General features: G+C 63.8%; 52 protein-coding genes and 1 tRNA gene (1 of these 53 only partly in view). 30 read left to right on the top strand and 23 right to left on the bottom strand.

Going from position 1 to position 56,929, the window contains the following annotated elements; translation table 11 throughout:
* Positions 1 to 68 precede the first annotated feature (68 nt).
* From JI749_RS16650 to JI749_RS16640, 3 genes are read left to right on the top strand one after another with little or no spacing between them, the layout of a single operon-like run.
* Positions 69 to 1,013: a Bug family tripartite tricarboxylate transporter substrate binding protein gene (locus JI749_RS16650; protein WP_201656552.1), complete on the top strand. Its 945-nt coding sequence runs from the start codon at positions 69 to 71 to the stop codon at positions 1,011 to 1,013.
* The gene (locus tag JI749_RS16645; protein ID WP_201656549.1) at positions 1,010 to 1,495 is read left to right on the top strand and encodes a tripartite tricarboxylate transporter TctB family protein; all 486 of its coding nucleotides are present in this window, start codon (positions 1,010 to 1,012) and stop codon (positions 1,493 to 1,495) included. Before JI749_RS16650 ends, JI749_RS16645 begins: the two co-directional genes overlap by 4 nt.
* Positions 1,496 to 1,510: 15 nt before the next feature.
* Entirely contained in the window at positions 1,511 to 3,058 is a 1,548-nt protein-coding gene (locus JI749_RS16640) for a tripartite tricarboxylate transporter permease (protein ID WP_201656546.1), read from the top strand.
* A gap of 266 nt (positions 3,059 to 3,324) precedes the next feature.
* Here JI749_RS16640 and JI749_RS16635 read toward each other — a convergent pair whose 3' ends face one another.
* The 4 genes from JI749_RS16635 to JI749_RS16620 form a co-directional block, all read right to left on the bottom strand.
* Positions 3,325 to 3,492 (bottom strand): hypothetical protein, encoded by a 168-nt coding sequence (locus tag JI749_RS16635; protein WP_201656543.1) that lies wholly within the window; start codon positions 3,490 to 3,492, stop codon positions 3,325 to 3,327.
* A 234-nt stretch (positions 3,493 to 3,726) separates the two neighbouring features.
* On the bottom strand, positions 3,727 to 6,192 hold the full coding sequence (locus tag JI749_RS17555) for a sensor histidine kinase (RefSeq protein WP_267911652.1): 2,466 nt from the start codon (positions 6,190 to 6,192) through the stop codon (positions 3,727 to 3,729).
* On the bottom strand, positions 6,182 to 6,856 hold the full coding sequence (locus JI749_RS16625; RefSeq protein WP_201656537.1) for a response regulator transcription factor: 675 nt from the start codon (positions 6,854 to 6,856) through the stop codon (positions 6,182 to 6,184). The genes JI749_RS17555 and JI749_RS16625 overlap by 11 nt, the downstream gene beginning before the upstream one ends.
* A 79-nt stretch (positions 6,857 to 6,935) precedes the next feature.
* Complete coding sequence (locus tag JI749_RS16620) at positions 6,936 to 7,097, bottom strand: hypothetical protein (protein ID WP_201656534.1); 162 nt, start codon at positions 7,095 to 7,097, stop codon at positions 6,936 to 6,938.
* A 214-nt stretch (positions 7,098 to 7,311) separates the two neighbouring features.
* On the opposite strand from JI749_RS16620, the gene uxaC reads away from it, so the two are divergent.
* Positions 7,312 to 8,718 (top strand): glucuronate isomerase, encoded by a 1,407-nt coding sequence (gene uxaC, locus JI749_RS16615; protein WP_201656531.1) that lies wholly within the window; start codon positions 7,312 to 7,314, stop codon positions 8,716 to 8,718.
* Between the two features lie 114 nt (positions 8,719 to 8,832).
* Here the strand turns inward: uxaC and JI749_RS16610 are convergent, their stop codons facing one another.
* On the bottom strand, positions 8,833 to 9,009 hold the full coding sequence (locus JI749_RS16610) for a hypothetical protein (protein WP_201656529.1): 177 nt from the start codon (positions 9,007 to 9,009) through the stop codon (positions 8,833 to 8,835).
* Positions 9,010 to 9,229: 220 nt separating this feature from the next.
* Here JI749_RS16610 and JI749_RS16605 point away from each other — a divergent pair, with 220 nt between their 5' ends.
* Together JI749_RS16605 and JI749_RS16600 are read left to right on the top strand one after the other, a co-directional pair.
* Positions 9,230 to 10,075 carry an aminoglycoside phosphotransferase family protein gene (locus JI749_RS16605; RefSeq protein ID WP_201656526.1) on the top strand — a complete coding sequence of 282 codons (846 nt, stop codon included), beginning with the start codon at positions 9,230 to 9,232 and terminating at the stop codon, positions 10,073 to 10,075.
* A gap of 18 nt (positions 10,076 to 10,093) precedes the next feature.
* A complete protein-coding gene (locus JI749_RS16600; protein WP_201656523.1) occupies positions 10,094 to 10,594 on the top strand; it encodes a CAP domain-containing protein in 501 nt (166 codons plus the stop codon).
* An 18-nt stretch (positions 10,595 to 10,612) separates the two neighbouring features.
* Here JI749_RS16600 and glpK read toward each other — a convergent pair whose 3' ends face one another.
* Together glpK and glpD are read right to left on the bottom strand one after the other, a co-directional pair.
* Entirely contained in the window at positions 10,613 to 12,100 is a 1,488-nt protein-coding gene (gene glpK, locus JI749_RS16595) for a glycerol kinase GlpK (protein ID WP_201656520.1), read from the bottom strand.
* 13 nt (positions 12,101 to 12,113) lie between these two features.
* Positions 12,114 to 13,610, bottom strand: a complete 1,497-nt coding sequence (gene glpD, locus JI749_RS16590) for a glycerol-3-phosphate dehydrogenase (protein ID WP_201656517.1) — start codon at positions 13,608 to 13,610, stop codon at positions 12,114 to 12,116.
* A gap of 171 nt (positions 13,611 to 13,781) precedes the next feature.
* Here glpD and JI749_RS16585 point away from each other — a divergent pair, with 171 nt between their 5' ends.
* Positions 13,782 to 14,717: an AEC family transporter gene (locus tag JI749_RS16585; protein WP_201656514.1), complete on the top strand. Its 936-nt coding sequence runs from the start codon at positions 13,782 to 13,784 to the stop codon at positions 14,715 to 14,717.
* Positions 14,718 to 14,739: 22 nt separating this feature from the next.
* On the opposite strand, the gene JI749_RS16580 is transcribed toward JI749_RS16585, so the two are convergent.
* From JI749_RS16580 to JI749_RS16570, 3 genes are all read right to left on the bottom strand, one after another.
* Positions 14,740 to 15,540: a transglutaminase domain-containing protein gene (locus JI749_RS16580; protein WP_201656511.1), complete on the bottom strand. Its 801-nt coding sequence runs from the start codon at positions 15,538 to 15,540 to the stop codon at positions 14,740 to 14,742.
* Between the two features lie 62 nt (positions 15,541 to 15,602).
* On the bottom strand, positions 15,603 to 16,547 hold the full coding sequence (locus tag JI749_RS16575; RefSeq protein ID WP_201656508.1) for an alpha-E domain-containing protein: 945 nt from the start codon (positions 16,545 to 16,547) through the stop codon (positions 15,603 to 15,605).
* A 2-nt stretch (positions 16,548 to 16,549) separates the two neighbouring features.
* Positions 16,550 to 17,971: a circularly permuted type 2 ATP-grasp protein gene (locus tag JI749_RS16570; RefSeq protein ID WP_201656505.1), complete on the bottom strand. Its 1,422-nt coding sequence runs from the start codon at positions 17,969 to 17,971 to the stop codon at positions 16,550 to 16,552.
* Positions 17,972 to 18,144: 173 nt separating this feature from the next.
* On the opposite strand from JI749_RS16570, the gene JI749_RS16565 reads away from it, so the two are divergent.
* The 3 genes from JI749_RS16565 to JI749_RS16555 all read left to right on the top strand — a co-directional run bounded on the left by JI749_RS16565 (position 18,145) and on the right by JI749_RS16555 (position 22,304).
* A complete protein-coding gene (locus JI749_RS16565; protein ID WP_201656502.1) occupies positions 18,145 to 19,083 on the top strand; it encodes a 2-hydroxyacid dehydrogenase in 939 nt (312 codons plus the stop codon).
* A 138-nt stretch (positions 19,084 to 19,221) separates the two neighbouring features.
* Positions 19,222 to 20,313, top strand: a complete 1,092-nt coding sequence (locus JI749_RS16560; protein WP_201656499.1) for an acyltransferase family protein — start codon at positions 19,222 to 19,224, stop codon at positions 20,311 to 20,313.
* Positions 20,314 to 20,660: 347 nt separating this feature from the next.
* Entirely contained in the window at positions 20,661 to 22,304 is a 1,644-nt protein-coding gene (locus tag JI749_RS16555) for an alpha-glucosidase family protein (RefSeq protein ID WP_201656496.1), read from the top strand.
* Positions 22,305 to 22,372: 68 nt separating this feature from the next.
* Here JI749_RS16555 and JI749_RS16550 read toward each other — a convergent pair whose 3' ends face one another.
* From JI749_RS16550 to JI749_RS16540, 3 genes are read right to left on the bottom strand one after another with little or no spacing between them, the layout of a single operon-like run.
* Entirely contained in the window at positions 22,373 to 22,648 is a 276-nt protein-coding gene (locus JI749_RS16550; protein ID WP_201656492.1) for a hypothetical protein, read from the bottom strand.
* A gap of 4 nt (positions 22,649 to 22,652) precedes the next feature.
* A complete protein-coding gene (locus JI749_RS16545) occupies positions 22,653 to 23,729 on the bottom strand; it encodes an AbrB family transcriptional regulator (RefSeq protein WP_201656489.1) in 1,077 nt (358 codons plus the stop codon).
* A gap of 10 nt (positions 23,730 to 23,739) precedes the next feature.
* Positions 23,740 to 24,912 carry a M20 aminoacylase family protein gene (locus tag JI749_RS16540; protein ID WP_201656487.1) on the bottom strand — a complete coding sequence of 391 codons (1,173 nt, stop codon included), beginning with the start codon at positions 24,910 to 24,912 and terminating at the stop codon, positions 23,740 to 23,742.
* A gap of 141 nt (positions 24,913 to 25,053) precedes the next feature.
* Between JI749_RS16540 and JI749_RS16535 the strand changes: the two genes are divergently transcribed.
* The 11 genes from JI749_RS16535 to JI749_RS16485 all read left to right on the top strand — a co-directional run bounded on the left by JI749_RS16535 (position 25,054) and on the right by JI749_RS16485 (position 35,590).
* Entirely contained in the window at positions 25,054 to 25,383 is a 330-nt protein-coding gene (locus JI749_RS16535; protein WP_201656484.1) for a hypothetical protein, read from the top strand.
* 111 nt (positions 25,384 to 25,494) lie between these two features.
* Entirely contained in the window at positions 25,495 to 26,253 is a 759-nt protein-coding gene (locus JI749_RS16530; RefSeq protein WP_201656481.1) for an electron transfer flavoprotein subunit beta/FixA family protein, read from the top strand.
* The gene (locus tag JI749_RS16525; protein ID WP_201656478.1) at positions 26,253 to 27,182 is read left to right on the top strand and encodes an electron transfer flavoprotein subunit alpha/FixB family protein; all 930 of its coding nucleotides are present in this window, start codon (positions 26,253 to 26,255) and stop codon (positions 27,180 to 27,182) included. Before JI749_RS16530 ends, JI749_RS16525 begins: the two co-directional genes overlap by 1 nt.
* A 70-nt stretch (positions 27,183 to 27,252) precedes the next feature.
* The gene (locus tag JI749_RS16520) at positions 27,253 to 28,437 is read left to right on the top strand and encodes an amino acid aminotransferase (RefSeq protein WP_201656476.1); all 1,185 of its coding nucleotides are present in this window, start codon (positions 27,253 to 27,255) and stop codon (positions 28,435 to 28,437) included.
* Between the two features lie 70 nt (positions 28,438 to 28,507).
* Complete coding sequence (gene fsa, locus JI749_RS16515) at positions 28,508 to 29,161, top strand: fructose-6-phosphate aldolase (RefSeq protein WP_201656473.1); 654 nt, start codon at positions 28,508 to 28,510, stop codon at positions 29,159 to 29,161.
* Positions 29,162 to 29,310: 149 nt separating this feature from the next.
* Positions 29,311 to 30,390: an Mrp/NBP35 family ATP-binding protein gene (locus JI749_RS16510; RefSeq protein ID WP_201656470.1), complete on the top strand. Its 1,080-nt coding sequence runs from the start codon at positions 29,311 to 29,313 to the stop codon at positions 30,388 to 30,390.
* Between the two features lie 52 nt (positions 30,391 to 30,442).
* Positions 30,443 to 30,700, top strand: a complete 258-nt coding sequence (locus tag JI749_RS16505) for a hypothetical protein (protein WP_201656467.1) — start codon at positions 30,443 to 30,445, stop codon at positions 30,698 to 30,700.
* A 94-nt stretch (positions 30,701 to 30,794) separates the two neighbouring features.
* On the top strand, positions 30,795 to 32,111 hold the full coding sequence (locus JI749_RS16500; protein ID WP_201656465.1) for a GH1 family beta-glucosidase: 1,317 nt from the start codon (positions 30,795 to 30,797) through the stop codon (positions 32,109 to 32,111).
* Positions 32,112 to 32,149: 38 nt separating this feature from the next.
* Positions 32,150 to 32,845 (top strand): YecA/YgfB family protein, encoded by a 696-nt coding sequence (locus JI749_RS16495; protein WP_201656462.1) that lies wholly within the window; start codon positions 32,150 to 32,152, stop codon positions 32,843 to 32,845.
* A gap of 24 nt (positions 32,846 to 32,869) precedes the next feature.
* The gene (gene bglA / locus JI749_RS16490; protein WP_233280797.1) at positions 32,870 to 34,543 is read left to right on the top strand and encodes a beta-galactosidase BglA; all 1,674 of its coding nucleotides are present in this window, start codon (positions 32,870 to 32,872) and stop codon (positions 34,541 to 34,543) included.
* Between the two features lie 87 nt (positions 34,544 to 34,630).
* Positions 34,631 to 35,590 carry a Bug family tripartite tricarboxylate transporter substrate binding protein gene (locus JI749_RS16485; RefSeq protein ID WP_407644913.1) on the top strand — a complete coding sequence of 320 codons (960 nt, stop codon included), beginning with the start codon at positions 34,631 to 34,633 and terminating at the stop codon, positions 35,588 to 35,590.
* 72 nt (positions 35,591 to 35,662) lie between these two features.
* On the opposite strand, the gene JI749_RS16480 is transcribed toward JI749_RS16485, so the two are convergent.
* The 7 genes from JI749_RS16480 to JI749_RS16450 form a co-directional block, all read right to left on the bottom strand.
* Positions 35,663 to 37,225 carry a dipeptide ABC transporter ATP-binding protein gene (locus JI749_RS16480; RefSeq protein WP_201656456.1) on the bottom strand — a complete coding sequence of 521 codons (1,563 nt, stop codon included), beginning with the start codon at positions 37,223 to 37,225 and terminating at the stop codon, positions 35,663 to 35,665.
* Entirely contained in the window at positions 37,212 to 38,051 is an 840-nt protein-coding gene (locus JI749_RS16475) for an ABC transporter permease (RefSeq protein WP_201656453.1), read from the bottom strand. The genes JI749_RS16480 and JI749_RS16475 overlap by 14 nt, the downstream gene beginning before the upstream one ends.
* The gene (locus JI749_RS16470; protein WP_201656450.1) at positions 38,048 to 39,001 is read right to left on the bottom strand and encodes an ABC transporter permease; all 954 of its coding nucleotides are present in this window, start codon (positions 38,999 to 39,001) and stop codon (positions 38,048 to 38,050) included. Before JI749_RS16470 ends, JI749_RS16475 begins: the two co-directional genes overlap by 4 nt.
* Before the next feature lie 183 nt (positions 39,002 to 39,184).
* Positions 39,185 to 40,666, bottom strand: coding sequence for an ABC transporter substrate-binding protein (locus JI749_RS16465; protein ID WP_201656447.1), 1,482 nt, complete (start codon positions 40,664 to 40,666; stop codon positions 39,185 to 39,187).
* A gap of 85 nt (positions 40,667 to 40,751) precedes the next feature.
* Positions 40,752 to 42,356, bottom strand: coding sequence for an ABC transporter permease (locus JI749_RS16460; RefSeq protein WP_201656445.1), 1,605 nt, complete (start codon positions 42,354 to 42,356; stop codon positions 40,752 to 40,754).
* Between the two features lie 131 nt (positions 42,357 to 42,487).
* Positions 42,488 to 43,534, bottom strand: coding sequence for an extracellular solute-binding protein (locus JI749_RS16455; RefSeq protein ID WP_201656442.1), 1,047 nt, complete (start codon positions 43,532 to 43,534; stop codon positions 42,488 to 42,490).
* A 217-nt stretch (positions 43,535 to 43,751) separates the two neighbouring features.
* Complete coding sequence (locus JI749_RS16450) at positions 43,752 to 46,361, bottom strand: sensor histidine kinase (RefSeq protein WP_201656439.1); 2,610 nt, start codon at positions 46,359 to 46,361, stop codon at positions 43,752 to 43,754.
* Between the two features lie 276 nt (positions 46,362 to 46,637).
* Here JI749_RS16450 and JI749_RS16445 point away from each other — a divergent pair.
* Positions 46,638 to 46,714: transfer RNA gene (locus JI749_RS16445), tRNA-His, on the top strand.
* 12 nt (positions 46,715 to 46,726) lie between these two features.
* Here JI749_RS16445 and JI749_RS16440 read toward each other — a convergent pair.
* From JI749_RS16440 to JI749_RS16430, 3 genes are all read right to left on the bottom strand, one after another.
* Positions 46,727 to 48,778: a pilus assembly protein TadG-related protein gene (locus JI749_RS16440; protein WP_201656436.1), complete on the bottom strand. Its 2,052-nt coding sequence runs from the start codon at positions 48,776 to 48,778 to the stop codon at positions 46,727 to 46,729.
* Positions 48,779 to 48,841: 63 nt separating this feature from the next.
* Positions 48,842 to 49,456 carry a L,D-transpeptidase gene (locus JI749_RS16435; RefSeq protein WP_407644912.1) on the bottom strand — a complete coding sequence of 205 codons (615 nt, stop codon included), beginning with the start codon at positions 49,454 to 49,456 and terminating at the stop codon, positions 48,842 to 48,844.
* A gap of 129 nt (positions 49,457 to 49,585) precedes the next feature.
* Positions 49,586 to 50,011 carry a response regulator gene (locus tag JI749_RS16430; RefSeq protein WP_201656429.1) on the bottom strand — a complete coding sequence of 142 codons (426 nt, stop codon included), beginning with the start codon at positions 50,009 to 50,011 and terminating at the stop codon, positions 49,586 to 49,588.
* 147 nt (positions 50,012 to 50,158) lie between these two features.
* On the opposite strand from JI749_RS16430, the gene JI749_RS16425 reads away from it, so the two are divergent.
* From JI749_RS16425 to JI749_RS16390, 8 genes are all read left to right on the top strand, one after another.
* Positions 50,159 to 50,776, top strand: a complete 618-nt coding sequence (locus JI749_RS16425) for a DNA-3-methyladenine glycosylase I (protein WP_201656426.1) — start codon at positions 50,159 to 50,161, stop codon at positions 50,774 to 50,776.
* A 342-nt stretch (positions 50,777 to 51,118) separates the two neighbouring features.
* A complete protein-coding gene (locus JI749_RS16420) occupies positions 51,119 to 51,379 on the top strand; it encodes a hypothetical protein (protein WP_201656423.1) in 261 nt (86 codons plus the stop codon).
* Positions 51,380 to 51,460: 81 nt separating this feature from the next.
* On the top strand, positions 51,461 to 51,715 hold the full coding sequence (locus JI749_RS16415) for a hypothetical protein (protein WP_201656421.1): 255 nt from the start codon (positions 51,461 to 51,463) through the stop codon (positions 51,713 to 51,715).
* A gap of 113 nt (positions 51,716 to 51,828) precedes the next feature.
* Positions 51,829 to 53,250 carry a histidine--tRNA ligase gene (gene hisS, locus JI749_RS16410; protein WP_201656418.1) on the top strand — a complete coding sequence of 474 codons (1,422 nt, stop codon included), beginning with the start codon at positions 51,829 to 51,831 and terminating at the stop codon, positions 53,248 to 53,250.
* On the top strand, positions 53,247 to 54,311 hold the full coding sequence (locus JI749_RS16405) for an ATP phosphoribosyltransferase regulatory subunit (RefSeq protein WP_201656415.1): 1,065 nt from the start codon (positions 53,247 to 53,249) through the stop codon (positions 54,309 to 54,311). The genes hisS and JI749_RS16405 overlap by 4 nt, the downstream gene beginning before the upstream one ends.
* Positions 54,308 to 55,015, top strand: coding sequence for an ATP phosphoribosyltransferase (gene hisG / locus JI749_RS16400; RefSeq protein WP_201656412.1), 708 nt, complete (start codon positions 54,308 to 54,310; stop codon positions 55,013 to 55,015). The genes JI749_RS16405 and hisG overlap by 4 nt, the downstream gene beginning before the upstream one ends.
* A gap of 76 nt (positions 55,016 to 55,091) precedes the next feature.
* Positions 55,092 to 56,291: a glycosyltransferase family 2 protein gene (locus tag JI749_RS16395; RefSeq protein ID WP_201656409.1), complete on the top strand. Its 1,200-nt coding sequence runs from the start codon at positions 55,092 to 55,094 to the stop codon at positions 56,289 to 56,291.
* 15 nt (positions 56,292 to 56,306) lie between these two features.
* Positions 56,307 to 56,929: the 5' portion of a TSUP family transporter gene (locus JI749_RS16390; RefSeq protein ID WP_201656406.1), read on the top strand. 124 nt of this gene lie beyond the right edge of the window; the window shows 623 of its 747 coding nt (coding positions 1-623); its start codon is at positions 56,307 to 56,309; its stop codon lies beyond the right edge, outside the window.

Raw genomic sequence — 56,929 nt, 5'->3', positions numbered from 1 at the left:
ACAGGGACGCAGCCTATTCTCCCTCGTCACGAACGCAACGACGTTCCGGATATGATATGGGAGGACTTATGAACAAGCTGCTCTTGGCCGCGCTGGTTTCTGGCGCAATGGCTGTTCCCGCTTTCGCCGCCGACTACACCATCATGGCCCCCGCTGCCCCCGGCGGCGGTTGGGACCAGACCGCCCGCTCCATGCAGGAGGCCATGCAGGCCGAAGGCATTTCGGGCAATGTGCAGGTGACCAATGTTCCCGGTGCCGGCGGCACGATCGGCTTGGCCCAGTTCGTCAACCAGTCGACCGGCAACCCCAATGCCCTGATCGTCGGTGGCTATGTGATGGTCGGCGCCATCCTCACCAACGCCTCGCCCGTCTCGCTCGCCAATGTCACGCCCATCGCGCGGCTCACCGGCGAGTCGGACGTGATCGTGGTTCCCGCTGCCTCCGAGCTCAAGACCGTCGATGACCTGATCGCCAAGCTCAAGGCCAATCCCGGCTCCGTCTCCTGGGCCGGCGGCTCGGCCGGCGGCGTCGACCACATCGCGGCTGGCCTCTTCGCCAAGACCGTTGGCGTCGATCCCACCACGGTCAACTACATCGCCTTCTCCGGCGGTGGCGAAGCCCTCGCGGCGGTGCTTGGTGGCCAGGTCACCGTGGGTATTTCGGGTCTGGGCGAATTCGCCGCCCAGATCGAATCGGGTGACCTGCGGGCCCTGGCCTCGACCGGTGCCGCCCGTCTCGAAGGCTCGGAAATCCCCACACTGAAGGAAGCTGGCGTCGATCTCGTCGTTGAAAACTGGCGCATGGTTGCTGCCGCCCCCGAGATCACCGAGGAGCAGAAGGCTGCCATCAATGCCGACATCGAAAAGATGGTGACCTCGGCGACCTGGAAGCAGACGCTTGAAACCAAAGGCTGGCAGGACATGTATCTCGCCGGTGCCGATTTCGACGCCCAGCTCGCTTCCGATATCGAGGCGACATCGGGCATCCTGAAAGACATTGGCCTCGTCCAATGAGTTCAGGCGAACCCAACCTCTCGCGCCGCCCCGACGGGGCGGCGCTTGTCATCGCGCTTGCGTTGGCGGCGATTGCCGCAGTGATTATCTGGCAGACCGCGCAGATGCGCTTGCCGCCCGTTCAGGCCAAGGTCGGCCCGCAGGTGTTCCCCTATGTCATAGCGGGCGGCCTGATCCTGCTCTCCATCGGAACCGTCATCTCGGCCCTGCGCGGTAGCTTTCCGCCCCGCGAGAAGGACAATTACGGCCCGATGCTGTGGATCATCGGCGGGCTGGTTGGCCAGATGCTGCTTCTCGGCTGGGCGGGTTTCTCCATCGCCACCGCCGTGCTGTTCGCTTTCACCGCCAAGGGCTTCGGCCGCGGGCCGCTGTGGCAGACCATCCCGATCGGTTTCGTGCTGGCCTTTGTCATCTGGTTCATCTTCTCGCGCGGGCTGCAGCTTTCCCTGCCAACGGGCCCCATCGAGCGCCTCATCCCTTGAGCGAAAGACGCTGACATGGATACTTTCGGTCTGCTTGCCAATGGCCTCGTGGCCGCGATGCAATGGCAGAATCTGCTCTACGCTTTGCTCGGCGTGACCCTGGGCACGGCCGTTGGCGTGCTGCCTGGCATCGGTCCGGCCCTGACCGTGGCGCTGCTGCTGCCCGTCACCTACCGTCTCGATCCGACGGGCTCGCTCATCATGTTCGCCGGCATCTACTATGGCGGCATGTATGGCGGCTCGACCACCTCCATCCTGCTCAATACGCCCGGCGAATCCGCTTCGATCGTCACTGCGCTCGAGGGCAACAAGATGGCCCGCAAGGGCAGGGGCGGCCCGGCGCTTGCGACGGCGGCCATCGGCTCTTTTGTCGCCGGACTCATCGCCACGGTGGCCCTGGCTTTCCTTGCGCCCTGGGTGGTCAAGGTCGCCTTGTCCTTCGGACCGGCCGACTATTTTGCTTTGATGGTGCTGGCCTTTATCACCGTGTCGGCTGCCTTCGGTGACAGCGCGCTGCGCGGCATCACCGCACTGTTCATCGGTCTGGGCCTGGGCTGCATCGGCATCGACCTGCAGACCGGCCAGGCGCGCCTCGCCTTTGGTATTCCCGACCTCCTCGACGGCATCGAAGTGACCACTCTTGCGGTTGCTCTCTTCGCTATCGGCGAGACCCTTGCCATCGCCGCCTCTCCAAGCCAGATCAAGGAAGAGGTTCTGGCGGTCAAGGGCTCGGTGTGGATGACGCTGCAGGATTGGAAGCGATCCTGGGCCGCCTGGCTGCGAGGCACCGTCATCGGCTTTCCTATCGGCGCCATGCCCGCCGGCGGCGCTGAAATCGGCACCTTCTTCTCCTATGCCGCCGAGCGTCGCCTCTCCAAGCATCCCGAGGAGTTCGGCCAGGGCGCCATCGAGGGCGTGGCCGGCCCAGAGGCGGCCAACAATGCCTCGGCGGCGGGTACCCTGGTACCCCTGCTGACGCTGGGCCTGCCCACCTCCGCAACTGCGGCCATCATGCTGGCCGGCTTCCAGCAGTTCGGCCTGCAACCGGGCCCGCTGCTCTTCGAGAACAATGCGCCGCTCGTCTGGTCTTTGATTGCCAGCCTGCTCGTGGCCAATTTCATGCTGCTGGTGCTCAACCTGCCGCTGATCGGCCTCTGGGTGAAGCTGCTGACCATCCCGCGGCCCTGGCTATATGCCGGCATCCTGACCTTCGCGACGCTGGGCACGCTGGGTGCCAACGGCGCCATGTCCGGCCGCCTGGGTCCGATCCCGTTCTCGTTTGAACTGCTGATCCTGCTGGCTTTCGGCATTCTTGGCTATGGCCTGCGCCGCTTCGGCTATCCGATCGCCCCTGTCGTCATCGGCCTGATCCTGGGGCCGCTGGCCGAGCAGCAGCTGCGCCGGGCACTCGCAATCAGCCAGGGCGATCCGGTGGCGCTGGTGCATTCGCCCATCGCCGTCACGCTTTACGTGATTGCCGCCGCCGCTTTGCTCATCCCCCTCTACCTGCGCATGCGGGGAAAGGGCGCCGTGCTCCAGCAGATGGCCGCCGACGAGGATTGATTTGGATCGGGGACAAGCCTGCCCCATCCACCGATCGTCACCCTCGGGCTTGACCCGAGGGCTCTTCACTTGCTGCACGTTGGGTAAGTGCAACGCCCTCGGGTCGGGCCCGAGGGTGACGGCCGGTGGGCCGGCCCCTATCTCCCCGTAGCCAGACAACGCAAAAGCCCGGACGCCCATTCAAGGGCATCCGGGCTTTCTCACGTCAGATCAGCCGCTCGGCGCAGGTCGCTCCAGGGAGGGAAAGCGCCCCGCGCCAGGGAGACTTAGAGCTTGCCGATCGAACGGAAAGCGTCGGCGTCGATACCGAGGGACTTGAGGTGCTTGGCCTTGGGGGCACGACCACCCTCGACCGCGTTCGAAACGGCAGCAGCGCTGCCGAACACTTCGACGAAGGTGCCAAGGGTCGCAAAGAACTTGCGGGTGGTGCTCATAGCCAGTTTCCTCATCAGCCCCGACCGAATTGCCGGGCCGCTTTCATGAGTGTGTAGATGGGCTCGTCGACTTCGCGCTGCTAGGGGCAAAAGGTCAAGCCGGCCATGCGCTCTGCGCATGCCGCTGCAAAACGGCCGGCAAAATCCCCTGAAACCTGCCGCTTGGCTAGGACCATAGTCTTACTCATGCATTTTGGGCATGGCGTCGTGCCGATTGAAGGCGAGTCCGGTGCCTCACGGCTTGGGCGACACAATCTCGCCCCAGCTGTCGAGAAATCGCTGGCGCCTTTGCTGATCCAGAGACACCAGCAAGGCCGGACCCAGCGGAATAGGCTGGATCACTCCGCGGCCGCGGGCTGCGATAGCCTCGCTCGTCCATTCGCCACTCCCACCCGGCACGACCGAGCCCAGCGCCGTCTGCTCGGCCGCAATTGCCTGGCCTGCCGGCGAGAGGGCGAAGTCGACGAAGGCCTTGCCCAGTTCGGGTGAGGGCGCATCGCGCGGGATCAGCATGGCACGGGTCAGCACCAGCACATAGTCGTCGGGCACCACGATCTCAATATTGGCGCCATCGGCCTTACGCGCAAAGGCATAGGAGCCCAGCACATTGTAGCCCAGCGCCAGCGAGCCATCCGCAACGCCATTCAGGATTGCCGGGCTCGAACCGGAAAACACCGCCTCCACCCGCCCGAACGCCGCGGCCAGCCGCCAGAAGTTCGACGAGATCACCTGATCCTGTGAGGCCAGCAGATAGCCCACGCCTGACAGGGCAATGTCGTAGGTGGCGATCGTCCCGCGAAAGCGCGCGGTCTGCGTCTCCAGCATCTCCGCCAGCGTCAGGTGAGTGCGTGGCACCTCCTCGGCAGTGATCCGGTCCGGATTGTAGATGATGACAGCTGGCTCGAAGGTGAAGCCGAACACCTCGTTCCGCCAATGCGCCCATTGGGGCAGGGCGCCGAGGAACGGGCTGTCATAGGCCATGGCATGGCCGTCATTGGCCAGCTTGATCATCAGGTCCGAGGCCGAGCTGACCAGCAGGTCCGGCTTGGGCGTCAAGTCACCGCTCAGGTAGCGCTCGTAAAGCGGCACGGAATCGGTTTCCTCATAGACGACGGTCACGTCCGGCCGCTGCGCCTGGAAGCCGGCGATGAACTGCGCGAAGAGCGGCGTATCGGTGACACCGACAATGGTCAGCACCACCTCACCGGCGCCATCACGCGCCGGATAGCGGGTGGAAGCGGCCTGCGCATCACTTGGGTTGAGCAGCAGCAGGCAGAGCACCAGCGCCGACAGCGAGCCCAGCGCCCGCCGCATCTGCTCGAGCTTGGGATTGCGCCCCACCAGGGGCAACTCTATCTCCACCACCAGCCCGCCCCCCGCCCGATCCGTCAGTCGCAGCGAACCGCGATGCGCCTCTGCAACCCGCTTGACGATCGACAGGCCCAGGCCCGATCCCGCCGACCCTCCACTTGCCGCTCCACGCTTGAACCGTTCCAGCACCAGCGGTTTTTCACTGTCGGAAATGCCGGGCCCGTGGTCGCTGACTACGAACCGCATCACGCCGTCGCCTACCGCGCCGCCCAGTTCTACCGGTCCGCTCGAATAGACCAGCGCATTGTCCACCACATTGCGCACCATCTCGCGCAGCGCCACCCGATCGCCGCGAATTTGCGCTCCCGCCACGACCTCGGGCAAGTCCACCACCAGCCGCCCCGCCTGGTCCGGGTCGAGCCGCTGCCGCACGTCGTCCACCACCTGGCCGAACGCCGTCGTGTCGGTCTCCTGGTTCTCGAGGCGGTGGGAAATCGTCGCCTCCATCAGCAATTGCGACACCAGCTGGCTCGCCTGCACCGCGCCCTGGTGAATGCGGCCCACGCGCGCCCGCAACGCCACCGGATCCTGTTCGTCTATTGCGACTTCCGCCTGCGCCCGCAGCGACGCCAGCGGCGTCCGCACCTCATGCGCGGCTTCCGCAACGAGCCCCGACACCCGCTCCATGGCGCTGCCCAGGCGGGCCATGAAGGCATTGAGCCCGGACACCAGGTGACTAACCTCGACCGGCACGGGCACGTCCACCGGGCTGAGGTCGTCCGGCGCTCTCCCCCGCAATTCCTGCTCCAACTGATAAAGCGGGGCGAACATGCGCCCGATGCCGAACCACACCAGGGCCACGGCCAGGAGCGTCAGTGCCACCACGGGCACGATGGCGTTTGAAAGTATCTCTCCGGCAAGCGCCTCGCGCTCGCTCTGCGTTTCGGCGACATGGATGGTTACCCAGTCCGCATCGCCGCCCGATGACGTCAACCGCCCCACGCTCGCCACGCGCACCAGGTCACCGCGATAGATCGTGTCGGCGAAAACAGGTCCCGCCGAGGTCATCTCCGGCAGCATGCGCGACAGGTCTTCATACCCCGTCACCGCCCCGCCGCCAGGGCTTTCCACGGCATAGAACACCCGGTCACGCCCCGAAAACATGCCGAACGAGGCAAACGGCAGTTCGACTATGACGGTGTCGTTCTCCACCTGCACCGCACCGGCAATGGTGAGCGCCGAGGCGGCCAGCAGCCGGTCGAACGCCCGGTCGGCCGACCGCTCGGCATAGTCACGAATGAAGACGATCAGCACCACCGCCGCCGCCAGCAGCAGCGCCAGCGCCAGCGCCACAATGCGATTGCGGATGGAGAAGGACTTAGCCGCCATGCGGCGCCCGGACCACATAGCCGACGCCGCGCACCGTGCCGATCTCGATATTGGCCGGCTCAAGCTTCTTGCGCAGCCGCGAAATATGCAGTTCCAGCGCGTTGACTGAGACCGCCTCATCGAAATTGAACAGCTGGTTCATCAGCCGCTCCTTGGGCACCACGCGGCCGGCATTGGTAACGAGGATTTCCAGCAGCCGGAACTCGCGCCGTCCCAGTTCCAGGGCGCGCCCGCCGATGCTGGCATTGAGCCCCGCCAGGTCCATTTCTAGGTTGCCCACACCCAGCGTGCTTGTCGTCTGCCCGCCCGTGCGCCGGATCAGCGCGCGCAGCCGCGCCTCGAGCTCCCGCAGGTCGAACGGCTTCACCAGATAGTCGTCTGCGCCCAGATCCAGCAGGCTGACCTTGTCGTCGATTTCCGAGCGCGCGGTAATAACCAGGATCGGCGCGCTGAACCTGCCCTTGCGCAACTCCGCGATCAGCCCGATGCCGTCGCGGCTGGGCAGCATCAGGTCCAGCGCCACGGCGTCGAAATCGTCGCCCTGTGCCGCCGGCACGACCTCATTGCCATCGCGCACCCACTCGACCGAATGGCCGGAATTGCGCAGCCGCTTCTGGATCGCCTCGCCCAGGTCTTCATTGTCTTCGACGAGCAGTATTCGCATCGGCGCCGGTCTCTCCCCGGCGGCACACTAGTGTGTTTCCGTAAGGCACGGAAGCAAGAGCTCAGAGGCTCCGCGTTGGCTAGAGCAGGGTGGTCATCACAGTGGCGGCCACCGCCACGATGCCAAATGCGGCAATCCCCGCCGCCATCAGCATGACCTGTGCATGCTGGACATAGCCCGAATGCCTGGCTTGCCGGCGCGCCGCTGCCAGGCTGGGATCGTTGCTGTCGATATGCGCCATCGTCTACCCCTCAGTCTGCCGGTCGCTCTGACCGAATTGGACCCTTGGGCAGCCGCGTTTGCGCTGTTCTCACCCGCCAGCTGAAGGTAATCCCGCGCTCGCCTCGGACGAACGCCATCCTCGGAACGCGGTTAATTTACATAAAATGCAAGGCATCTCGATCTTGTATGGAAGATGATTGATCTTCCCCGCGGACCATGGCAGTAACGACGCCATGACCCATTTGCATCCAGACCGCCTGCTCCCTGCCTCCGAGCCCGCCCGCGCCATCGCGCGCGAGCTTTATCCAGAAGTTCGCGACCTGCCCCTGATCTGCCCGCATGGGCACACGGATCCGTCATGGTTTGCCAATAACGGGCGCTTTTCCGATCCGGCGGCGCTGTTTCTGACGCCCGATCACTATGTGCTGCGTATGTTGCGCAGCCGCGGCCTGAGCTATGATGACCTCGGCGTCCCCCGCAAGGATGGCAAGCCGGTCGCCAAAGGGCGCGACGCCTGGCGGCTGTTTGCCGCCAACTACCACCTCTTCGCCGGTACGCCCTCCAAGACCTGGATCGATCATTCGCTCCAATGGGCGTTCGGCATCGAACAGGAGCTGTCGCCCGCCACGGCCGACGCCATCTATGACACCATCGACGCTGCCCTCGCCACGCCGGCACTGCTGCCCATGGCACTGCTTGATCGCGCCCGCGTCGAGGTCATCGCCACCACCGAATTTGCTCTCGATCCGTTGGTGCATCACCAGGCGATGGAAACCAAGGGCATCATCGGCCGTGTCCGCACCACGTATCGCCCCGATGACGTGACCGATCCGAGCCGCGCCGCCATCGTCGAGAACCTGCAGAAGTTCGGCGAGATATCAGGCGAGAACGTCGCCAACTGGTCGGGGCTCATCAATGCTCATCGCAACCGCCGCGAATACTTCCGCCGCTTCGGTGCCGTCGCCACCGATCACGGCGTCCCCACGGCGAACACCGCCGATCTCTCCGCGCCCGAAAAGCAAGCTTTGCTCGACAAGGTGCTCGCGGGCCGGCACGACGCTGCCGATGCCGAGCTGTTCCGCGCCCAGATGATGACGGAGATGGCGCTGCTTTCGGTCGAAGACGGCATGGTGATGCAGCTTCACGCCGGCTCGCGCCGCAATACCGATCCGCTGCTCATGGTCGAGCGCGGTACCGATCTGGGCGCCGATATCCCCGGCACCACCGACTACGTGAATGGCCTGCGGGCCCTGCTCTCGCGCTGCGGCAATGAACCCAATCTGCGGCTCATCATGTTCGGGCTCGATGAGACCACCTATGCCCGCGAACTGGCGCCCATGGCCGGCTATTGGCCCAGCCTGATGATCGGACCGCCCTGGTGGTTCCATGACAGCCCGCAGGGCATCCGCCGCTATCTCGACCAGGTGGTGGAGTCGGCCGGCTTCTACAATCTTGCAGGCTTCAACGACGACACCCGCGCGCTACTGTCTATCCCTGCACGCCACGACGTCTGGCGCCGCGAAGTCTGCGGCTTGCTCGGCCGCTGGGTCGGCGAAAATCGCATCACCATGTCCACGGCCCGCGATATCGCCAAGCACCTGAGCTACCAGGCGGCCAAGGATGCGTACAAGCTGGATTAGGCCATCGGTCGCTCCGCGACCACCCGGCGTCACCCTCGGGCTTGACCCAAGGGCACTGCACTTACCTTCCGTGCAGCGAGTGTAGAGCCCTCGGGTCAAGCCCGAGGGTGAAGCTCATGGCGACTTCCACAAGACCAGTGCCACGATCACCACACCCGTAATCAGCAGCAGCAACAGGCCGCCGAGCCCGTTCATCACCTGCCGGCCAAAGGTCGGGTGCAATTCCTCGGCCGAAATGATGTCCGACAGCCGTGTGGATTCGCGCCGGTCTTCGTAAGGTTGATGCGTCATTTCAAGTTCCCCCTGCTGGACTTGCTTTCGCGTGCCACAACCCTGCGCCTGCAACCGGTAAAGGAGGGTTGCCGGACTAGCCCTTCCTCCACTTAGGGTTGCCATTGCGCCAACCGGCAGCCTTACCTCTTGGTTACCGCCACGATTTCATCAAGTTTTCCGGCAATCAGCCTCCACCCCGTCGAAACCGGGCGCGCCTTCTGCTCTAATGCCGGCAATGATGAATCAGTCGCCCGTAGAAACCGCGCTCAGCCGCGCCCTGATCCGCTGGTCCCTGACCAAATCGACGCCTGTCGCCGAAACCCACACGAGTTGGGTGTTTCGTGTCGAGCAGAATGGCCGCAACTTTGCCGCCCTGAAGATTCTCAAGCCCAACGAGGTCGAGGAACAACGAGGCTCCCGCTTGCTCGCCTGGTATGGCGGCGAGGGTGCCGCCACGGTCTTCGACATGCATGGCGATACCATCTTCATGGAATGGCTCGACGGCGGCACGCTGGGCGATCCCGTTCGCGCGGGCAAGGACGACGAAGGCACCATTGCCCTTGCCACCGTGGTTGCCAGCCTGCACCGCCAGCGTAGCGAGACCCCGCCCGAGCTGCAGCCGCTGCGCCAGCGCTTCCAAACCCTGTTCGATACCGACGTCCGCGCCTGGCCGCACACGGCCCGCGACCTTTACGCCCGGGCCTGCGGCATTGCCTTGAAGCTGTTTGATCGTCCCAGCGCGCAAATTCCGCTGCATGGCGACGTACATCACGACAATATCCTCAGTTCCGATCGCGGCTGGTTGGCCATTGATCCAAAGGGCGTGCTGGGCGATCCGGCCTATGACCTGGCCAATGTCTTCATCAACCCCAAGGGCGCCGCGCACCTGGCGACCGATCCTCGACGCATTGCCGCGCGAGCCGACATTCTGTCCCAGCGCCTGGACTATCCGCGCAAGCGCATCCTCGGCTGGGCAGCAGCGCACGCTGCCTTGTCGGCCTGTTGGGAGCTGGCCGAAGAACGCTCCATCACGCATCAGCTCGCCTGCCTGCCCCATCTGCTCAGTGCCTACGACCAGGCCTGACCCATCATGGAAAACCTGATGCTCACCACGACGCGCCGCGGCTTCATTCTGTTGACCGCGACGGCTGCCTTGGCGGCCTGCTCGACGACGATCCCCATGCTGCCTAAGGGCGCCAGCACGCCCGAGACGCTGACCGACGCTGAAATCCTCGAGGCGATCAACACCGTGCGTCGCGCCAATGGCGCCCCACCCTGGACCTACAATGTCAGGCTCGAAGAGGCAGCCCGCTCGCAGGCTCGCCTCATGGCGCAGAAGAACACCATGAGCCACGACCTGGGCGTCACCCTGCGCCAGCGCGTCACAGCCGCGGGGTACCTTGGGGCCGTCGGCGAGAATGTCGGTAAGGGCTACAAGGACCTGCAGGGCGTCATCGGTGGCTGGATGGATTCATCGGGCCACCGCAGCACCCTGCTCAGCCACCGCTTCGTCGAATTCGGCCTCGCCGCCGCTCGCAGTTCAGGTGGCAAGCTCTATTGGGCCATGATCGCCGGCGGCAGCTTCGAGGCGTGGCAGGGGTAGGCGCGGGGAGCCCGAGCGCTACTGCAGCAGCGTGCGCCGAACGGCCACGTCCCAGCCCTTGATCTTGCGCTTGCGCTCGGCCGCGTCCATCTGCGGTTCGAACCTTTGGTCCTTGGCCCAGCCCGCCGCAAACTCCTCCATCCCGGGCCAGACCCCAGCCTTCGCCCCCGCCAGCCAGGCAGCCCCCAGCGCCGTGGTCTCGAGGATCACCGGCCGATCGACCGGCGCGTCGAGCACGTCGGCGAGGAACTGCATGGTCCAGTCCGACGCCACCATGCCGCCATCGACGCGCAGCACCGTGTCGCCGCCGCCCTTCCAGTCCCTGTGCATGGCTTGGAGCAGGTCGCGCGTCTGGTAGCACACCGCTTCCAGCGCCGCCTTGGCGATTTCCGCCGGGCCGGAATTGCGCGTCAGGCCATAGATTGCCCCGCGCGCCTCGGCATCCCACCATGGTGCTCCCAGCCCGACGAAGGCGGGGACCATGTAGACGTTCTGGCTGGGGTCGGCACTGCGCGCCAGTGGTCCGGTTTCGCTGGCCTGCTTGACCAGCTTCAGTCCGTCGCGGATCCATTGCACGGCGGCGCCTGCAATAAAGATCGAGCCTTCAAGGGCATAGCTGGTCTTGCCATCGAGCCGGTAGGCAATGGTCGTCAAGAGCCGGTTCTTGCTGCGCACCATGTCGGCGCCGGTATTGAGCAGGGCAAAGCAGCCCGTACCGTAGGTCGATTTCATCATGCCCGGCTCGAAACAGGCCTGGCCGATGGTGGCGGCATGCTGGTCGCCGGCGACGCCAAGGATGGGGATCGCGGCGCCGAACAGGCCCGGCTCGGTGACCCCGAAATCATCGGCGCAATCCTTGACCTCGGGCAGCAAAGCCGCCGGAACGTCGAACAGCTCCAGCAGGCCCGCATCCCACTGGTTCTTGCCGATGTCGAACAACAGTGTGCGGCCGGCATTGGTGGCGTCGGTCGCATGCACCTTGCCGCCGGTCAGCCGCCAGATCAGGAAACTATCGACCGTGCCGCAAGCAAGCTGCCCTTTTGCTGCAAGCTTTCTTGCGCCTTTCACGTTGTCGAGTAGCCACTTGATCTTGGTGCCGGAGAAATAGGGGTCGAGCAGCAACCCGGTCTTTTTGGTAATGACCTTTTCATGCCCCGCCTTCTTGAGCTTGGCGCAATAGGCAGCGGTACGCCGGTCCTGCCAGACGATCGCATTGTGAATAGGCTTGCCGGTCTGGCGGTCCCAGATCAGCGTCGTTTCCCGCTGGTTGGTGATGCCGATGGCGGCCACATCCTTGGCTTCGATCTTTGCTTCCCGGATGGCCTTCTTGATCGCCCACAGCACCGATTCCCAGATTTCCTCCGGATCGTGCTCCACCCAACCATCCTGTGGGAAGATTTGGGTGAACTCCTTCTGCCCCACCCCGGCAATCGTCCGATCTTTGCCAAACACAATCGCCCGGCTCGACGTCGTCCCCTGGTCGATCGCCAGGATGTAATTGCCCATTGTTCCCCCCAGTTCAGCCGCGTCGGGCCAGGTAGTCCTCGAGCCTTGCGGCCTCTTCCGCGTTCACCCGCAAACCCAGCTTGGTGCGTCGCCACAATACGTCTTGTGCCGTCCGCGCCCATTCATTGGCAACCAGGTAGTCGACTTCCCTCGCATAGAGGTCGGCACCGAAATGCAGCCCGAGATCGTCGGTGCCCTTCGCCGTTCCCAGCAGCACCCGCGCCTTGGTACCATAAAGCCGTGTCATGCGCCGCAGCATGGCCGGTGGCAGGCCCGCATAGTCCATGCCGAGCCGCCTGACTTCGGCGTCGAAGGCCAGCGGTTCGAAGTCTCCACCGGGCAACCGGCTGGTCTTGGTCCAGGGCTTGCCCTTCTTTCCCAGCACACCCTCGATCTTTTCCAGCACCGACTCGGCCAGCCGACGCGACGTCGTCAGCTTGCCGCCGAACACGTTGACCGCCGCGCCCGTGGCCGCATCGCCGTCCACCTTGAGCACATAGTCGCGCGTCGCTTCCTGCGCCGCGCTGGCGCCGTCGTCGAACAGCGGGCGCACGCCCGAATAGCTCCAGGCGATCTGCTCGCGCGTCACGGGCTTGGCGAAATACTCGCTGGCGGCGCTCAGCAGGTAGTCGGTTTCCCCGTCGGAGATTTTCACATCCTTGGGGTCACCCTGATAGTCCTGGTCGGTGGTGCCGATCAGGGTGAAGTCATCCTCATAGGGGATGGCGAAAATGATCCGGCCATCGGCATTCTGGAAGATATAGCAGCGGTCGTGGTCGAACAGCTTGCGCACCACGATATGGCTGCCCTTGACCAGCCGCACATTGTGCGCGCCGTTCTTGCCCATCGTGCCGGTAATGACCTGATCGACCCATGGCCCGGCTGCATTGACGACAAGCCTGGCCGTCAGCGTCTTCCGTCCGGACTCGCCATCCAGTTCCACCAGCCAGCCGCCATGGTCGCGGCGCACGCTGGTGACCTTGGTGCGCACATGGATGGCGGCGCCCTTGTCGGCCGCATCGCGGGCATTCAGCACCACGAAGCGCGCATCGTCGACCCAGCAGTCCGAATATTCAAAGCCCAGCCGGTAGCCGGGCTTGAGCGGCTTGCCGGCGACATCGCGCGTCAGGTCGAGCGTCTTGGTCGGCGGCAACAGGCGACGGCCACCCATATAGTCATACATGGCGAGCCCGGCGCGCAGCACCATGGCCGGCCGCAACCCCTTGTGATGCGGCAGCACGAAGCGCAGCGGCTTGATGATGTGCGGCGCTTCCGCCCACAACACCTCGCGCTCCGCCAATGCCTCATGCACAAGGCGAAACTCGTAGTGTTCCAAATAGCGCAGCCCGCCATGCACCAGCTTGGTTGCCGCCGACGAGGTGCCACTGGCGAGGTCATTCATCTCGGCCAGCGCCACGGAATAACCGCGTCCCACCGCGTCGCGCGCCACGCTGGCGCCGTTCACGCCACCGCCGATGACAAAGATGTCCACACTATCGCTGTCGGCCATGACTGCTCCCGTCGTTGGTTTCGTTCATACGCGATCTGATTTCGTTTTGGAAGAATTGCGTTTCGTTTTGGGGTGCCAATGGCTAACGGCCATTCTTCCATACAAGATCGCCGTTGACCCTGCGCGGCTGGGCTTGTAGGGCAGGGAGGTCTCCCGCCCGGAATTGCGGCCATGCTCGCCATCCTCACCGTCATCGCGCCGATCTTTGCGCTGATGGCGCTCGGCTATTCCGCCGTGCGCTTCCGGCTCTTTCCGGCCGACGGCATCAAGAGCCTGATCGCCTTCGTCAACAACTTCGCGACACCCTGCCTGCTGTTTCATTCGCTGCTGACCAGTGATTTCAGCGCGGCCTTCAATCCGGCCATCATCGGGCCGTTCTATTTCGGCGCCGTCGTCTGCTTTGTCGTGGGCATCGTCATCGCCATGAAGGTCTTCGGAAACAGGCCGGGCGAGGCCGTGGCGGTCGGCTTTTCGGGCACTTTCACCAATACGGTGCTGGTCGGCCTGCCCATCATGAGCCGCGCCTATGGCGCCGAATCGCTGCCGGTCACCCTGTCGATCATCGGCCTGCACGGCGCCATCCTGCTGACGCTTGGCATGATCACCATGGAATTGATGCGCCGCGACGGCCAGTCGCTGGGCAAGACCCTGTTGGTGGCCGGCAAGCGGGTGGGTTCCAACCCGCTGATCTGGGGCATTGCCGCCGGCATGATCGGCTATTTTTCCGGTCTCAAGCTGATCGAACCCGCCGAGGCCTTCCTCACCATGATGGCCTCAGCCGTGGTTCCGGCTGCGCTGTTCGGCATCGGTGGGGCGCTCAACGAGTTCAAACTGTCAGACAACTGGAAACAGGCGCTGATCGCTTCCCTCATCAAGCTGATCGTCCACCCGGCGATCGCTTATGTGCTGATGATCTGGGTGCTCCGCGTGCCCATGGAAACCGCTCGCTACGGCATCCTGCTCGCGTCCATGCCGGCAGGCGTCAACGTCTATGTCTTTGCCACCTACTACAACCGCGGCGTCAGCGTCGCCGCCAATACGATCCTCATCGCCACCGTGTCCTCGGCGGTCACCATCTCGCTCTGGCTGCTGATCCTGGGGCATTAGCCCGGGCCGCCCGCAACCAGGCCTAGGCCGCCTCTACGCGGATGTCGATCTCAGTCACCTCTTCGGCCGGCACCATGCGGATGGGTCGCGCGCCCAGCGCATCGAGGCCTACCGCAAGGCGCACGTGCCGATCGGTCGGGCAGAGTTGCAAGCGGGGATCAAAGCCGATCCAGCCCAGGCGATCGTCATGCGCTTCCGCCCAGGCATGGAAGGCAGTCGGACCGTCTTCGGCGCCGGCGAGGTAGCCCGTCACATAGCGTGCGGGAATGTCGACAGCCCGGCAGGCACCAATAAAGGCATGCGCGTAGTCGCCGGCCGGCGGCAGAACGCGGCTTCCACCGCCCTGGCTTTGCTGCTGCGAGCCATCAGCCGCCATCTGGCTCTGCCCCTTGAGCTGTTCCGTGCCCAGCACTTCGCCCACCCAGCCCATCAATCCGTGCAGGGTATCGAGCCGGTTCTTGCCGCCGCGAAACTTGGCCGGCATCCCGGCAGGCGCCTTGGCGAGGCTCGTCACCCGGCGATAAAGCGCGGGCACCGGCTCCCGCGCCGGCCAGCCCAGCACCCCATGCGTGTCGGTCGTCCGCACCACCCCCTCGATGGTGACCACAAGGGGCCCGTCGGGCCGGGTCTGGTTCACCAGGTGCGTCTCATTGCCAAAGGCATCGGTGAAGTGCCCGGCCTCGGCGATGCCGGCCATGTCGACACCCCAGCTCTCGATCTGCTGCGAGCGCCCGCTCTGGGGCGTCAGCAGCAGCTGCAGCACGGCATTGGCCGTGCCGGGCGGTGGGGTGACGCTCAATTGCTGCCGAATGGAAATGCGCATCTGCTACTCGTGTTCATCGCCGGATATCCGGCGCTCGGGGGAGCCGCAGCCCCCATCGGCCCCTAGTGGAAGTTGTAGCTCTCCGACAGCGAGGTCGAGACGATGTTGTTGCGGGCAATGAACTCGGTGAGGAATTCATGCAGGCCATGCGCGAAGATGGATTCCATCGTCGTGCCCTCGACCATGGCGCGCAGCGATGCGGCCGCCTCGTTGCAGGCCGGCTGCCTGCCGTAGAACTCGGCCAGCGTCTGCACCTGCGCTTCGATGAAGCGGGCGCAATAGATCAGCGAACGGGGCATTTCCGGGCGCAGGATCAGGAAGTCGGCAATGTTATGGGCCTTGTAGCGGTCGTGATAGACGTGGCGATAGCTCAGGTGTGCCGACGCCGCCCGCAGGATTAGCGACCATTGCTGGATATCGAGATCGCCGCCCACCATCTTGGCGCGCGGCAGCAGCACGTAATACTTCATGTCGAGAATGCGCGCCGTATTGTCCGCCCGCTCGACGAAATTGCCGGCCTGGAGGAACGCGTAGCCGTCATCACGCAGGATGGTTCCAAGCAGCGCGCCGCGGAATTCGTGGCTCAGGTGGGTGACCCATTCAAGCAGTTCGAGGAGCTTGGCTCCCCGCACGTCGCGCGGCTTGATCTGGCTGAAATGCAGCCACGCTGCGTTCAGCGTTTCCCACATGTCGCCCGTAATCGCCGTGCGCACAGTCCGCGCATTGGTGCGCGCTGCCATAAGGCAATTGAACACCGAACTTGGATTGTCCGGGTCGAACATCATGAAATGGGCCACCGTATCGACATCGGCGGGGCGGCCCTTGCGGGCAAAGTCTTCGTCGACCTCGGCGGCCTGCATCATCGAGATCAGGTGCTCGCTGGCCCCGCCTTCGCGCCGGCTGGTGAGCGACATGCGATAGCCAACCTCGAGCAGCCGGGCCATGTTTTCAGCTCGCTCGACATAGCGGGAAAGCCAGTAGAGGTTCTGTGCGGTGCGTCCGAGCATGCTCAATCTTCCAGCACCCACGTATCCTTCGTCCCGCCGCCTTGCGATGAGTTCACCACCAGCGAGCCCTTCTTCAGCGCTACCCGCGTCAGCCCGCCGGGCGTGATCCGCACTTCGTCGCCGACCAGCACATAGGGCCTCAGATCGACGTGTCGCGGCGCGATCCCCGCATTGACGTAGGTGGGGCAGGTGGACAGCGCCAGCGTCGGCTGGACAATGTAATTGTCCGGCCGTGCCTCGATCTTCTTGCGAAATTCGTTGTGCATGGCCTTGTTCGAGGTCGGCCCGACCATCATCCCGTAGCCGCCCGAACCGTGGACTTCCTTGACGACCAGATCGCCGATATTGGCCAGCACCCAGTTGCGCTGCTCCTTGTCGGTGCAGTTATAGGTCGGCACATTCTGCAGCAGCGCCTTTTCGCCGAGGTAGAATTCGACGATCTCGGGGACATAGGTATAGACCGCCTTGTCATCGGCAATGCCGGTACCCGGCGCATTGACCAGCGTCACATTCCCCGCTCGATAGGCGTTGAAAAGCCCCGGCACGCCCAGCATGGAATCCGGGCGGAAGGTCAGCGGATCGAGATAGTCGTCATCGATGCGGCGATAGATCACGTCGACCCGTTCAGGACCAGTCGTGGTCCGCATATAGACCTTGCCGCCATCGACGAACAGATCGGGCCCCTCGCACAGGGTCGCGCCCATCTGGTCGGCCAGGAACGAATGCTCGAAATAGGCTGAATTGTAGATCCCCGGCGTCAACACCACGATATTGGGGGCGCCTGATGATGCCGCCGGCGCGACGCTTTCCAGTGTCCGCCGCAGGTTCTCCGGATAGGTATCCACCGGCGCCACCTTCTGCCGCTGGAACAGGTCCGGCGCCAGGATCATCATAGCCTCGCGGTCTTCCAGCATGTAGCTGACGCCCGAAGGAGTACGCAGATTGTCTTCCAGCACGTAGAATTCGTCCGGACCCACGCGCACGATATCGACGCCGATAATGTGGGCATAGACGCCCTTGGCCGGCTCCAGCCCCATCATCTCGGGGCAGAAGGCCGAATTCTGCAGGATCAGCCTTTCCGGAATCCGCCCGGCCTTGAGGATCTCCTGGCGGTGATAGATGTCATAGAGAAAGGCGTTGAGGGCCTTGACCCGCTGTTCGATACCCTTGGAAAGCTTGCGCCATTCCTGTGCCGCAATGATGCGGGGGATGACGTCGAAGGGAATGACCTTTTCGGTGCCTTCTTCCGAACCATAGACCGCGAAAGTGATGCCCAGCTTGCGAAAGATCGCCTCTGCATCGGACTGCATCAGCGTCAGCGCCTTGTCCGGCTGTTCCTCGAGCCACTGGGCCAGCGCCCGATAGGGTTCGCGGACAGAACCATCCGCATTGTACATTTCATCGAACGGCTTGCTGTCGGCCATTATGCTCCGAGTGGTAATACGGCTCGTCCCATCGCCTTCACATTGCTACACTTTTATCAGGCCTCGGCAAGCCGCATTGGTAGCGTCACTGCACCCGAAGGGCGGAAGAGGGGTTGTGCACCTCACCTCGCCCTCTATGGTGCACGCCATACAAGAATTGCGAGTCCAGCCGAATGACCGACAAGTCCATCGAGATCGTGCAAACAGGCAAGCTGCTCGCCTCTTGCGAAGCGGCCCTCGCCGAGCGCTACACCGTCCACAAACTGTATGAGCAGACCGATCCCAAGGCCTGGCTCGCCGCCAATGGCAGCCGCATCCGCGCCCATGCCGGCTCGGGCGTGCAGGCCGATCTCATGGATGCGCTGCCCAATCTCGAAATCATCGCCAGCTTCGGCGTCGGCTACGACAATATCGACACCAAGGCTGCCAAGGCCCGCAATATCCGCGTCACCAATACGCCCAATGTGCTCAACGATGCCGTGGCCGAACTCACCATCGGACTGATGATATCGCTCGCCCGTCGCATCCCGCAGGGCGACCAATATGTCCGCCAGGGCAAGTGGCCGGGTGGCTCGATGCCGCTGTTTTCCGAACTGACCGGCAAGACCGTCGGCATCCTGGGCCTCGGCCGCATCGGCAAGGAGATCGCGGCCCGCGCCCAGGCCATGAAGATGCGTGTCGTCTACCACGGCCGCAAGCGCCAGCCGTCCGAGCCGCATATCTTCTACGACAACCTCGCTGACATGGCGCGCGACAGCGACTGGCTGGTCATCATAGCGCCTGGCGGCAAGGGCACCGAACGCATCGTCTCCCGCGAAGTCCTCACCGCCCTCGGCCCCAAGGGCATGCTGGTCAACGTCGCTCGCGGCACACTGGTGGACGAACCCGCAATGCTCGAACTGCTGCAAACCGGCGGCCTCGGCGGCGCCGCGCTCGACGTCTTCGAAAACGAACCCCAGGTCCCCGCAGGATTCCTCGCCCTCGACAACGTCGTCCTCAGCCCCCACCAGGGCAGCGCCACCCACCAAACCCGCCACGCCATGGGCGCGCTGCTGGTGGCCAATCTGGACGCACATTTTGCCGGCGAGCCGCTGATCAGTGCCGTGGTTTAGGCAGGGTGCAAGCCAGTTTACCAAGCTGTAGCAACAATACTGTAATGCGAAAACTAAGCTTCACTCAGCACCCAAGCGCATATACTGATGTAATCTGCAGCGCGTAAGTCCGTTACGATGCGGTGTCGAGGCATTCTGGTGACTACTACCGATAAGAATATCGAAGGCCTGCAGTACCTTCGAGGTTTTGCCGCTTGTGCGGTCGTTCTCGATCATGCTGCGGCGATAACGTCGCAGCCCGAATACTACGGGGGGACCGCGCATCCCTTCCTGCTTGCCGGTTGGGTAGGCGTGCCGATATTCTTCGTCATCAGCGGCTTTATCATAACTATCGTTTCACTTCGCTCGGACCTGACGCCAAGGTTGAATGTTGGTGATTTCTTTTGGCGGCGGTTTGCCCGCATCGTCCCTTTCCTATGGGTGTGCATCGTCGCCTATGTTGCTATCAGCTATTTTGGAACGGGCAACTTTGATTGGCTGATGACGCTTCGCACCGTCACGCTCTGGCCGCTGGGGGATCTGAAGCCAAACGTGACATGGACACTAAGAGTAGAGTTTCTATTCTATATTCTCTTTGCTCTTACTGTCCTATCGAGCCGCCGCGGATGGTGGGTTATGGCGGCTTGGGTAGCGTCACCACTGTTGATCGCAGCGGTAGAGACGTGGGTTCCGTCCGTATTGACCGTTATCCCGGAGCACGCCCGGGGCTTGCTCCGGTTCGCTACCACCATTCACAACCTCGAATTTGCTGCAGGTCTGTTGCTTGGCCTGCTTTGGCTGTCGCGTGATCGACTACCCAGTACCAAAGGCGGTATCTACACCGTTCTGGGGATGACCGTCGCGGTGATGACGCTCGTCTGGTTGGCCGACTATAAGAGTTCTCCCGACCTCGTGCAGGCTTTCGTTCTGACTGCTGTCTCCGCGGCTGCGGTCTACGCGGCTATCACCGTCTCGCCGAGCAAGGGTCTTACAGGCAGGATTGGCAGTATACTTGGCGACGCATCCTACTCCATCTACCTCCTGCACAACCTGGCGATTCTGGTGGTATTGGAGGTCATGGCAAAAGTTGGCAATCCTGTCCCCGTGGTGGCGCTTGTGCCATTTTTGTTCGCTGCCTCGCTGGTGCTTGGCGTGCTGGCCCACTGGTACATCGAGGCACCCTTGGTGCGCTTCGTCCGAAACCTCCCGTCGCGACATAAACATAAGGCGCAGCTGGCCAGCGCACCCTAGCTTCAGATGCGCCCTGATCGTTCCGGGCCAACCATTCCGCCGACCCTATCAGCGGTCGGCCCGAACGACTACGAAGCAACCCCGGTCCGCGGCCAAGCTCGTTTACCACTACAAAGAACGCTATATCGACGCGCATAGGCTGCGCCGCCCATCCGGACCGTTGTGCTTGCGTTGTCCTTGGTCCGCCGGGCGCACAACATTTACGATCGTCCCCCTGTTGCCCGCCGCACACACGCTCGACACACTCGACCGATTTCGGCGTCGCGCATGCCTTTCCTGCGCGTGGGCGGATTCCTTTCCCGGCGGCGACCCGCTAGCCTGACCGGGCGAACAAGGAGAGACAGGCAATGACCGAATGGTGGCGCGGCGGAGTGATTTATCAGGTTTATCCGCGCTCGTTCCAGGACAGCAATGGCGATGGCGTCGGCGATTTGCCCGGCATCATCGCCCGGCTGGATCACATCGCCAGGCTGGGCGTCGACTGCATCTGGCTGTCGCCGATCACCCAGTCTCCCCAAGCCGATATGGGCTACGACGTCTCCGACTATCGCGAGGTCGATCGGCTGTTCGGCTCGCTGCATGATTTCGACTCGCTGGTCGAGCAGGCCCATGCCCGCGGCCTCAAGGTCATCATGGACCAGGTGGTGAGCCATACGTCGGACCAGCATCCCTGGTTCGAGGAAAGCCGGCTCAACCGCACCAATGCCAAGGCCGACTGGTATGTCTGGGCCGATCCGCTGCCCGATGGTTCGCCGCCCAACAACTGGCCGGCCGTGTTCGGCGGCCGCGCCTGGGAGTGGAACCCCACGCGCGGGCAGTATTACCTGCACAATTTCCTCGCCAGCCAGCCCGATCTCAACTTCCACAATCCCGACGTGCAGCAGGCGGTGCTCGATGTCATGCGCTTCTGGCTCGAGCGCGGCATCGACGGCTTCCGCCTCGACACGGTCAACTACTACTTTCACGACAAGAAGCTGCGCTCCAACCCCGCCAACAAGGTCAAGAACGAGCATCTGCCCTATGCCGTGAACCCCTACGACATGCAGGAGCACAAGTTCAGCAAGAGCCAGCCGGAGAATGTCGATTTCCTCCGCCGCGTCCGCGCGCTGCTGAACCAATATCCCGGCACCACCTCGGTCGGCGAGGTCGGCGACAGCCACAAGTCGGTCAAGCTGATGGCCGAATACACTTCGGGGGGTGACACCCTCCACATGTGCTACGGCTTCGATTTTCTCGGGCCCGATTTCACTGCCGCCCACTTCCGCAAATGCATCGAGCAATTCTTCAAGGCCGGTCCAGATGGTTGGCCCTGCTGGAGCTTCTCCAACCACGACGTACCCCGCCACATGACGCGCTGGGCCAGGTTCAGCCAGTCACCGGCTGAATTGGCGCGCCAGGCTGCGGCATTGGTGCTGTCGCTCAAGGGTTCGGTCTGCCTCTACCAGGGCGAGGAGCTGGGTCTGCCCGAAACCGATCTGCTGTTCGAGGAACTGACCGATCCGCGCGGCATCCGCTTCTGGCCCGAGGACAAGGGGCGCGACGGCTGCCGCACCCCCATTCCATGGGAGCAGGGCGAGGCGCCCAATGGCTTTACCTCCGGCACGCCCTGGCTGCCGGTCAAGCCGGCCCAATCCGTTCTGAATGTCGCCGGCCAGGATGCCGACCCCAATTCGACCCTGGCCTTTTACCGCGCCATCCTCGCCTGGCGCAAAAGCCATCCGGCGCTGCGCGAAGGCAGCATCGCCTTCCTCAAGACGGGCGAACCAATCCTGGCTTTCCGCCGCACGTTGGGCGACGCCTCGCTACTCTGCGTGTTCAATCTCTCGTCCCAGGCGCGCGAGGTTGAGCTCTTGTCACTCCCCCGCGGTACCGAGTTCGAAACGGTCTCGCAGAATGCCGCCCTCTCCGGCAAGACCCTCACCCTGGGGGCCAATGGCTACGCAATGGTCGCCTTGCCGGCCACCAGCAAGGCTAAAGTGCGCTATGGCTGAGAGCCGGCGGACGACTGCCTTTCGCAGTCGCCCGGCTGTCCTCAAAGGATCGGGTCGAGCCCGGCGGGCTATTCCACGCGTCGCAGGTTGAGCGGCTCATAGAACTGCATTTCTTCGCTACCGTCAGAGACCCGAACCCAGGCGCGGATGCAGCCACCCCAGACCTCGGCCCGGACGGCATCGACGCCGGCACTGCGCAGCAGGTTGAGGTTGAAGTCATTTAGCTCGGCCTCGGTGTGCCACTCGTCATCCAGCGCGAAGTTGCCGGAACAGACCGGGGCGGCGAAGGCCGGCGCGGCCATGACGGTGCTCGCCAAAAGGGCGAATGCGATTGTTTTGATCATCATGTTACTCCGAAAGAGATTTGCTATCTTGTTGGGCGATTGCGGCAGCTTCGCGCCGCCTTATGAGCACCACCACGGTCGGTATGGCAAAACTGAGCAGCAGCAACCGGATGACGTGGTGCGCCGCGATAAAGGCCGTATCATATCCGAGCGCGATTCCCAGCGCGCCCATGCCCTCCAGCGCACCGGGCGATAGTCCCAGCCAGATCTGCCCATAAGGCATGTCGACGATCTGGCTGACGCCTAAGGCGACCAGCGAAACAATACCCAGCGTCATCGCCGTCGCGATCACCCCGCCTTTGGCCGCAGACAGGAATTCACCGCGGGTGATGCCGGCAAAGCGCGAGCCGATCAGCGCCCCGGTGAGGACAAAGGTCACGATCACCAACGGCGTCGGCATGGCCTCGATATAAAGACCGCCCAGTTTGGCTGCTGTCGCGGCTGCCATCGCACCCAGCACGAGCCCTGCCGGCACTTTGAGCCGTACGAACACCAGGCCGACCGCGATCGAGGCCGATGCCAGGGCCAGCAATTGCCAGATGCCGAGGAAGCTCTTCGGCGACCGCGGCGCCATGTGGTCGATCGGCAGGAACACGGTCCCGATCGGCACGGCAATGGTGAGCATCAGGATGCGGATGACCTGGATGATGACAATCTGCCTTGGATTGCCCACTCCGGCTGCAGCTATGCCCATCACGAATGACAGATGGCCCGGAAACGAGCTGAGATAGGCCGTGCCGGGATCGAGCTTGAAGAACCGGGCCAGCATCCAGCCGGTGAGCGTGATGATCAGCAATAGCTCCAGAACCAGGCCGGCCAGGCTTACCGGCCAGCTTGCGAGCAGGCTCAGGCTGTCGGGGGCCACGCTTGCGCCCATCGACATGCCGATGAGCACGAAGGTCACATTGCGCAGCCAGTCTGGCACATGCACGCGCGCGCCCGCCATCGCCGCGGCGGTAACCGCAAGTGCTCCGCCCATCAACCAGCCTGCCGGGAGCCCGAGCAGGGTAGCGGCACCACCTCCAGCGACGGAAATGAGCAGGGTGATGAGGCTCGGGCGAAGCGTTTGTGGGAGCGTCATTGGACGTCCCTCAGGCAGAGACGGGAAGTGCCCTCTCGGCCAGTCTCACCCAATAGCTGGCTCCAACCGGAATGACCTCGTCGTTGAAGTCGTAGGTATTGGTATGGAGCTCGGAGCTATCGCCATTGCCGATGAAGATATAGGCGCCGGGGCGCTCCTCGAGCATGAACGAGAAGTCCTCGCCGCCCATCGATGGCGCCACGTCGTCGTCGACCCGATCCGCGCCAGCTACTTCCCGCGCCACCTCGGCGGCAAAGTCGGCCTGTTGGGGGGCATTGACTGTCACCGGATAGCCGCGTGCATAACGGATGGTGGCTTCGGCGCCGAAGCTGCTGGCGAATTGCGGCACGAAATCGGCCAGCCGCTGCTCGATCAGGTCCTGCACCGCGCCATCGAGGGTTCGTACCGTGCCGGTGATCTTGGCCGTCCGCGAAATCACATTGTCGGCTTCGCCGGCCTCCACCATCGTCACCGACAGCACCGCATTGGCCAGTGGGTCCACATTGCGCGACACGATCGATTGCAGCCCCACGATCATGTTGGCGGCCACGATGATGGGGTCGATGGTGGTCTGGGGGCGCGCCGCATGGCCGCCCTGGCCGGTAATATCGATATAGAACCGGTCCGTTGCCGCCATGATGCCGCCAGCGCGGATACCGAAATGGCCCGTCGGCATGCCCGGCCAATTGTGCATGCCGTAGAATTCGTCGATGCCGAACGTCTCAACCAGGCCGTCATCGAGCATGGCCTTGCCCCCCGCGCCGCCTTCTTCGGCAGGCTGGAAGATCACCGCGATGCGGCCGTCGAAATTGCGCGTTTCGCAGAGATACTTTGCCGCGCCCAGCAGCATTGCCGTGTGGCCGTCATGGCCGCAGGCATGCATCTTGCCCTCGAGGGTGGACGCATAGGCCTTGCCTGTCTTCTCGGTCATCGGCAGGGCATCCATATCGGCGCGCAGCCCGATGGTGCGGCCACTGCCATTGGTACGGCCATTGATGATGCCGACGACGCCCGTCCGGCCAATGCCGGTCACCACCTCGTCGCAGCCAAAGTCCCGCAGCTTCTCTTCCACCACGCCGGCTGTCCGCACCACGTCATAGAGCAGTTCAGGATGGGCGTGAAAGTCCCGTCGCCAGCCGGCGATTTCCTCGTGAAATTCGGCGATGCGGTTCAATACGGGCATGAAGAGGTCCGAAGCAGTCTCAGTCTGGGTCAGTGTCACTGTCCCAATTGGCAACGTCAACCACGATCTGGCTTGCCGGGCCGCGCCATATGGACACCACACACGGCTTAAGTCAGTAGTAGCGCATCATGGAGGATATTGATGAATCTTACAAATTTGCGTTCTGCCGCCGCATTTGCGCTGGTGGCCCTCATTGCCCTGCCGCTGCCGGCATCTGCCGCAACCTATTCCCTGCCGATCCTGCTGTCGGGTGAGGCGAACGGCAGCATTTTCAAGATCACCGTCGCCAATGGCCAGATCCGCCGCGTCGGCAGCAAGGACGGCATCACCTATTACGAGGCGGACATGCAGGGAAATGCCTGCTCGACCAGCGTCATCGTCATGTTCTCCGACAACGACATTGAACCGGCGACCATTCCCTACGACGTCTGCAGCGAGCAGGGCATCAACATCAGCATCGGCCGCGAATAGCGTCAGCACCGCTTTCCAACAATCGCGCCGGTCCTAGCCCAAATTTCCCCCGGCGCGGCTTGCCCGTATCAGCCATTTTTGCCATGACACCGGCAACTTGCCGGAGAGTCCATGAAAATCCTGGTCGCCATCAAGCGGGTTGTCGATCACAACGTCCGCATCCGCGTCCGCCCCGATGGGACGGGCGTGGAAACATCGGGCGTCCGCATGTCGATGAACCCGTTTTGCAAGCATGCGGTGGAAGCCGCCGTGCAGTTGGGCGAGGTGGGGCATGGCGACGAAATCGTCGTCGTTTCCATCGGACCGAAAGCGGCCAATGACGTCATCCTGACCGCATTGGCCATGGGAGCCCATCGCGGCATCCTGATCGAGACCGATGCCGAGCTCGAAACCCTCGCCATAGCCAAGCTCCTGGCCAAGGTCGTCGCCGAGGAAAGCCCCGATATCGTGCTGCTGGGCAAGCAGGCCGTGGACGACGACAGCAATCATGTCGGCCAGATGCTCGCCGCGCTGACGGACCATCCCCAGGCGACGTTCGCCTCGAACCTCAAGGTGGCGGGGCAGGGGCTCGAAGTAACCAGGGAAGTCGATTCCGGCACCGAGACCATCGCTATACCGCTTCCGGCCATCGTTACGGCCGACCTGCGCCTCAATACGCCGCGCAACGTGGCCCTCCCCATGGTGATGAAGGCCCGCTCCAAGCCGCTGGCCGTGCGGCCTGTGGCCGAGTTCGGTGTCGATCTTGCCCCGCGCCTCACCATCGAAAAGATATCCTCGCCTGCTGACCGTGTGGCAGGAAAGACGGTGGGCTCGGTCGCCGAACTGGCCGCCTACATCGCTGCCGAAGTCTCCCAGATGGAGGCGCTGTGATGAGCGTGCTGGTTATCGCTGACCACGATCTCGGCGTGCTCTCGCCAGCCACCGCCCGCGTCGTTGGCGCGGTCGCCGAACTGGGTCCGATTGACCTGCTGGTCATCGGCCAAAACACCGACACTGTCGCTACCGACGCCGCCAGGCTGGCCGGCATCCGAAAAGTGCTGGTCGTCAAGGGCGTGAGTGCGACGGACAGCGACGTTTCCGTCATCCAATCACTGGCAACAGAACATCAGTACGTCGTGCAAAGCGCGGGTTCCGTCGGCAAGGATCGTCTGCCGCGTCTGGCGGCAAAACTCGACCTGATGCCGGTCACCGATGTCGTCAAAATCCTCGGTCCCAACAGGTTCGAGCGCCCGATCTATGCCGGCAATGCGCTGCAGACCGTCACCGACGATCAGCCCCGGCATATCCTCACCATCCGCGCCTCGGCCTTCCGCGCCGCCGCCACCGGCAACAACGCGCCAATCGAAGTCATTGATATCAGTGTAGTTTCCGCCGCGAAGCTGATCGCCGCGCACCGTACCGAGAGCGACACGCCGGATCTCGCCACGGCACAGATCGTGGTGGGCGGCGGCGTTGCGCTCGGCTCGGCTGAGAATTTCCATCTCATCGAAGCCCTTGCCAAAAGGCTCGGTGCGGCGATCGGTGCCACAAGGGCCGCCGTCGACGCCGGCTACGCCCCCAATGACTGGCAGGTCGGGCAGACCGGCAAGATCATCGCCCCCGATCTCTACATCGCCATCGGCATTTCAGGCGCGCTCCAGCATCTCGCGGGTATCCAGGGCGCCAAGAAGATCGTCGCGATCAACACCGATCCCGAAGCGCCCCTCGTCAAGCTCGCCGACGTGGCATTGATCGGCGATCTCTTTGAAATCATTCCGCAATTGATGACCGAACTCGACAAAGCCGGCCTCAAACGCTGACTTTTGCCGATTGCAAAATTACCGCCGCCGCCTATAACAACCCCGCCTTCCCACCGGAACGACCCCAGACATGTTCGAAACCCTCACCAAGGCCCCTGGCGACAAGATCCTGGCGCTCATGGGTGAATACGCGGCCGATCCGCGTCCCACCAAGATCGACCTGGGCGTGGGGGTATACAAGGACGAGCAGGGTGTGACCGCCGTCATGTCGGCGGTTCGCAAGGCCGAGCAACGCATTCTCCAAAACGAAAAGACCAAGACGTACCTGGGCATTGCCGGCAACAAGGGCTTTGGCGCCGCCGTGCTCGACCTGGCGCTGGCCGACAGCGTCGACCGCTCCCGCGTCCGCATCGCCCAGGCGCCGGGTGGCACCGGCTCGCTCTGGGTGCTGATGCAACTGGTCAACCGCGCGCGTCCAGGGGCAACGGTCTGGGTTTCCGATCCGACCTGGCCCAATCACAATCCGATCGCTGAAAATTCCGGCCTCAAGGTCAAGACCTACCCCTATTTCGACACCGAGACGCGCGGCGTGCGGTTCGAGCAGATGCTGGCCGCGCTCGATGGTCTGGGCAAGGACGACGTCGTCCTGCTGCACGGCTGCTGCCACAACCCGACCGGCGCAAATCTCACGCCCGATCAGTGGGACAAGGTCGCTGCCAGCCTGGCCCGCACGGGCGCACTGCCCTTCATCGACCTGGCCTATCTTGGCTTCGGCGATGGCCTGGTCGAAGATGCCTATGGCACCCGCAAGGTCCTCGCCTCGGTACCCGAGGCGCTGGTGGCCTTTTCGGGCTCGAAGAATTTCGGCCTCTACCGCGAACGCGTCGGTGCCGCCATTCTTGTGGCCAGGGATGCCGCCCAGGCCGATATCGCGCAGTCGCAGCTGCTCAACATCATCCGCGGCGCCTATTCGCAACCGCCCGATCATGGCGCCGAGATCATCCGCACCATTCTCGAGGATGCCGCCCTGCGGGTCGAATGGGAAGCTGAACTCAACCTGATGCGTGGCCGCATGATCCGCCTGCGCGAAAAGCTGAGCGAGGCCATTCGCCAGCGTTCGAACTCGAAGGATTTCGACTTCATCGCCGCCCATCGCGGCATGTTTTCGCTGTTGGGCCTCGACAATTCGGTGGTTGAACATCTTAAGGCCAACAACGGCATCTATATGATCGGGGACAGCCGCATCAACGTGGCGGGCATCCCGGAAGATCGCGTCGGCGAGCTCGCCGATGCCCTGCTGAACGCCATCAAATAGCGCTGGCGATTGACCTTGCGGCAAGGCCTTGCCGTGCTACACCTTGCCTGACGGCACTAAGGAGGAAACCATGAAGTTCTTCGTCGACACTGCGGAAATCAAGGACATCAGGGAGCTCCACGACGCTGGTCTGGTGGACGGCGTGACCACCAATCCCTCGCTGATTGCCAAGTCGGGTCGCGACTTCAAGGAAGTCGTCAAGGAAATCTGCTCGGTGACGCCTGGCCCGGTTTCGGCTGAAGTCGCTAGCCTCGAATATGACGGCATGATCGCCGAAGGCACCGTGCTGGCCGCGCTGGCCGAAAACGTCGTGGTCAAGCTGCCGCTGACCCTGGCAGGCCTCAAGGCCACCAAGACGTTCAAGGACCGCGGCATCAAGACCAACGTTACGCTCTGCTTCTCGGCCAACCAGGCCCTGCTCGCGGCCAAGGCCGGCGCCACCTACATCTCGCCGTTCCTGGGACGCTTGGATGATATCAACCTCGATGGCGTCGAGCTGATCGAAAACATCCGCGTCATCTATGACAATTATGCTTTCGATACCGAGATCCTCGCCGCTTCGATCCGCTCGCCAAACCACGTGACGCAGGTCGCGCTCGCCGGTGCCGACGTTGCGACCATCCCGCCCGACGTGATCCGCAAGCTGGCCAACCACCCGTTGACCAATGCCGGCATCGAAGGCTTCCTCAAGGACTGGAAGGCCACCGGCCAGTCGATCCTGTAACGCACGCAGACCCCACACTCGATGTCACCCCGGCGAAAGCCGGGGCCCATCCTGAGATTTAGGTGAGCGGCTGCATGTCAGGATGGGTCCCGGCTCAGGGCCGGGATGACACGGTGGTCGCTGACCCATCGTAGCTATCGAAAGCCATCATGGCCGATACTGAACTTGCTGCCGCCATCAAGTCTGCCCTCGCCGCCGTGGAAATTCCTGGCGGGGGTGACCTTGCCGGCTATGGCGGCCTCTCCGACATCATTGTCACATCAGGCGCCGTTGCCTTTGCCATCGCAGTCGCGCCCGGCATGGAGGCAGCCTTCGGCCCCGCTCGTGAACAGGCTATCGCCGCAGCGCAGACGGTCGCGGGCACCCGCAAGATCATGGTGTCATTGACCTCTGGCAAACCACCGCCGAAGGCCGGCCCGACCTTCTCGCACGGCAAGCCCGTCCCCGCAGGCAAGACGCCCGTACCTGGCATCAAGCGCATCATTGCGGTGGGCTCCGGCAAGGGCGGCGTCGGCAAGTCCACGACCGCGGTCAACATCGCACTGGCCCTGCAGGCCGAGGGTCTCCGCGTCGGCATTCTGGATGCGGACCTCTATGGCCCCTCCATTCCCAAGCTGCTGGGCCTGGAAGGCCAGCCAGCGATCCGTGACGACGGCATCTTCAGCCCGCACGAGGCATTCGGGCTAGAGGCAATGTCGATCGGATCCATGCTGACCAAGGACCAGGCGGTGGTCTGGCGCGGCCCGATGGCCACTTCGGCCCTCCGCCAGTTGCTGCGCGAAACCGCCTGGGGCCAACTCGACATTCTCGTCATCGACCTGCCGCCGGGCACCGGGGACATCCATATCTCGCTGTTCCAGCAGGCGGAGGTTGACGGAGTCGTCATCGTCTCGACGCCGCAGGATCTGGCGCTGATCGATGCCAAGAAGGCGATCGATATGCTGCCACGCTTCGGCGTGCCGATCCTGGGCCTCGTTGAGAACATGAGCTATTTCATCGCGCCTGACACCGGCAAGCGCTACGACATCTTCGGCTCGGGCGGGGCTGAGCGCGCCGCTGCCGAGATGGGCATGGCGTTTCTTGGCGCCATCCCGCTGGTCATGTCCATTCGCGAAGGCTCCGATTCCGGACATCCGCCTATGGCGGTCGATCCCGCTGGGGCCGAGGCTGATGCCTACCGCGCCATCGCCAGGGCGATATTGTCCAGACAGCCGGCACCGGCGCGCTAAGGATTTGTTAATCCGATAACCGCATCTTCGGCTCATGGCATCGATGAGCGGATTGAGCAGCTACGATCGTATCCAGAACCGCCGGGCCTGGAACAAGAGCTTTGCAGACCTCGCGGAGCAGCGCTCGGCTGCGCGTAAGGAAGCCGCGCAGCGGGTGATCGCCCAGGGGGAGGCGACGCGCAACAGCGTGCTTTCGGCCGTTGCCGATATCGGGGCCGGCACCACGAAGCTCACCGAGATGATGATCCGGAGTCGCATAACGGCCGAGGCGAAGGCCAAGACAGCCGCCCTGGCCAAGAAGTACGCCTAGCAGCCCGCTCAGTGCAATCGATTGCATAAGCGCTCTTCCTGCGCTATCTGGCTAGCTCAACCACGGCAAAAGCCGGCAGTGAGGGGCCATCTGCATGTTCTCAATCGACCGCAAGGACTTCGGTCCTGGATTTACCTTTGGCGTCGCCACCGCCGCCTACCAGATCGAAGGGGGCCAGCGCGATGGCCGCGGTCCCTCGATCTGGGACAGCTTTTCCTCAACCCCGGGCAACGTCCACAACGGCGATACCGGCAGCAACGCCTGCAATCACTATGAACTCTGGCCCCAGGACCTCGACCTCATTCGCGATGGTGGCTTTGACAGCTACCGCTTCTCGTTTGCCTGGCCGCGACTGATCCCCGAGGGCACAGGCGCCATCAACCAGGCAGGGCTCGACTTCTACGACCGCCTGCTCGACGGCATGCTTGAACGCAACATCAAGCCCTATGCGACGCTCTATCACTGGGACCTGCCTTCGGCGCTCCAGGACAGGGGCGGCTGGATGAACCGCGATATCGCCGGTTGGTTCGCCGACTACGCGACTTTGGTGGCGCAGAAGTTCGGCGATCGCCTGCACGCCACGGCGACGATCAACGAACCCTGGTGCGTGGCTTTCCTCAGCCACTATCTGGGCATTCATGCCCCTGGTTACCGCGACGTCCGCGCCGCCGCCCGCGCCATGCACCATGTGCTGTTTGCCCATGGTACGGCTATCGACGCGCTGCGTGCCAATGGTGCCCGGAACCTGGGCATCGTGCTCAACCTGGAAAAGTCCGAGGCGGCGACGGACAAGCCGGAGGACCTGGCCGCCATGGATATGGGCGATGCCCTGTTCAACCGCTGGTACCTCGGCGGCGTGCTCAAGGGGCAGTATCCCGAGATCGTCACCAACTGGCTGGGTGACAACCTGCCCAAGGATTACCAGCGCGATATGGAAGTGGTATCGCGCCCGCTCGATTGGCTGGGCATCAACTACTATACGCGTGGCCTCTATAAGGCAGGCGAGCCGGGCAGCGGCCGGCCAATCGACCAGATCAAGGGTCCGCTCGAGCTGACCGATATCGGCTGGGAGATTTATCCGCAGGGACTGCGTGACCTGCTGGTGCGCGTATCCAAAGAATACACCAAGATCCCGCTCTATGTGACCGAAAACGGCATGGCCGAAGTCGAGGGCGACGACGATCCGCGCCGGGTGAAATATTACGACGATCACCTCAAGGCCGTGCTGGCCGCCCGCGAGCAGGGCGCCGATGTACGCGGCTATTTCGCCTGGTCGCTGCTGGACAACTACGAATGGGCCGAGGGCTACAACAAGCGCTTCGGCATCGTGCATGTCGACTACCAGACGCAGGCCCGTACCCCCAAGTCGAGCTACCGCGCCTTCCAGGGCATGCTGCACAATACGCGCTGAGCCCGTTGCTTTTGCGACGGCGGGAGGGCAGAGCAGGGATGATTGCCCTCCCGCTGATCGGACTGCACGTGGACGAACTCGCCGACCTTTCTGAAAGCCAGCTCCGTCTCGACGGCATGCTCATCGAGCTCGGCGACGACGGCATGACGCTGAGCCAGCTTGATGGCTTCCTCTGCGGCGTCGCGACATCGCCCGAACCCATACCGCAGGACGAATGGCTGCCACTGGTGTGGGGTGGCGAGGACTTCGACGTGCCCGCGGTGGACCAGGCCGAACTTGTCGCGCTGGTGCTGGCCCGTTTTGAGGAATTAAACGCCGAGCTGGCCGAGGCGCATTACGAGCCACTCTACGAAGTCGATGACGACGACGAGACCGACGTGCTCTGGGAAATCTGGGTCATGGGTTTCGAGGCGGCGATGGGTCTGCACCTTGCCGCATGGGAGAAGCTGCTCAACAGCCGCCAGGAATCGCGGGCGCAGGAAGCAGTCTTTGCCATTGTATCACTGCTCAGCGCCACCGAGCCGGACATGGACGAAAAGCAACGGAACGATCCCGAATTTGCCGCCTTTATCCGGGACGCTCCACAGATTATTCCCGAAATTGTCGCGACGCTTTATCGTGCCCATCGCCTGACGACGCCACAAAGCCCGATCCGCAGCACTGCGGTGGGACGCAACGACCCATGCCCCTGCGGCTCGGGTCTTAAATACAAGCGCTGCCACGGCGCTGCCTGACTTGCCCGCCATGCGGAGTTCTCCATGACTGCCACCTCGCTGATGACCGAACCGAAGACTTCCGATGAAACCACCATCGACCGGGATTGGTGGCGCGGGGCTGTGATTTACCAGATTTACCCGCGTTCCTATCAGGATCAGAACGGCGATGGCGTCGGCGACCTGGTGGGCATCACCAGCCGGCTCGACTACGTCGCCGACCTTGGCGTCGACGCCATCTGGCTGTCGCCGGTCTTTACCAGCCCGATGAAGGATTTCGGCTACGACGTCTCCGATTATCGCGGCATCGACCCCAGTTTCGGCACGCTAGAGGATTTCGATCGCCTGGTGCAGAAGGCCCATTCGCTGGGGCTCAAGGTCATCATCGATCAGGTGATCAGCCACTCGTCCGACAAGCATGCCTGGTTCGCCGAGAGCCGCCAGTCGCGCACCAATCCGCGGGCCGACTGGTATGTCTGGGCCGATCCCAAGCCCGATGGCACGCCGCCCAACAACTGGCTCTCCATCTTCGGTGGTTCCGCCTGGCAGTGGGATTCGAGACGCATGCAGTATTACATGCACAATTTCCTCGTCTCGCAGCCCGATCTCAACTTCCACAATTCCGCCGTGCAGGACGCTCTGCTGAGCGACATGCGCTTCTGGCTCGAACGCGGCGTCGATGGCTTCCGGCTCGATACGGTCAATTTCTATTTCCATTCGACGGGGCTCGAATCCAACCCCGTGGTCAAGCCGGAGGACTTCAACGCCTCGACCGCGCCCGCGGTGAACCCATACAATTTCCAGGAGCACCTGTTCGACAAGTCGCGACCGGAGAACCTGGATTTCCTCAAGCGTCTGCGCGCCATGATGGACGAATATCCCGGTACGACCACGGTCGGTGAGATCGGCGACAGCCAGCACCAGCTGGCCATCATGTCCCAATATACGTCGGGCGACGAGCGGCTGCACATGGCCTATACGTTCGACTATCTGGGGGGCGAATTCTCGGCCGAGCATTTCCGTAACTCCATCGCCGCCACCGAAGCCGGGGCGCCCGATGGCTGGATTTGCCTTGCCTTCTCGAACCACGACGTGGTGCGCCATGTCAGCCGCTGGGCCACCCACGGCCAGGAGGCTGCCTTCACCCGTCTTGCCGCGACGCTGATCCTGGCCATGCGCGGCTCTGTCTGTCTCTATCAGGGCGAAGAACTAGGCCTCAAGGAAGCGGAACTGGCCTTCGAGGACCTGGTTGACCCCTACGGCATCGAATTCTGGCCGCAGTTCAAGGGCCGCGACGGCTGCCGCACCCCCATGGTCTGGCAGGCCCATGCCGCCAATGGTGCTTTCTCCACCGCCAACCGAACCTGGCTGCCGGTACCGGCCGAACACCTGCTGCATGCTGTCGATACACAGGACAATGTCGAAGGCTCGGTGCTCGAATTCTATCGCGCCTTGCTCGCCTTCCGCAAACTCCATCCCGCCCTGGTCAAGGGCAGCATTGTCCTGCTGGACACCGCCGATCCGGATGTGCTGGCCTTTATCCGCGAACACGAGGGCGAGCGCCTGCTCTGCGTGTTCAACATGAGCGAGACCGCCGCCGAGTTTGCGGTGCCGGACGGGTTATCGCCCGTCAATGCCGGTTGCCCTGGCGTTACGGCTGCGGTCATTGATGGCGAAATCGACCTCGAGCCCTTCGGCGCCTATATCGGCGTCCTGTGATCATTGGCCATCCCCGCTCGGGATGGAACCAAATCGTGGTTCGACGCTTCCGTCCCTATTCTGGGAGGAAACATTCGCATGAAATCTATGCTCGCCACCCTGGCTGTTGCCGGGGCGCTTATCGTCGCCGGCTCCGCGCAGGCGCAGGACTTCCCCACCAAGCCCATCAACCTGGTCGTTCCATTTGCAGCCGGTGGTTCGACCGATCTGGTTGGCCGCATTATCGCCGAGGGTATGAGCGCCCAGCTCGGCCAGCAGGTCCTGGTGGTCAACCAGGCCGGCGCAGGCGGTGTCGTTGGTGCCACGGCTGTGGCCGATGCACCGGCCGACGGCTACACAATCCTGATGGGCACTATTGCGACCCACGCGCTTAGCGCCTCGCTTTACGCTACGCCGCCTTTCGATCCCTCGACCGACTTCGCGCCAATCTCGTTGCTGGTGACCGTGCCCAACGTCCTACTGGTGAATCCGGAGTTCCCGGCCAATACGGTCGAGGAGTTGATCGCCAAGCTCAAGGCCGAACCGGAAACGCATGCCTACGCGTCCTCAGGGAATGGCACCCCGCTCCATCTGTCAGGTGAACTGTTCAAGTCCATGGCGGGGGTCGACATGGTTCATGTGCCCTATCAGGGCTCGGGCCCGGCGCTGGTCGATGCGCTGAGCGGCGCCGTACCCATCATCTTCGACAACCTGCCTTCGGCGACCGAGCACATGAAGGCCGGCACGCTACGGCCGCTTGCTGTGACCACGCTCGAGCGTGCCGCCAGCTTCCCCGATGTGCCCACCATGGACGAGGCTGGCGTGCCCGGCTACGAAACCAACACCTGGAACGCGCTGTTTGCCCCCGCAGGCACCCCACCCGAGGTGGTTGCCAAGCTCAACGAAGCTGCTGTTGCTGTTGTGAATGACCCTGCCGTCAAGGAACGGCTGGCCGGAGTCGGCGCTGTCGTCGTCGGATCGACGCCGGAGGAATTGGCGGCGCATGTGTCGGCAGAAGTCACGCGCTGGAAGCCGGTCATCGAGGCGGCCGGGGTTACGGTCCAGTAGGGGCCCAAACGTCTGCTCTAAAACACTGAGCGTCACCCTTGGGCCTGAGCTGAGGGTGACGATCCGACACGTTCAAGCGCTGGCGCCGATCTCCGGCAACCGCGCCGCCATCAAATCCTTTGTCAGTTGATGCTTCGGCCGGGCAAAAATCTCCGCCGGCTTGCCTTCTTCGACAATCTTGCCCGCTTCCATCACCAGCACCCGGTCGGCCATGGCGCGGACCATGTCGAGGTCGTGGCTGATGATCAGGTAGGTGAGGCCGAAATCGGCTTGCAACCGTGCCAGCAGCGTCAGCACCTCGCCGCGCACGGACACGTCCAGCGCCGAGACCGGTTCGTCCAGCACCACCAGCTTGGGCCGGGTGACCAGCGCGCGCGCAATGGCCAGACGTTGTCGCTGCCCACCTGAAAATTCGTGCGGATAGCGGGCCAGCATGCCGGCATCGAGCCCCACGGCCGTGATCGCCTCCTCAAGCCGCTGGGCACGATCGACGCCAGGCTCCAGGCGCAGTGGTTCTCCCAGGGAGTCGCCGATGGTGCGGCGTGGATTGAAGCTACCGAACGGATCCTGGAAGACCAGCGAGATGTCGCGCCGCAGGGTCTTGGGCAGGTCGGAGCCATGATAGGCGGTCCCTTCCAGATGCACTTCGCCCGAGGTGGCGCGATCCAGCCCGACGATGATCCGCGCCAGCGTGGTCTTGCCGCAACCCGATGGGCCGACCAGCGCCAGGCATTCCGATCGGGCGATGGAAAGGTGGACGTTATCCACCGCGCGCAGCGGCTTGTCGGCCCAGAACAGCATGCCGCCCTGCCGGTAGTCGCGCGTGATCCCGTCGACAGCGAGCAGCGTGTCGCCGATCGGTGGCCGCGACAGCGGGCGCACGTCGAAGCGCGAGGCGGCGAACAACTTCTGCGTGTAGGGCTGCCTGGGGGCAGAGAACACGCTTGATGTCTTGCCGGTTTCCACCAGCTTGCCACGGTGCATCACAGCCACGCGCGTGCACAGCTTGCCCACGGCCTTGAGGTCATGGCTGATGAACAGCAGGGCCATGTGCCGCCGGTCGCAGATGGCCGCGATCAGGTCGAGCACCTTGCGCTGGGTGATGAGATCGAGTGCCGACGTCGGTTCGTCAGCGATGAGGATCTCCGGCTGGCTGGCCAGCGCCATGGCGATCATCACCCGTTGCCGCTGCCCTCCCGACAATTGATGCGGGAAGCGCTCGCCGTGCCGGAGTTCCAACCCGACCTCCGCCAGCAGCGCGGGTACCTCGATCTGCGGCGCCCCGTGCCCTTCCTCGTTGAGCCGGATGGCTTCCGCGATCTGGTCGTTGACCCGCATCAGCGGATTGAGCGCCGTCATCGGCTCCTGGAACACCATGCCGATGTGCTTGCCGCGCAGGCGGGCCATGGCGCGCTCTGACGTGGGCAGGGGCTCGCCATCGAGCGTGATGCTGCCACTTGCGACGGCTCCTTCGGGCAATAGCCCGGTCACCGCCAGCGCCGTCAGCGTCTTGCCCGAACCGCTCTCGCCGATAATGCCGAAGCGCTCGCCACGCTGCAGCGCGAAGCTGACATCGCTGACCACCTCGGCGCTGCCGAAGCGAACGGAAAGTCCGGATATCTCAAGCAAGGACATTGGGACTTCCCTGCCGCAGGCGCGGATCGATGGCGTCGCGCAACCCATCGCCGGCAATGTTGAGGGCGATAACGATGAGCACGATGGAAAGCCCGGGCAGCACCGAAAGCCAGGGATGGATCAGGAACACGCCCTGCGCGTCGCGCAGCATCAGCCCCAGGCTGGTCGCGGGCGGTTGGGTGCCCAACCCGATATAGCTCAGGCCCGCCTCGGCCAGGATGCCCAGCGACATCTGGATCGTGCCCTGCACGATGATCAGGCTCATGATGTTGGGAAGCAGGTGCCGCCAGGCAATCATGGCATTGCCCAGCCCCGCCAGCCGGCCGGCGGCCACGAAATCGAGCGTGGCTATGCTGAGTGCGCCGCCACGCGCCACGCGCGCGAAGACCGGAATGTTGAAGATGCCGATGGCGATGATGGCATTGACCGCGCCGGGTCCGATCAGCGTGGTGATGAGGATGGCGACGATCACGGCCGGGAAGGCAAAGACGAAATCGGTGAGCCGAAGCACCAGCCACTCCACGGCGCCGCCCCAGGCCGCCGCAGCAAGGCCGAACGGTACGCCGATGCCGACGCCGATGGCAACCGCCACTGCGGCAACGAGGAAGCTGGTCCAGGTGCCCGCCATGACAAGACTGAGCATGTCGCGACCCAAATTGTCGGTACCAAGCCAATGCGCCGCGCTCGGGCCCAGGAAGCGCCGGCCGATATCGATCTGCTCGATGGGATAGGGGGTCCACACCAGCGACAGCAATCCGAGGGCGAGGAAGATTGCCGTGGCAACGAGCCCGATGACCAGGCTTGGATGACCGAGTAGGCGCCTCATGGCGCGCTCCTTTCGCGCAGGCGTGGATCGACCAGCGCATAGGCGATGTCGGTCAGCAGCATGGTGGCGGTCACCGCGACGATGAGGATGACCGTGGCACCACGGACGAGCACGAGGTCGCGTTCGGAAATCGCTGTGAAGATCAGCCGGCCCAGCCCGGGCAGGTAGAACACGTTTTCGACGATGATGGTGCCGGCCACCAGATACGCGAATTGCAGCCCCAGGATGGTCAGAACCGGCAGCAGCGCATTGCGCACGCCATGCCGCCACACCGCCTCGCCCATGGTGAGGCCCTTGGCACGGGCGGTGCGGATGTAGTCCTGACCCGTTACGTCGACCAGGGCCGTGCGCATCACGCGCGCGAGGATCGAGGCCTGCGGCAGCGCCAGTGCCAGGCTGGGCAGGATGAGGCCGCGAAAGGCCGCCCCGCTATCCTCGTCCCAGGGCGTGAAGCCTCCGGGCGGCAGCCAGCGCAGCGTGACCGCGAACAGCAGCGTCAGCAGCATGCCGAACCAGAAATTGGGGATGGCGACGCCGGTCTGGGCCGTGACCATGATGACGGTATCGAGGGCCTTGCCGCGCCGCCGTGCCGCGAGGATCCCCAGCGGCAGGCCGACGGCCATGGAAATCACCATGGCGAAAATCGACAGCGGCAGCGTCACGCCCAGCCGGCCCCAGATCAGCTCGGCCACCGGCGCGCGCTGGGTGTAGCTGGTGCCGAAATCGCCGCGCAGCATGCCCAGCACCCAGTCGATGAAGCGCTGATGGGCGGGTGCATCGAGCCCCATCTGCGCGCGCAACCGCGCCACCGAATCCGGCGTGGCATTGATGCCCAGGATGAATTGCGCCGGGTCACCGGGGAGGAGATCGAGCAGCCAGAAGATGACGATCGCTGCGAGGAGAAGTGTGACTGCGAAGCCAAGGAAGCGGCGGAAGGCGAAGAGGATCATCGACTCTTACCTCGCCCCTCCGGGGAGAGGTCGGCGCGCAGCGCCGGGTGAGGGGTTTGATGTTGCAGCGCTCGCGGCGCTCTGAGCCTGCACCCCTCACCCCAGCTCTGCCAAGTCGCTGACGCTCCTGGCGGCGCTACCCTCTCCCCGAGGGGGCGAGGGTGCGCTGGGGCAAGGGTTAGGTCACTCCACCCAATGAATATCCCGCAAAACCAACCCCTCGATTGGCGAGTTTTGCCACATGCCTTCGAGCTTGGCGTTCCACACGCCGGTCTGGGCGAGTTCGAACAGGTATCCATTAACGGCATCCTTGGCGAGGATCGTCTGCGCCTCGATGGCCAGTTCCTTGCGCGCGGCTTCATCGGTCGTGCCGTTGAGCTTGTCGATGAGCGCCTGGAACTCGGGATTGTCATAGCCAAAGTAGTAGTCGGGGTTGGCGTAGTTGCCAATGTCGAAGGGCTCGACATGGCTGACGATGGTGAGGTCGAAGTCCTTGTTGGTATAGACGTCTTCCAGCCACTGCGCCCATTCCACGTTGATCAGTTCGAGCTTGATGCCCACTTCGGCGAACTGGCTGGCAATGATCTGGCCGGAAGTGCGGGCATAGGCGACCGGAGGCAGCTTCAGCGTGGCGCTGAAGCCATCGGGCAGGCCGGCTTCTGCCAACAGCGCCTTGGCGGCAGCAACGTCATGCGGATAGGTCGCGGTGAGGTCGACATAGTAGGGGTTGTGCGGGGCAAAGGGCGCGCCGATCGGCGTGCCATAGCCGTTGGTCGTGCCTTCGATGATGGCCTGACGATCCAGCGCATGCGCCATGGCCTGGCGGACTTTGAGGTTGTCGAAGGGCGGCTTCTTGTTGTTGGTCGAAAGGATGGTCTCGCCTTCGGTGGTGCCCACCAGAACCTTGAACTGCGGATTGCCCTCGAACACCGCCAGCGCGTCTGTCGCAAAGTTGTTGGTGCCGTCGATATCGCTGGCCAGCAGCGCATTGGTCATCGTGGCGGGATCGCTGATGAACACATAGGTCGCCTTTGTCAGGTGCGCCGGCTCGCCCCAATAGGGGCCATAGGCGTCCAGGATCACCCGGCTGCCCTTATCCCACTGCGTAAAGGCAAACGGGCCGGTGCCGATCGGCTGGGTAGCGTTGTTGTCGGCACTTTCGGGCGCCACGATCACGGCATCGCCACGCCCCAGATCGAAGAGGAAGCGCCCGATCTTCTGGTCAAGGGTGAACTCGACGGTCAGCGGGTCGATCACCGTGACGGCAGTGATGGGTTTGTAGAATTCTGGATGGGCGTTGGTGGTGTCGGCGGCGAGTATGCGGTCGAAGGTGAACTTGACGTCTTCGGCGTCGAAGGCGCTGCCGTCGTGAAACGTCACGCCGTCATGCAGTTTGAACGTGTAGGTCAGCCCATCCTCGGAAATGGTCCAGCTTTCGGCCAGACCCGGCTGCACGCTGCCGGTCTCGTCGATGCGGGTCAGCCCTTCGAACACATTCTGGTACACCACGATGTCGATGGCCTCGGCCGCGCCAGCCGTGGGATCGAGGGTCGGGGGCTCGAGGGCCACGCCGATGCGTATCTCCGTCGGCTGCGCCATGGCCATGCCGGCAAAAGCCGTCGAAAGTGCCAATGCCAGCCCGATTGCCTTGCCTGTCTTATTCATTGTTCGTCCCCGCGCTTTGCGCATATCCGCGCCTTAGGCCGCATCATATAAGCGAGCGTGACTAACATGGCAGCAGCCCGCCCGATTAAACTTTCCTACGATCGCCCAGCCGCGTAGCAAGAACGACCGGCACCAGGCCCGCCAGCACGATGCACAGTGCCGGTAATGCCGCCTGGGCGAACAATCCGACATTGGCGCGCGAATAGACCAAGGTGGCCAGCGTCTCGATGCCGAGCGGCCGCAACAGCAGCGTGGCCGGCAGTTCCTTGACGATCTCGACGAATACGAGCGTCGCCGCGCTCAGCAGCGCCGGCATCAGGGTGGGCAGGTCGATGCGGAACAGCAGTCCCCAGCCGTGCGCGCCGAGCACGCGCCCTGCATGCAGCATGGAATCGCCGCGCTTCTTCATGGCGGCGTCGATGGTGGAGTGACTGACCGCGAGGAAGCGGATCGCATAGACGTAGAGCAGGGCCGCCATCGAGCCGCTCAGCACCAGCCCCGGCCGCCAGTCCATCAGCGACATCGTCAGACGATTGAACCACAGGTCGGCCTGTCCCAGCGGCTGCAACAGGCCCAGCGCCAGCACGGTGCCGGGAATGGCATAGCCCAGCGTGGCCAGCCGGATCGCACCTTTTGCAGCAGGCGCGGCGCCATGCGCCAGCTTGGCCGCGATCAACCCGACCACGACCGTGATCAATGCCCCGGCCAAAGCCAGCGTCACCGTTGGCAGCAGCGCCGCCAGGGTCATGCCCACCGTTTCCGGCAGAACGACGCGAAATGCCAGGTAGGCCAGTTGCCCGACCGGAATACCGAAGCCCAGCCCCAGCAGCAGCAGGCAGAATCCGAACGCCGCCCACCGCCGGCCGGCCGACAATTGCTCCCGCGCCGGCGGCACGCGGCTGTCCCGATGCGCCAGGTAGACCCGGTCGCGCCGCGCCCGCTGCTCGGCGGCAATCAGCAGGCCGATGACCAGCACCACGGTCACCGCCAGCTGCGCGGCGCCACCGAAATCCGAGCGGTTGATCCAGGTCGAATAAATGATGGCGGTGATGGCATTGATGCCGAAATACTGGACGGCACCCAGGTCGTTGACCACTTCCATCATCGCCAGGGTGACCCCCACGACCAGCGCTGGTCGCGACAGGGGCAGCGTCACGCTGAAAAAGGTCCGCATGCCGCCCGCACCCAAAGTGCGCGCCGCGATGTTGAGGCTGGCGGACTGCATCAGGAAAAAGGCCCGGCAGGCCACGTAAACGTACGGGTAGAGCACGCTCGAGAGAACGATGACGGCGCCCCAGTCGCTGCGGATGTCGGGAAACCAGTAATCCTGCAGCGTCTGCGCGCCATTGATCGATCGCAGCAGCGTCTGTACCGGCCCGGGAAAGCCGAGAAACTCCACATAGCTATACGCGGCCAGATAGGTCGGCACCGCCAGTGGCAGCACCAATGCCCAGTCGAAGAGCCGCCGCAGCGGGAACTCGTAATGGGTGACCAGCCACGCGGAAACCAGGCCGAGGCAGCCGGTGACCAGCCCGACCGAAGCCATCAGCAGTCCGGTCTCGCGCAGGGCTGTCGGCAGCATGGCCGCGGCCAGCCCGTTGCTGCCACCGGTGGCCGCCAGTGCGGACCAGACCAGCCACAGGATGGGGAGGCCCATCAATCCGGCCAGCACAAATGCAATGACCGACAAGGCGGAGGCCCTGCCGGTCACATCAATCTTTGCGCTCGTCGCATACGTCAACGTGCAGTGTCCTTCCTCCCCCACCGGGTCAAGCCCGAAGGGTGACGATCCAGTTGTGGGGCCTTCCGGCCCAATCAACCTTAGTTCTGCGCACCTTCGTTGAACTTGAGTTCATCCACAAGGGCAGCGGCTTCCGCGCGGTGGGCGGCAACCTCGACCAAAGGCGTGCTCACCGGCTTGAGCGTGCCCCAGCTCTGCGTCAGCTCGGACGGCGACACCGAGGGCACCACGGGGAATTCGTAGTTGGTGTCGGCGTAGATGGTCTGCGCCTCATCCGACAGCAGGAAGGCGATCAGCTTGTTGGCGTTCTCGACATTGGGCGCATATTTGGCGATGAAGCCGCCGGCCACATTCACCTGCGTGCCTTCGCCATCGGCATCGGGATAGATGATGCGCGCCGAGGCGGCCCATTCCTTCTGCTCGGGCTCGGCATCGTTATTGAGCATCACACCCATGTAGTAGGTGTTGGTGATGGAGAGGTCGCAGGTGCCGGCCAGGATATTCTTGACGCCTTCGCGGTCGCCGCCAGTCGGCGGATAGGCGAGGTTGTCGCGCACCGCGGTGAGCCAGGCGCGCGTCTCATCCAGGCCATGCTCGGCAATGCGCTGCGCGATCAGCCCGATATTGTAGGCGTGGTCGCCCGGACGAGTGCAGATGCGGCCCTTCCATTCCGGCTTGGTGATGTCTTCATAAGTCAGCGCGGTGGCATCAACTCGGTCCTTGGAGACGTAGAACACGCGAGCACGCAGCGACAGCGCCGTCCAGTTGTCGTCATCATCACGGAAGGCCTCCGGCACGCGCGCGTCGAGTTCGGGGGTGGTGATGGGCTGGGTCAGGCCCTGTTCCTCGGCGCCGACCAGGTTACCGATATCGACGGTCAGCACGACGTCGGCGGGCGACAGCTCACCCTCGGCGGCGACGCGTTCGAGCAGGCCATCGCCGGCATAGAGCACGTTGGCCTTGATGCCGGTTTCGGCGCTGAACTTGTCGAGCAGCGGCTGCAGCAGGCTCTGTTCGCGATAGCTGTAGATATTGACTTCGCCGCTCTGGGCGAAAGCTGCGGTTGCCGATCCGGTCACGACGACAGAGCTGAGCAGGGCGAGCGCAAGGCGCGAGGTCTTGGTCATGTTGGTTTCTCCATCATGGCGGCGGCCGATGCCCCGCTTCTGCGCCGGGTTCTGCGAAATGTGGGATTCGAAGTCAACATTGTTTTGAAAATTCAAGGACTTACAGTCTAGAACGGTTCAAAGGTCCGCCCGTGTTCGTAAGCGGAATCAGACCATTAGCTGACTTCGACATTCCACTTATGAAGCCTGCGACAAAACGCAGCGCGACGGCCCTGGGTCAGTCAGACTGCTGCTGCGGGGCGGCTTGGTCCACCAGGTCCGCAGGGATGACCAGTGTGAACAACATGCCCTGTTCACCCGCCGGATCGACTGACAGCGAGAAGGCATTGACGGCTAGTAATGAGCGGGTGAGCGCAAGGCCGACGCTGGAGCGAACCGGCGTCATGGCCTGTCCATCCTTGCCGACGCCGTCGCGGAACACGACGAAACGCTCGGCCATGTCCACCGGGTTGGTCGAGCTGTCCCGGACATGGACGGAGATGCCGCCATCGTCCTCACGTTGCGCCGAAATCACCACGGCGCCGCCTGATGGTGTCTGGTCGATGGCGCTGGCCAGCAGGTTCAGCACGGCCTGGGCCAGTGATGCACGGTCGGCGGTGATGCGCGGCAGGCTTTCGGAAATGGCGTTGCGGATGATAACGCGGGCGCCATTGGCCTGTTGGCGGATGCGGATGACGCAGCTTTCGAGCAGGCTGGTCAGCTCGATGCTGGCCCGTTGCGGCAGGTACCGGCCATCGCGCAGGCGGGCATAGTCATCCAGTTCGTCCACCAGCGCCGCGATTTCCTGGCCGGCCTTGGCAATGTCCTGGGCATAGGCTTCGTAGCGCTCGTTCTGCAAAGCGCCGAAGGCTTCCGAGCGGATCAGGTCGGAGAACCCGATGATGGTGTTGAGCGGACGCCGCACGCCGCGGCTGATGCGTGCCAGCAGCGTCGGGTCGATGTCGGTCTGGCCCGCAAGACGCAGTGGCGCCGGCTCACGGCCGCGCACGAAGCCGAAGTAACCGGTGATCACGCCCGCCTGGCCCTGGGCGAACACCGTAATTTCCGCGCTGCCCGAAGCCGAGCGAAGTGTGAGGCAAGGACGAGCTGTCTCGGCGAACCGCGCCGGTCGCTCGAGGAATTCGCGTAGCTGATCGAGGTCCTGGCCCGAAACCAGGCTCGAGAGAGCCTTGCCCTCGAGCGGGCCATCGACGCGCAGCAGATCGGCACTGCGGGGGGTGATCGCGCTGATCACGCCCGCTCGGGTGGCTTCGAGAAATCCGTCGCCACGCATATCGGCAAAGCTCTGGGCAAAGGCGCTGACCGCGGCCTCGTGCCCCGTGCGGACTTCGGTGGTGCTGGCCGACAGCATCAGGGCCGGGCGGCCCTGCCAGGAAATCGACTGCAGCCGCGCCGTAACCGGCACCAGGGTGCCATTGCGCTGCACCAGGTGATTGACCGGCCCGGCATCCTGGCCATCCGGTCCGGCAGCAGGAAACACTGCGGCAAGCCCGGCGGCGCGCAGGCTCTCGACCGACTCGTAGCCCACCATCTCGGTGATGGCGCGATTGGCGAACAGCACCTGCTGGTCGCGGAACACCAGGATGCCCAGCGGCAAGCGATTGAGCACCAGGGTTTCGCCGCCCAGGTTGATCAGCGCACCGCCGCGCGCCGCTTCCACTGGCGGCCGGGCCGGTGCGCCCGGGTCTGCGATGCGGTCGTTCAGGATGCGCGACAGCTCATCGAAGTTGTAGCGGGATACCCTCTCGACGGCTTCCACATCAGCGACCGGCGCTGGGGCAAGTTCGGCCATCTGCTGGGCCAGGCGCTCCACCGCTTCGTCCTCGGCGCGATCGAGCGCCGCCGGCTGATCGACAACGGGTTCCGGCTCGGGCGCGGCAGGCGCCGGCTCGGCCATGTCTGGTTCGGCCTCTTCCCGCTCCAGGCCGGGATGCTGCGGCAGGAAGCCCCGGCCGGTGATCTTGTAGAGACCACCGGGGGTGGGCTCTGCCTGCGCGGCCGTGGGCGGCGGATTGTCGTCCGCCTCGGTGAGCGGGGTGAACAGCGCTTCGTCCGCGGCAAGCCGATCGACCAGCAGGCTGAGGCGGCTCGGGGCGGTTTCCGCCGGTGCATCCGGGGCCGGTTCGGCGACCTGGACTGACTGATCGTCGACAGTGTCGGCCAGCGAAGCCGCGGCAGACTGATCGATCTCGACCGGGTCCGCGTCGCTCAGTTCAGCGACCTGCTCAACCGGTTCTGCATCCTGTTCGGGTTCGTGCCAGTCTTCGGGACGATGAGCGTAGACGTCTTCATCGGTCTCGGTCGGAGACGCGGGATCCTCGGCCTCCGGCTCGACCGGGGCAACTTCCGGCTCGTCCAGCGCACCCTGTGCAGCGGCAAGATCGGCATCGGGAGTCTCTTGCACCTGGTCGTCTGCATGCTCGGGCGCGTCCGCAGCTTCGTCTGCCGCTGCAGCAGCCATGATGTCGGACGCGATCGGATCGACGCCGACCACCAGCAACACGGTTTGCCCATCCTGCCAGATCAGTGGCGTTGTCGCGCAGGTGCTTGATGCGGGTTTCTCGCCAGCAATGAACTGGATGCGCGCCAGGCTCGTCCGCCCGACCGAGCCCAGACGGATATTGCGCGCGATCTGGCCCTTGATCGGGATAGCCGGCGGCGCGAGCTTGAGCCCGTGCTTCTTGAGCTTGGCCATGAACAGCGGCGCGGCAGCGTTCTGCCACAGCAAGGACTGACCATCCTGCGACCACAGCCATGCCGGTCGCGAATCCCCCTCATGCTGCTGCACGCGGCGGGCGCTCGGCGATGTGGTCCAGTCAGCATCCATCTACGACAAGTCTCTCCGTCCGGGGATACGGCAGGCGTTTCCGTCCCATTTCAGGACAATTTGCTCCCGGACGCTAAGGTTTCTTCAATATAGGCTGCATTCCCAGGGGTCCAGTGCGGCACGTCGCCGGCGCCTGGCGTTCGGCTCGCATGGTTAAACGCGCACCGGGGTCGCCCGTCACCCGGCGACAAAATCGGTGCTTGTCATCCCGGGATTCTCCCCCTATGTTCCGCGCGCTTTCGGGACGCGCCCTCCGCCGCCCCTCGCAGAGCCCTTGCCGCCTTAGCTCAGTTGGTTAGAGCGCTAGATTGTGGATCTAGAGGTCCCCCGTTCGATCCGGGGAGGCGGTACCACTCCCCAGATCATCATTGCGCCAGGCGCAGGGCCGACAGGTCGTTGGCGATATCCTGGAACACCTTCTTGAGCTCGCCTGGTGTCTGGGGGAAGTAAGCCTTGTCGCGGGTGCTCGCACAATCGGCCAGCATGTCCTCCACCTCGGCCTGAGTGCTCTGCACTGCCAGGTTGGTGGCAAGGCCGATCATGTAGACAGTGATGCCGGCGGCTTTGGCGTTCTCGCAGGTCTGCCGCGTGCGCTCGTTCATGGCGGTGACCAGTGCCGCATTGTTCGCCCCACTATAGCCCAGGCGTTCCACGTTGCCGGCGCTGGTGGAACCGCCAGTGGTATTCTTGGAATTGTACGGAAAGCCATAGGCCGAATTGTAACAACTGCCGTTGAAGCCCGCTCGCGTGGCATCGCAGTAGTAAGGGTTTGCCGGCGGCGGCAGATTGTAGGCGGTGTTCTCGCCATCCGTCATGACGATCATTACCTTGGAGGTTGCCTCGTCATAGGGCGCACCCTGGTTGAAAGGCTGGCTCGGCGAGAGGGCCCGGAAGCCCCAGGCGGTGCCTTCGTGGATATTGGTGCCGCCCTCGGCGATCATGCCGTTGATGGTGCTGATGGCAGTGGCCGGGACGTCCGTGAGCGGCAGGATGGCCGTACGCGTGCAATCGGCATTGGGGCCGGTCGAGAAGTTGCTGCTGTTGACGGGCTGGTAATATTTGCAGACCCGCTCCTGGTATTCGCGGTTGGACAGCCCGGTGGGGATGTAGCCGCCACCCTGGCAGGTATAGGTGCGCTCGAACGTGCGGTTGCTCGCATTGTTCGTGTTGGTCTGCGTCCAGTTTCCATAAACGGGCGTCCGGCAGTCGCAGGTCGGTGCATGCGCCCCGTAGTAGGCGCCGTTGTACTTGATATTGCTCGAGAAATTGGTCGGCCCGCTCGGCACCCATGAAACCGCGGTGATCGTGTTGCAGGTGCCGCCATTGTTCATGGCCGCGTTGCAGCCCGTGCGCCGCTGCGTCACCGTGCATTGCGTGGCCGTGGGCGAGGTCTGCGGTCGATCGCACACCGCCGGGCTGTCATTGGTGAAATAGTTGTTGCCCCCGATATTGTTCGCCGCATCGGGGGAGAGCAGGGGCACATATTTGGTATTGCCCGCGACCGCCGGCGTGTCGTCGGTATCCAGATATTCCGTTGATAGCGTACCCGTCTTGACATGGGGCCGTGCTTCCACGCAGCCGCGCCAGGCTTCACCCGTGGCTGCAAAAAGCGTCTGCCGGGTGGGCATGCTCACGGTGGGGGCCACGTCCTCGTTGTCGTCATTGTCGAAATTGTCGTTGTGGATGGCCGATGCCCCCGTCGTGTCCATCCAGGTGGCATTGGCATTGCCCGTGCCCACATTGACGAACATGGTGAATGGCACGATGCCGACCTTCACGTCGTCGAGCTTGGGGGCGCCGGCCTTGGGAATGCAGGTGTCCAGATTATCGGTCACATCCTTGTAGAACAGGATGTTCACCGCGCAGGTGGCAGCGTCCTTGAGGAACTGAATGCGCTGGCGCGTGCCATTGGACCCGGCGCCCGTATAGGACATGGAGCCCGAATTATCGAGCACGAAGGCAACTTCGAGCGCCAGCTTCTTGCGCGTCGCTTCGGACTGTATGCGGGCATACATAGTGGGAACGCCCACCAGGTTCACAAACGTGGTGGGCATCTCCATGTCGGCCACGAGCAGCAGCGAGCCTTCCTCGACATCGATGTCGATATCGGACACTTCGGCTGTGACGCCGAATTCACCGGCGCCGCTGACGATGCCGAGCCGGTCGCGGAGCAGCGCCTGGGCCTTGGACTTGATGTCGGCCTCGTTGAGCGGTGTGACAAAGATCAGCGGCTGCAATGCAAGCGCCGCTGCGTCCAGCGCCACCTGCGACCGGTTCCGCGTCTGCTCGAGCGCAACATAGTCGACCACCGCGCCCGCCAGCGCCACCAAGACGATCGCCATCAGCCCGAACAGGACGGCAAAGACGCCGCGTTCGTCACGCCCGAAGCGGCTGGCTAGTGCGAGGAAGCGTTGCATGGCGGGGCATCTCGAGGCACCGGCACCGTCGCCGGACCCACTGACTGTCCAGGAAAATCCTTATTAAAGGACAACGACCTTCGTATAAAGTTGTACGCGATCATAGAGATCGATCACGTCGGCATTGGTCATGCGAATGCAGCCCGACGAGACGTTCTGGCCGATGCTCCAGGGTTCGGTCGTGCCGTGGATGCGGTAGAGCGTCGAGCCAAGATAGAGCGCCCGCGCGCCCAATGGATTATCCGGCCCGCCCTCCATGTGGCGCGGCAATTCCGGCCGCCGCTGCAGCATTTCGGCGGGCGGGGTCCAGCTTGGCCATTCCGCCTTGCGGGTGACTTGGTGCGTGCCGCTCCACTCAAAGCCTGATTTGGCAACGCCGATGCCGTAGCGCAGGGCGCGGCCATCCCCCAGCACGAAGTAGAGGAAGTGCGCACGCGTATCGACAACGATCGTTCCGCTGCGCTCGCTGGTGGGATACTGCACCACCTGCCGCAAGTAGATCGGGTTGACCTGCATATTGGCCTGCAAGGCCAGCGCATGACGCGGCGTACCCTGGACGATGGTGACCCCGGGAGGGGGCGCAAAGCGCCATCCCTGCTGCAATCCGGCGCCTTGGGCCGGGACAAGTGCCGACAGGCTCGCCAGCAGGGCCAGCAGACTCGTTCCGGCCGTCTTCATTCCGATCATGGCAACATCCACCTCGCGCCGGCGAACCGGCTTTGGCGGCAGCATGGCGCCAAATGCCCAATACGCCGTGAAGCGGCATGGTTAAGCCATTGATCGTGCTGTTGGTTAGCGCTTGGTAAGCTAGAGAAACACCGAACCGTCGCCCATGGCCTGGGCGCCGGCGCCTAGGATGCGACCGAGCGCGGTGCCGAGCTGGTCGGTGGTAAAGGGCTTTACCAGCACCTCGTTGACGCCAAGCTCACGGGCCCGCGCGACATTGTCCCGGCTGGCATAGGCGGTCATCAGGATGACGGGGGTCTGCGACGCGGCGCCGATCCGTGGATCGCGCAACACAGTCATAACGCCCGCCCCGCTTACGTCGGGCATATACCAATCCATGAGCATCAGGTCGAACGGCGCAGTCAGCAGTTCCAGAATGGCTGCAGCGCCACCCTCGGCTTCGACGATCTCGCCCACGCCCAGTTTCTTGAGGCCATTGGCAGAAATGGCGCGCGCATAAGCATTGTCATCCACGACCAGCGCTCGCAGGCGTCCCGGAATGATCACGGCTTCACGTCCCCGAAAATCTGCGCCCCGAATTCCGGGCGGCTGGTCATCGCAACGTCTTTGTAAAATATAAGAGTGCCGCGATTCCAACAGGTGAGCGGCGGTATAAGCATTCCCACGCCCTCGATTAGTGAAAGTGCGTTGTCGATGTCAATTGAGTCGGATGGCCTGCCGCGTTGCCCCTGGGCCGGCGATGATGCGCTTTATCGCCACTATCATGACGGCGAATGGGGTCGCCCCGTTACGTCGGATACGCGGCTGTTCGAGAAGATCTGCCTCGAGGGTTTCCAGTCCGGGCTGTCCTGGATCACCATCCTGCGCAAGCGGGAACGCTTTCGAGAAGTGTTTCACGGCTTCGATATCGCCAAGGTCGCCGCCATGGATGAGGCAGACATCGAGCGCTTGCTGCTCGATCCCGGCATCATCCGCCATCGCGGCAAGATTGCCGCTACCATCAACAATGCGCGGCGGACGCTTGCCGTCCAGGCGGAATTCGGTTCGTTCGCTGCCTATGTGTGGCGCTTCGAAACCCGGCCCGAGCATCGTCCCGACGACCTCAGCTGGGAGAACCTGCGCCGCCTTGCCCAGACCGAAGCTTCGGTCCGCCTGTCCAAGGACTTGCGCAAGCGCGGCTTCGCCTTTGTCGGTCCCACCACCTGCTATGCCTTCATGCAGGCCATGGGTCTGGTCAACGATCACATCGAAGGCTGCTTCTGTCGTGACGATGTCGAGGCCGAGCGTCAGGCCCTGAAGCGCCCAACCTGACCTGTTGCCAATGGGTCACACCGGCGCGTTGCTGCGACAAGCCGCCACATCTCCGCTTGCGGATCACGAAATCGCGAGCTAGAAGCCCATCGTCCATTAAAGCCAACCCGAGGGAGGCAGCTACATGACAGGCATGTTTGTTCTCCGCCAGGGTCCTCGCCATTGGCATTGCGCGCGCGGCTAAGCCTCGCATCCCAAGCCATCTCGGTCCTTGTGACCGTGGACACTTCTAGCCACCACACCGCGATGAACTGAACCGGGCCGCATTGCGCCCCCGATTCCAGCCCATCTCACCAACCCATCAGAGGCCGGTACCGCGTCTTGGCGCGCCCGGAAACCGTCATGACTTACAACACCCTGCCTGAGGGCAGCATTGTTCTGCGCCTCGAATTCTCCATCGCCGATGCCGTCCATCAACGCGGCCTGCTCTCCGTCATTGCCACGGCGATCAGTGCCTGGTGGAGCCGTCCTCGGCTGCCGGCCGATCTCCCAGCCGCTCTGCGGGCCGATCTTGGCCTGCCGCCGGTGCCGCAGCCTGCTCACTGGCTGCAGATTTCGGCCAGCTCGAGTATTCCAGATCCTCTTCGGAGACCTGGCATGTAGGGGCAGGGAGCGCGGACTTCGGTTCGCCTCCCGCCTGAAATTTCAATAGAAGGCCGGCGCATCAAGGCGTCGGATCCCGCTATGTCCCATGATGTACTGAGCGAGGGCAGCGCCTTGCTGCGCCTCAATTTCAACGTCGTCGAAGCCGTCCAGCGTCGTGGACTCTTCGCCGTTCTGCGCGTGGCCTTGGTCGCGTGGTGGAACCGCCCGCAAATGCCGGATGATCCGCGCCTGCGGGCGGATATGGGCCTGCCACCCCTGCCAAGGTCGGCATTCTGGCCCCAGCCCTCGGAGCTGCCACTGGCGCTCCCACCGCTCTGGCGGGCGGGCCCGTAGAGCCGTATGGAAGGGTCGGGAAATTTCCCGGCCCTTCCACGCTCTTCCGTCCCGCACTGTTGTTTCCAATACGCCGATCCGCTAGGAACGGCGCGACTTGTCAGGACTGCTAGATGACCGAAAAGACCAAGCTGATCACGCCCCGCCTGCCGCGTGGCTTCGAGGATCGTACGCCCGGCGAAATCGCCGCCGTGGGCGTCATGATCGACAAGATCAAGGCGGTCTATGAACGCTATGGTTTCGACCCGGTCGAAACGCCGCTGCTCGAGCTCACCGAAACGCTCGGCAAGTTCCTGCCCGATACCGATCGCCCCAATGCCGGGGTCTTTTCCATCCAGGACGATGACGAACAGTGGATGAGCCTGCGCTACGACCTCACCGCGCCGCTCGCCCGCTATTTCGCCGAGAATTTCGAAACCCTGCCCAAGCCCTATCGCTCCTATCGCCAGGGCTATGTGTTCCGCAACGAAAAGCCCGGCCCCGGCCGCTTCCGCCAGTTCATGCAGTTCGATGCCGATACGGTCGGCGCCGGTGGTCCCGAAGCCGACGCCGAAATGTGCATGATGATGGCTGACGTCATGGACGCGCTGGGGCTTCAGGGTAAGTATGTGGTTCGCGTCAATAATCGCAAGGTGCTTGATGGCGTGCTGAATGCGGCCGGGGTCACCAGCGACGAGCAGAAGCTTGCCGTGCTGCGCGCGGTGGACAAGCTCGACAAGTTCGGTACCGACGGCGTGAAGCTTCTGCTGGGTGCCGGTCGCAAAGATGAGAGCGGCGACTTCACCAAGGGCGCCGGCCTTACCGATGCCCAGGCCGCCGTGGTCCTGGATTATGTCGCGGGCAAGCCGCCGGCCGACAACGATGGCGTTGCTGAACTGGCGGCGATGCAGGCGCTGTTTACCGCCGCCGGATACGGCCCCGACCGGATAAAGATCGATCCCTCCGTCGTTCGCGGCCTCGAATATTATACCGGACCGGTTTTCGAGATCGAACTCACCTTCAAGGTGCAGAACGAGAAGGGGCAGGATGTCGTATTCGGCGCTGTCGGTGGCGGTGGGCGATATGACGGCCTCGTCTCCCGCTTCCGGCGGGAGCCGGTGCCGGCTACCGGCTTTTCCATCGGCGTGTCGCGCCTCGCCAATGCGCTCAAGCTGACGGGCAATCTCGATGCTGCCGAACCAGCCGGTCCTGTCGTCGTCCTCGTCATGGACAAGGAACAGATGGCTGGCTACCAGGCCATGGTCGCCGAGCTCAGGCATGCCGGCATCCGCGCCGAAATGTTCCTCGGCAATACCAAGAATTTTGGCAAGCAGGTCGCTTATGCCGATAAGCGCAATTCGCCCATCGTCGTCATCGAAGGCAGCCAGGAACGCGAGCAGGGCATCCTCCAGATCAAGGACTTGATCGCCGGCAAGCAGGCGGCCCAGGCCATCACCGACAATGCCGAATGGAAAGCCGCACGCCCGGGCCAGTTCGAAATCAAACGCGGTGACCTGGTCAGCGCCGTGCGGAAGCTGCTGAGCGAGCAGCAATGACCGGCGCCGCCCTGCGTCGCGCCAATCTGGAGGCCCTGGTCGAAGCACAGGGCGCCTGCCGCGCAACGCCGCCGCTGCTGCTCTCGGCCGATCCCTATTTCGATCTGGCCGGCGAGGAATTCGGCCGCCGCCTGTTGCTGACATCGGACACGACCGGTGCGGAATACTGCCTGCGCCCCGATTTTACCCTCCCCATCGTGACCGCCTATATCGAGGACGGCGTGGGCGAACCCGCCGCCTTCTCTTATATGGGGCCGATTTTCCGCCAGCGTGAAACCGGTCCTGCCGAGTTCGACCAGGCTGGCATCGAGCTGCTTGCCCAGCCCGACGGGGATGTAGCGCTCGATCAGGTGCTGACCTTCGCCCGCGCCTCGCTCTCTATTTTCGGCGTAGCCCCCGATATCCGCCTGGGTGGCGTTGGCCTTTTCGAGGCGCTGCTGGTGCAGGCCGACATGCCGGAGGCCTGGCGCCCGCGCATCCGCAATCGCTTTGGCCACACCGAAGCCCTCGACCGCCTGCTCACCCGCCTCGAAGCCGCCCCCGATACGTCCCGTGCGCAGCCGCCGAGCCGCCAGACCCTGGTCGACGATATAACCGAGCAGATGGTCGCCGCCGGTCTCAGCCTGTCCGAAGGCCGTACCCCGGAGGAGATCGCCGACCGCTATCTCGAGCAGCAGGCGCTCGACGCCGCTCATGTTCCGAAGGGGACGCTGCAGCTCCTGCGCGATTACCTCGCCATTTCCGGGCCCGTTCTGCAGGCGCTGACACAGATCGAGGCTCTGGCCAGCCAGCACAAGCTGATGCTTGGCGCGCCCATCCGCGCCATCCGCCGGCATCTCAACAGCCTGGGAGAGGCGCGTGTGATGTTCGACGCCGGCTTCTCGCCACGGCTCGACTACTATACCGGCATCGTCTTCGAAATGACCGGCGCCAGCGGCGAAGTCCTTGCCTCCGGCGGGCAGTATGATCGCCTGCTCGAGCGCCTCGGCGCGACGGCCCCCATCGCGGCATCGGGCTGCTCGGTCTGGGTCGACCGCCTCGAAGCGGAGGTTGCACGATGAGCGGCATCACCCTTGCCGTGCCTTCCAAGGGCCGGCTCGAAGAACTGACCCGCGAATGGTTCGCCGCCAACGGCCTAACCATCACCCGCCCGGGCGGCGCGCGCTCCTATCTCGGCGCCATCGAAGGCATGCCTGAGGTGACCGTCCGCTTCTATCCTGCCTCCGAAATCGCCCGCGAATTGATACGCGGCACCATCGATTTCGGCGTCACGGGGCGCGACCTGATCCATGAAACCAGCGAAAGCGGACCGGCTTCCGTTGTCATTGCCAAGCCATTGGGGTTTGGACAGGCCGATGTCGTAGTCGCCGTACCCGACGCCTGGATCGACGTGACCCATATGCACGATCTTGCCGATGTGGCGTCCGACTTCCGCAGCCGTCACGGCCGCTGGCTGCGCATCGCCACCAAATACATCACCATCACGCGCCAGCATTTCGCCAGGGCGGGCATTGCCGAGTACCGAACCGTGGAGAGCCTCGGCGCCACCGAGGCAGCACCGGCTTCCGGCGTGGCCGACATCGTGGTCGACATCACGACAACCGGTTCGACCTTGGCCGCCAACGGCCTGCGGGTGCTCGAAGATGGCGTGATGCTGCAGAGCGAGGCCTGCCTGATCGTTTCGCGCACAGCCCAATGGACGGCGGGGCGCAAATCTCAGTTGGACGCCGTGCTGGCCCGGTTGGGGACGTCGGCCGCTCTCTGACGCCGCCGGTTATCCATGGATTGCCAGCCATTGCCGATTCACGGCACAAGGCTTTGAAGAGGCCTTGGGGGGCAGATTGGCCGATACGCTCGAATTGACCATCCTGATGCCGTGTCTCAACGAGACCGAGACGCTGGCCGCCTGCATCGGCAAGGCGCGTGCCTTTCTCGAACGCACGGGCATTGCCGGTGAAATCGTGGTGGCCGACAATGGCTCGACGGATGGCTCGCAGGCCATAGCCGACACACTTGGCGCCCGGGTCGTGCCTGTGCCAGAGCGCGGCTATGGTGCGGCCCTGGGCGGCGGCATCCAGGCGGCGCGCGGCCGCTTCGTCATCATGGGCGATGCCGACGACAGCTACGATTTTTCCAGACTGGACGCATTTGTGGACCAGCTGCGGGCCGGTGCCGACCTGGTCATGGGCAATCGCTTCAGCGGCGGCATAGCACCCGGTGCCATGCCCTGGCTGCACCGCTATGTCGGTAACCCGGTGCTCAGTGCCATCGGGCGGCTGTTCTTCCGCGCCTCGATCGGAGATTTCCATTGTGGGCTGCGCGGCTTTTCCCGCGCTGCGATCCTCGGCCTCAACCTGCGCACCGCGGGGATGGAATTCGCTTCCGAAATGGTGGTCAAGGCGACCCTGGCCCAGCTCGATATTCGCGAGGTTCCAACCACGCTGGCCAAGGATGGGCGCTCGCGCCCGCCCCACCTGCGCTCCTTCCGCGATGGCTGGCGCCATTTGCGCTTCCTGCTGCTGTTCTCGCCGCGCTGGCTGTTTCTCTATCCCGGTATCGCGCTGCTGACCGCGGGCCTGCTGCTCGGCGCCATCCTGCTGCCCGGCCCCCTGCATCTGGGTCGGACCTCGCTCGACATCCACACCTTCCTGGTGGCGGCGCTCTGCATCATCGTGGGCCTGCAGTCGATAACCTTCGCCATCATCGGTCGGCGGTTTGCTTCGCGCTACGGCTTCATCCCGCGCTCGGGCACCCATGATCGCCTGCTCGAGGCGCTGACGCTCGAGCGCATCCTGCTGGTCGCGTTGGCGCTGATGCTGGTGGGCATCATTTCGCTGGTCTGGGGCATATCGGAATGGGCGGCGCGCGATTTCGGGCCGCTCGACCCCAGCAGCACCATGCGACCGGTCATCCTGGCATTGACGGCCCTGGTATCCGGCTTCCAGATGATGATGAGCGGCTTCATGTCATCGATGATCAACATTCCCATCTATGAACGTCGCATGGCCGACGACTCCGCAGCGCGTCGAAACGCGCCCTAACGCACCTTGGATTCCATGCTCGACCCCCTGATTCTCGTGGCGCTCGCCTGTGTCGGCATGCTGGCCGGCTTCGTCGATGCCATTGCCGGCGGTGGCGGCATGATCGCGCTGCCCGCCCTGCTCTCGGCCGGGCTGCCACCGGTTTCGGCCCTGGCCACCAACAAGCTGCAATCGGTGTTTGGAACGGGCATGGCCGCGCTGACCTATTGGCGCCGCGGCTTCGTCTCGCTCAAGGCGCTGGTCCCGGCTATCGCGCTGACCTATGCCGGCAGCCTGATGGGTGCGCTGGTGGTCAAGCAGATCGACGTCAGTCTGCTTGATGTTGCCGTCCCCGTGGCGCTGATCGGCATCGCGCTCTACTTCCTGTTCGCGCCCAACCTGTCCGATGCCGACAAGGCCGCGCGTCTGCCGTTTGGCCTTTTCGTGCCGGTCATGGGCATGCTGGTCGGCTTTTATGATGGAGTCTTCGGGCCCGGGACCGGCTCGTTCCTCACCATCGGCTTCGTCATGCTGTTCGGACTTGGATTAACCCGCGCATCGGGCAACACCAAGATTCTCAACCTGGTGTCCAACCTGGCGGCGCTGACCATCTTCATCCCTTCGGGCGATGTGGTCTGGCCTGCGGCCATCGCCATGGC

The organism is Devosia oryziradicis (assembly GCF_016698645.1).
GTDB lineage: Bacteria > Pseudomonadota > Alphaproteobacteria > Rhizobiales > Devosiaceae > Devosia > Devosia oryziradicis.
This window is presented reverse-complemented; position numbering and strand designations above follow the sequence as displayed.

Bases quoted from the DNA above. Each gene is read 5' to 3' on its own strand.
- JI749_RS16650 (WP_201656552.1), top strand. From the start codon at position 69: ATGAACAAGCTGCTCTTGGCCGCGCTGGTTTCTGGCGCAATGGCTGTT.
- JI749_RS16645 (WP_201656549.1), top strand. From the start codon at position 1,010: ATGAGTTCAGGCGAACCCAACCTCTCGCGCCGCCCCGACGGGGCGGCG.
- JI749_RS16640 (WP_201656546.1), top strand. From the start codon at position 1,511: ATGGATACTTTCGGTCTGCTTGCCAATGGCCTCGTGGCCGCGATGCAA.
- JI749_RS16635 (WP_201656543.1), bottom strand. From the start codon at position 3,492: ATGAGCACCACCCGCAAGTTCTTTGCGACCCTTGGCACCTTCGTCGAA.
- JI749_RS17555 (WP_267911652.1), bottom strand. From the start codon at position 6,192: ATGGCGGCTAAGTCCTTCTCCATCCGCAATCGCATTGTGGCGCTGGCG.
- JI749_RS16625 (WP_201656537.1), bottom strand. From the start codon at position 6,856: ATGCGAATACTGCTCGTCGAAGACAATGAAGACCTGGGCGAGGCGATC.
- JI749_RS16620 (WP_201656534.1), bottom strand. From the start codon at position 7,097: ATGGCGCATATCGACAGCAACGATCCCAGCCTGGCAGCGGCGCGCCGG.
- uxaC (WP_201656531.1), top strand. From the start codon at position 7,312: ATGACCCATTTGCATCCAGACCGCCTGCTCCCTGCCTCCGAGCCCGCC.
- JI749_RS16610 (WP_201656529.1), bottom strand. From the start codon at position 9,009: ATGACGCATCAACCTTACGAAGACCGGCGCGAATCCACACGGCTGTCG.
- JI749_RS16605 (WP_201656526.1), top strand. From the start codon at position 9,230: ATGAATCAGTCGCCCGTAGAAACCGCGCTCAGCCGCGCCCTGATCCGC.
- JI749_RS16600 (WP_201656523.1), top strand. From the start codon at position 10,094: ATGCTCACCACGACGCGCCGCGGCTTCATTCTGTTGACCGCGACGGCT.
- glpK (WP_201656520.1), bottom strand. From the start codon at position 12,100: ATGGGCAATTACATCCTGGCGATCGACCAGGGGACGACGTCGAGCCGG.
- glpD (WP_201656517.1), bottom strand. From the start codon at position 13,610: ATGGCCGACAGCGATAGTGTGGACATCTTTGTCATCGGCGGTGGCGTG.
- JI749_RS16585 (WP_201656514.1), top strand. From the start codon at position 13,782: ATGCTCGCCATCCTCACCGTCATCGCGCCGATCTTTGCGCTGATGGCG.
- JI749_RS16580 (WP_201656511.1), bottom strand. From the start codon at position 15,540: ATGCGCATTTCCATTCGGCAGCAATTGAGCGTCACCCCACCGCCCGGC.
- JI749_RS16575 (WP_201656508.1), bottom strand. From the start codon at position 16,547: ATGCTCGGACGCACCGCACAGAACCTCTACTGGCTTTCCCGCTATGTC.
- JI749_RS16570 (WP_201656505.1), bottom strand. From the start codon at position 17,971: ATGGCCGACAGCAAGCCGTTCGATGAAATGTACAATGCGGATGGTTCT.
- JI749_RS16565 (WP_201656502.1), top strand. From the start codon at position 18,145: ATGACCGACAAGTCCATCGAGATCGTGCAAACAGGCAAGCTGCTCGCC.
- JI749_RS16555 (WP_201656496.1), top strand. From the start codon at position 20,661: ATGACCGAATGGTGGCGCGGCGGAGTGATTTATCAGGTTTATCCGCGC.
- JI749_RS16550 (WP_201656492.1), bottom strand. From the start codon at position 22,648: ATGATCAAAACAATCGCATTCGCCCTTTTGGCGAGCACCGTCATGGCC.
- JI749_RS16545 (WP_201656489.1), bottom strand. From the start codon at position 23,729: ATGACGCTCCCACAAACGCTTCGCCCGAGCCTCATCACCCTGCTCATT.
- JI749_RS16540 (WP_201656487.1), bottom strand. From the start codon at position 24,912: ATGCCCGTATTGAACCGCATCGCCGAATTTCACGAGGAAATCGCCGGC.
- JI749_RS16535 (WP_201656484.1), top strand. From the start codon at position 25,054: ATGAATCTTACAAATTTGCGTTCTGCCGCCGCATTTGCGCTGGTGGCC.
- JI749_RS16530 (WP_201656481.1), top strand. From the start codon at position 25,495: ATGAAAATCCTGGTCGCCATCAAGCGGGTTGTCGATCACAACGTCCGC.
- JI749_RS16525 (WP_201656478.1), top strand. From the start codon at position 26,253: ATGAGCGTGCTGGTTATCGCTGACCACGATCTCGGCGTGCTCTCGCCA.
- JI749_RS16520 (WP_201656476.1), top strand. From the start codon at position 27,253: ATGTTCGAAACCCTCACCAAGGCCCCTGGCGACAAGATCCTGGCGCTC.
- fsa (WP_201656473.1), top strand. From the start codon at position 28,508: ATGAAGTTCTTCGTCGACACTGCGGAAATCAAGGACATCAGGGAGCTC.
- JI749_RS16510 (WP_201656470.1), top strand. From the start codon at position 29,311: ATGGCCGATACTGAACTTGCTGCCGCCATCAAGTCTGCCCTCGCCGCC.
- JI749_RS16500 (WP_201656465.1), top strand. From the start codon at position 30,795: ATGTTCTCAATCGACCGCAAGGACTTCGGTCCTGGATTTACCTTTGGC.
- JI749_RS16495 (WP_201656462.1), top strand. From the start codon at position 32,150: ATGATTGCCCTCCCGCTGATCGGACTGCACGTGGACGAACTCGCCGAC.
- bglA (WP_233280797.1), top strand. From the start codon at position 32,870: ATGACTGCCACCTCGCTGATGACCGAACCGAAGACTTCCGATGAAACC.
- JI749_RS16485 (WP_407644913.1), top strand. From the start codon at position 34,631: ATGCTCGCCACCCTGGCTGTTGCCGGGGCGCTTATCGTCGCCGGCTCC.
- JI749_RS16480 (WP_201656456.1), bottom strand. From the start codon at position 37,225: ATGTCCTTGCTTGAGATATCCGGACTTTCCGTTCGCTTCGGCAGCGCC.
- JI749_RS16475 (WP_201656453.1), bottom strand. From the start codon at position 38,051: ATGAGGCGCCTACTCGGTCATCCAAGCCTGGTCATCGGGCTCGTTGCC.
- JI749_RS16470 (WP_201656450.1), bottom strand. From the start codon at position 39,001: ATGATCCTCTTCGCCTTCCGCCGCTTCCTTGGCTTCGCAGTCACACTT.
- JI749_RS16465 (WP_201656447.1), bottom strand. From the start codon at position 40,666: ATGAATAAGACAGGCAAGGCAATCGGGCTGGCATTGGCACTTTCGACG.
- JI749_RS16455 (WP_201656442.1), bottom strand. From the start codon at position 43,534: ATGACCAAGACCTCGCGCCTTGCGCTCGCCCTGCTCAGCTCTGTCGTC.
- JI749_RS16450 (WP_201656439.1), bottom strand. From the start codon at position 46,361: ATGGATGCTGACTGGACCACATCGCCGAGCGCCCGCCGCGTGCAGCAG.
- JI749_RS16440 (WP_201656436.1), bottom strand. From the start codon at position 48,778: ATGCAACGCTTCCTCGCACTAGCCAGCCGCTTCGGGCGTGACGAACGC.
- JI749_RS16435 (WP_407644912.1), bottom strand. From the start codon at position 49,456: ATGAAGACGGCCGGAACGAGTCTGCTGGCCCTGCTGGCGAGCCTGTCG.
- JI749_RS16425 (WP_201656426.1), top strand. From the start codon at position 50,159: ATGTCAATTGAGTCGGATGGCCTGCCGCGTTGCCCCTGGGCCGGCGAT.
- JI749_RS16420 (WP_201656423.1), top strand. From the start codon at position 51,119: ATGACTTACAACACCCTGCCTGAGGGCAGCATTGTTCTGCGCCTCGAA.
- JI749_RS16415 (WP_201656421.1), top strand. From the start codon at position 51,461: ATGTCCCATGATGTACTGAGCGAGGGCAGCGCCTTGCTGCGCCTCAAT.
- hisS (WP_201656418.1), top strand. From the start codon at position 51,829: ATGACCGAAAAGACCAAGCTGATCACGCCCCGCCTGCCGCGTGGCTTC.
- JI749_RS16405 (WP_201656415.1), top strand. From the start codon at position 53,247: ATGACCGGCGCCGCCCTGCGTCGCGCCAATCTGGAGGCCCTGGTCGAA.
- hisG (WP_201656412.1), top strand. From the start codon at position 54,308: ATGAGCGGCATCACCCTTGCCGTGCCTTCCAAGGGCCGGCTCGAAGAA.